Below are 57,671 nucleotides of genomic sequence, written 5' to 3' on the forward strand. Positions count from 1 at the left end.
ACCAAGGTCAGCCAGCACCCCCGGTACCGGGGCCTGTCCGCCGCGAACATCAAGGCCGCCGCCGACGCCTCCCTGCGCCGCCTGGACACCGACTACATCGACCTCTACTACACCCACTTCGACCAGCCCGAGGTGCCGGTCGAGGAGATCATCGGCGCCCTCGACGAGCTGGTGCGGGCGGGCAAGGTCCGGCACATCGCCGCCTCCAACATCAGCCCCGAGCGCCTGCGGGCCTCCCTCGACCTCTCCGACCGCGAGGGCCTCGCCCGCTACGTCGCCCTCCAGCCCCACTACAACCTGGTCTCCCGCGACACCTACGAGGGCCCCCTGCGGGACCTCGCGGCCCGGGAGGGCCTCGCCTCGGTTCCGTACTTCGCCCTCGCGTCCGGCTTCCTCACCGGCAAGTACCGCCCCGGCGCCACGGTCGACAGCGCCCGTGCCGGCCGGGCCGCCCAGTACCTCGGCTCCGAGCGCGGCCGGAACGTCCTCACGGCCCTGGACGAGATCGCCACCGCCCACGGGGCCCCGGTGGCCGCGGTCGCCCTCGCCTGGCTCGCGGCCCAGCCCACGGTCGCGGCCCCCATCGCCTCGGCCCGGACGGTCGACCAGCTCCCCGCCCTGCTGGGCATGACCGGCCTGACCCTGCCGGAGGAGGACCTGCGCAGGCTGACCGAGGCGTCGGCGTAGCCCTTCCCGCCCCCGGCCCGCTAGGACTTGTACGGGTTGTAGGCGGGGTGCCCGTACGGCACCGCCGGGTACCCGTACGGCACCGCCGGGTACCCGTACGGCGTCCAGTACGCCGTGGGCGGGGGCACCGGGGCGGAGGCCCGGGCCGCGTACTCCAGCGACGGCCGGGCCGCCGCCCTCCGCCCCCACAGTTCCGCCAGCAGTTCCCGCTCCCGTACGGCGAAGTCGCCGCCGGCCCGCCCCTTTCGCGCCCGGTGCCGCAGGAACGCCAGCGAGGTGGCGCACGCCTCGTACCGCGCCACGTCGCGCGCCGCCGGCCGGCCCCCGAAGTGGTGCCCGGCGTACTCCCGGGCCATCCGGCGCGCCCGCATCGACCCCAGGGCGAACGGTTCGGCCGGCCCCAGCCACCCGGCGTGCGCGTACGCCGGCAGCTCCTCCCGCACGGTCCGCAGTTCCCGCTGCCGGGTCCAGACGGCCAGCCAGGTCAGCAAGCCGAACGCGGGCACCATGAAGGCGGCGTAGACGGCGAAGAACCCGAACCGGCCCAGGGCCGAGGAGCCGTTCCAGAGGGCGTGCGTGCCCATCGCGAGCAGCAGCCCGCCGAGCGGGACCAGGGCGCGCCGGGCGTGCTGCCGCTCTGCGGACTGCGCGGCGACGCCGAAGCCGATGCCGGTGAGCACGGTGAACAGCGGGTGCGCAAACGGGGACATCACGATGCGCACGAAGAAGGTGGCGGCGGTGACGGAGGCGATGCCGCGGTCGCCGGTGAGCTGGTCGGTGCCGAAGGCCGTGCCCAGGTAGAGGATGTTCTCGGTGAACGCGAACCCGGTGGCGGTGACCCCGGCTATCACCACGCCGTCCACGATGCCGGTGAAGTCCCGCCTGCGGAAGAGGAAGACCAGCAGCACGGCGGCGGCCTTGGCGGACTCCTCCACGACGGGCGCTATGACGGTCGCGCCGAGGGTGTCGGCGCCGGCCGGGTCGGCGGTCGCGGTGGCTATCCACCGGGTGGCGAAGCTGTTGGCGACGATGGCCACCAGCGCCGCCGCGCAGGCGCCCCAGGCGAACGCGAAGACCAGGTTGCGCCAGGGGCCCGGCTCGACCCGGTCCAGCCACCGGAAGGCGGCCAGCAGCCACGGCACGGGCAGCACGGCCAGGCCGAGGCCGACGAGGAAGCCCTCGGTGCCGGTCTGCCGGCGCACCAGCGCCAGGATCACCAGCCCGGACAGCGCCAGCAGCGTGATCAGGGCGCCGTAGCGCGCCCAGGGGCGCTGCCACCAGTGCGGGTGTCGCAGTGCTCCGCCACCGGAGCCGGGCGGGTACGTCGGGTACGTCGGGTACGTCGGGTACGTCGGGTACGGAGGACTGGTGGCCACGGCACCGACCCTAACGGTGACCGGACGAGGGGGGGCGGCCGTTGTCGGCCGCTACCGGTCGCGGTGCGGTACGCGCCGGAAGAGCAGGTCGTTGACGACGTGTCCCTTGTCCAGTCCCTGCCCCTCGAAGCGGGTCAGCGGCCGGAAGGCGGGGCGCGGCGCGAATCCGCCGTCGGCCCGGGTGTTCTCGAAGTCCGGGTGCGCGGTCAGCACGTCCAGCATCTGCTCGGCGTACGGCTCCCAGTCGGTCGCGCAGTGCACGATCGCGCCGGGCTTCAGCCGGGTGGCGGCCAGGGTGAGGAACTCGGGCTGGATCAACCGCCGCTTGTGGTGCCGCTTCTTGGGCCAGGGGTCGGGGAAGTAGACGCGCAGGCCGTCGAGGGAGCCGGGGGCGAGCATCTCCCTGAGCAGGATGATCGCGTCGCCGTTGCCCACGCGGATGTTGGACAGCCCGTCGCGGTGGGCGAGGTTCAGCAGGTTCCCCTGGCCGGGGGTGTGCACGTCCACGGCCAGGATGTTGGTGCCGGGGTCCTCTGCGGCCATCTGCGCGGTGGCCTCGCCCATCCCGAAGCCGATCTCCAGGACGACGGGCCCGTCGTTGCCGAACAGCTCCGCGAGGTCGATGACCCGCTGCCCGTCGATGTCCAGCCCCCACAGGGGCCACAGCCGCTGCAGCGCCTCGGCCTGCCCGGCCGTCACCCGGCTGCGCCGCGGCTGGAAGCTCCGGATCCGCCGCTCGAAGTGCGACCCGGCCGGATCGGCCCTGGGCCCGTCCGGGAACCGCGGTTCCCCCCTGTCCCGGCCGTGCCGGACGGACACACCGGGGGCGTGCGGGGACGACGGCCCGCCGGAGGCGGACCGGGGGGCGTCGGGGAGATCGAGGGAGTCAGACACAGTGCCCCGATTTTACGGCGCCCGCCACCCGCGGCCGACCGGGCCGGGCGGGACGGGACCGCGCCCGCGGGCCCGCACGGGTCCCGCGGGCCGAAGGCCGCGGTGCCCCGGGGTCCGTCCCGCCGCGCGGGGGCCCCTCACGAGGGGCCGAGCAGGGCCAGTGCCCGGCGCCCGATCTCCCTGCCGATGGGCAGGGACGCGGTGGCCGCGGGGGAGGGCGCGTTCAGCACGTGCACGGCCCGCTCCCCCTCCCGGATCAGGAAGTCGTCCACCAGCGTCCCGTCCCGCAGCACCGCCTGTGCCCGCACCCCGGCGGGGGCCCGCACCAGGTCCCCCTCCCGCACCGCGGGCAGCAGTCTGCGCACCGCCGCCAGGAACGCCCCCTTGGACACCGACCGCCGCAGCTCCCCCGCCCCGTACCGCCAGTGCCGCCGGGCGATCGCCCACGATCCCGGCCACGCCGCCGTCGCGGCCAGCTCCCGGGGCCGTACGACCCCCCAGCCGTACCCCTCCCGGGCCAGCGCCGGCACCGCGTTGGGCCCGATGTGCACGCCCCCGTCGATGCCCCTGGTCAGGTGCACCCCGAGGAACGGGAAGGCCGGGTCCGGCACCGGGTACACCAGCCCCCGCACCAGCTCGGGCCGCGCCAGCTCGTAGTACTCCCCGCGGAACGGCACGATCCGCACGCCCGGTTCGTCACCGGTCAGCCGCGCCACCTCGTCGCAGTGCAGCCCGGCGCAGTTGACCAGCACGCGCCCGCGCACGACGTCCCCGCCCGCGGTCAGCACGGCCACTCCGCGCTCCGGCCGCCGGTCCACCCGGACGACCCGGGCCCCGTACCGGATGTCCGCGCCCGAGGCCCGCGCGAGCTGCCGTGCGACGGCGACGAAGTCGCACACGCCGGTGGTGCCGACGTGTATCGCGGCCAGCCCCCGCACCTCCGGCTCGTACTCGGCGATCTGCGCGGATCCCAGCTCGCGCACCGGGATCCCGTTCTCCCGGCCGCGCTGCACGAGCGCGTGCAGCCGCGGCAGCTCCGCCCGCTCGGTGGCGACGATCAGTTTGCCGGTGACGGCGTGCGCGATGCCGTACTCGGTGCAGAACTTCTGCATCTCGGCGGCGCCCCGCACCGCGTACCGCGCCTTGAGGGAGCCGGGCCGGTAGTAGATCCCGCTGTGCACGACCCCGCTGTTGCGCCCCGTCTGGTGCCGGGCCGGCCCCGGTTCCTTCTCCAGCACGGTCACCCGCGTCCCGGGAGCGGCACGCGTGATCGCGTACGCCGTGGACAGCCCGACGATCCCCCCACCGACCACGAGCACATCGCAGTCGTACCCGCCCGCCCGCACGTGCACCACCTCCCGTCTCGATAGTGCACTGCGCCACTGACAACGCGTTCAAACGCAGGGGCGGGTACGGCACCGGAACGGGTGCGGCCGACGGTGTCTAGGCCGGAGCCATCAGCAGGGGCCGGGCCCGCTCCCGCAACTCCACCACCTGCGGCTCGTCCCCGTACGGCTCCAGCCGGTGCAGCAGGTCCCTGACGTACTCGGTGGTCCGCGCCGAGGAGATGCGCCCGGCCACCTCCACGGCGCGCACCCCCTGCTCGCAGGCCGCGTCCAGGTTCCCCGACTCCAGTTCGGCGACCGCGGAGACCACCAGGCGCAGTCCGTGCGACCGCACGAACTCCTCCGTCGGCCTGGAGAGGGCCTGCTCGGTGAACCGCCGCACCTGGCGCGGTGCCTTCAGGTCGCGGTAGCACTCGGCCGCGTCGGCCGCGAACCGGTCGTAGCCGTAGAAACCGAGCCACGACGGGTCGCTGTCGCCCTCCCGCGAGCGCTCGAGCCACGCCTCGGCGGCCTTCAGGGCGGCGCCCGCCGCCTGCGCGTCCCCCGCGCGCGCGTGCGCCCGCGCCTCGACCAGCCGGAAGAAGCTCATGGTGCGGGCGGTGGCCAGTCCCCGGTTGCGTTCCACGGCGGCCTGCGCGAGGTCCACGCCCTCGTCGCCGAAGCCCCGGTAGGTCGCCTGCAGCGACATGGAGGCCAGCACGTAACCCCCGAGGGGGACGTCCGCGGCGGCGCGGGCCAGGCGCAGCGCCTGGATGTAGTACCGCTGGGCGGCCTCCTGCTGGCCGGTGTCGAAGGCCATCCAGCCGGCCAGCCGGGTCAGTTCGGCGCTCGCGCCGAACAGGGCGCGGCCCACCTCGTCGGAGTAGCAGCCGAGCAGCAGCGGCGCCGCCTCCACCCGCAGGCACTCCGGCACCATCGACGAACGCCAGTCGCCGCCCCCGTACTTGGAGTCCCAGCGCCTGGCGTCCTCGGCGGCCTCCCGCAGCTTCCGCACGTCGCTGTGGCCGACTTTGAGCGGTGCGCCGGAACCCTCGGCGGGGGTCCCCTCGCGCGCGACCGAACTGTCGGCGGGGGTTATCAGCCAGCGTGAGGCGGGCGTCGCGTACGCGCTGACCGCGAACGACCCGGCGAGCGACTGCCAGATGCCGCCGGAGCCGGCCCGGCGGCCGGCGAGGTCGAGCCGGTACAGCTCGGTGGCCGACTTCACCGCCTGCGCGACGTCCCTGGGGAAGGCGAGACCCACTTCGGGGGCGGGATCCGCGTCCGCCAGGCCGATCTCGTGGAGCGGCACCGGGCGGCCGAGCTTCTGGCCGATGGCGGCGGCGATGAGGTGCGGCGCCGCTCCCTGCGGCACCATCCCCTTCGACACCCAGCGCGCCACCGACGTCTTGTCGTAGCGAAGTGTCAACCCGCGTTGGGCGCCAAGGTCGTTGACGCGCCGGGCGAGTCCTGCGTTGCTGATTCCCGCGAGGGCGAGAACGGCGCCGAGTTTTTCGTTCGGCCCGCGTTGCTCCCTGGACATTGCGCCACCCCTCGACACAGACGGCTGCCGCGCTGGCATAACCGTGCGGCATTCGTAAACCCAGCGTAGTTCGCCGCATCCCAAGCGTTAAGGGGCATTGTTCCGGATGGCGGGATTGTGGTCCGTGCGGAGGCGCGGGCCTGTACGCACCGTGCACACGCCGTCGCGTCGTGCCCCCGGCCGTGTGGCCGTGCGCCCGCCCGTGCGCTCTTCTCCGGCCAGGGAGGGGAGCGGTTCCATGGCTCCTGCGTGGGTCGGCCCGCTGTACTGGATCCAGCGGGCTGGGGGACACCGCCGCCTTCATCCCCGCGGGTGGCGGACCGGTCCGGGAGGCGCTGCCCGCCTCCCGGACCGCGCGCGTGTCCGCGTCGCCGCGCCTTCCGCAGGCCTGTACGGAGCGTGCTCGAATCCGCTGACGCCGCGCTGATTTGGCCGAAAGCAGTCGCTGTCTCAGGCCAGTGATTCCCTCCTCCATCACGGGAGTTGAGGGAGCGAAGGGAGTTTTTGGGGCGCAAATCGGGGGCGCATTCGTATCGCACCGACATCGCCCCGACAGCGCGCCGATGCCGCGGGAAAGCCGCGCGGAGATCACATCTCCGTCGTGCCGCAAGGGCGTTCCACCGCCCACCGCCCGGCCCTTCCCCCGGTCGAACGCGGCGCCGCCGTCCCTCGGCGGCCCGCTCTTCATGGCAGCATGGGGACCGGTTCATGCGGTGCACTGGTTTGTCCACGGTCTGTGGAGGCGTCGATGCGGTGGTTGGTGGGGTGGAGCAGCGCCGCCGCGGGCATCACCGGGCTGGGTTCCGCCGGTGCCACCGGTCCCGACGGCGAGACGCTGCAACCGGTCGGCTCCCAGCTCCTGTGGGGCGACCCCGACCCGCTGTGGGCCGTCGGCGACTGGCGGCCGGACGAGGTCCGCGTGGTGGTGGCCGACACGCAGAACCGGATCGCCGTCCTCGGCACCTGCGGTGCCTCCGACGAGGACCTGCGGCGCGCCCTGTTCACCGCGCGCGGGGGCGCACTGCGGCACCTGACGACCTGGCCCGGCAGCTACACGGCCGTCGTCCAGGTGGGCCGCCGCCTGACCGTCTGCGGCGATCTCGCCGGCGCCCGCCCGGTGTTCCACACCCCCTGGGCCAGCGGCACCGCCTACGCCACGGCCGCGCTGCCGCTCGCCGACCTCGTCGAGGCCAACCTCGACTTCGGCCACCTGGCGGCCCTGCTCGCCGCCCCCGAGGTGCCGGCCGCGCTGCGCGACACCACCCCCTACGAGGGCGTACGGCGCATCCCGCCGGGGCACGCGCTGGTCCTGCGGGGCGGGGCGCGCGAAGTCGTCGGCTACGAGCCGGTCGCCTCCCTCGCGGTCGCCGCGTCCCCGGCCGACCCGGACCGCGCGGTGGACGGCATACGGGACGCCCTGGTGGAGGCCGTGCGCGCGCGCCTGTCGGCACCCCGGCACGTGCCCGAGCTGGACCCCGGGCCGGTGCCCGGCATGGGCCCCGCCGAGCGGCGGGCCGCGCGCGGGATGCCGGTGCCGGGCATCGGCGCCGACCTCTCCGGCGGCTCCGCCTCCGCCACCCTGGCCCTGCTCGCCGCCGGACTGCCCGGCCGGCCCGGCACGCTCCTGGGCCACGGCACGGGCGCGGGCGAGCGGCTGCTCGCCGTCACCTTCAACGATCTGGCCGTCGGCGGCCACGAGGCCGAACTGGAGCGCGCCGGCACCCTCGCGGCCAACCCCCGCCTGCACCACGTCGTGGTGACCGGCGGCGAGGAGACCCTGCCGTACGCCGACCTCGACGGCCCCCTCACCGACGAACCGGGCCCCTCCCTGGTGACGGCGGTCCGGCACCGCGCCCGGCTCGCCGCAGGCAGCGCCGACCACTTCGTCGGGCACGGCGCCCGCCAGGTCCTGGACGCCCACCCCGCCCGCCTCGCGGACCTCCTGATGGACCGCAAACGGCGCCACCTGGTCCGGCCGGTCGCCGCGCTCACCCGGGCCGACGGCTCGGTGATGGTCCCCGCGCGCGTGTACGGCGCGGCCCGGCGACTGGCCCGCACCCCGTACCGGGCGGGCCTGGAGCTGCTCGCCGAGCGGCTGATGCGGCGCCGCTTCGACGAGCCCCACGGTGCGCTGGACGCGTCCCTCGCCGCGCTGACCTGGGCGAGACCCGGCTCGGCGGCGCGCTGGCTGACGGGGGAGGCACTCGCTGAAGTATCGGTTCTGCTCCAGGGGGAGGCGGTCCGCTCCTCGATGGGCTCCGTCCAGCGCCCCGGCGAGTTCCGCGCGCGGGCGGTCCTCGCCCGGCACGCCGCCGACCTGCGGGTGCTGGAGCAGGCCGCCGAGATCCGCTCCCAGCGCCTGCACGCGCCCTTCCTCGACAACCAGGTCGTCCGGGCCTGCCGCGCCCTCCCGGAGGCCCTGCGCGTCCAGCCCGGCGCCCGCGCCGCCGTCCTGCGCACGGTCCTGGAGGGCGCCGGCGTCACCGACCTGCCGCCCGGCTGGGGCGTCCCCTCCCACGCGACCTCGGCGGCCGCCGTGCGCGCGGGCCTGCGGATGGCCGCCGACTCCCTGGTCGACCTCTTCTCCACCCCCCTGCTCGCGGAGGCCGGCCTGGTCGAGGCCCGCGTGGTCCGCAAGGCGCTGCGCGCCGCGGCGGCGGGCGAACCACTCCCCCTGGACGGCCTGGCCGACCTGGTCTCCCTCGAACTCTGGCTCCACCGCCTCCTGGCCCGCCGAGGCACCTGCTGGACGGGAACCCCGTCCCGCGTCCGCGCGGTGCCCGCCGGGATAGCGCCGCGGCGGGGAGCGCTGACGCCGGGGGTGTGAGGGACGGGGAGGCGGTGCGGCGCCGGTCCGCGTGACCGGGTCCCGGCCCCGCCCGGCCTCCGGGCGCCTTCCCCCGGCTCTCCGTCCGGCCCGGTCGCGCCGTCGAGCGGCCCGCGGCGTCCGGGCCACGGGCGGTGCGCCGGCTGGTGGCGGCCCGGAGGCGTCGACGGCCCCGCGCCGACGCCCCGCGCCGACGTCCCGGACCGACGGCGCCGTGCGCCGGACAGCACGGCTAGCGGCAGGTGAACCGGGACTCCGCCCAGTCGGCCGGCACCGCCCGGCCAGGGGCGTCGCCGCGCGGTTCCACGACGAGCCGTACGGTCCTCCGCCCGGTCACGTCCACCCGGACGGGCACGGCCGCGTCCCCGCCCCGCACCGTCGCGGACCGCCACAGCCGGACCCCGTCCGCGTGGACCGAGAAGGAGACCCCGCCGGGACCGGGACCCATGTCGTCCACACCGGCCAGGGCGTCGTAGGCGGTGCACCGGCGGTTGAGGTCGATGGTGACGGTGGACTCGCCGCTCACGGTGGCGCCGCGCGCGTACTGCTTGCCGCCGACCGACATGCCGTAGCGCTGCCAGATCCAACTGCTCCCGCGCAGCCGGATCTCGGGTCCGGTGCCGTCGCCGTCGACGTCGTAGTGGATCTCGCTCATCTCGTAGACGGCGGGAGCCGGTGAGGGCGCCGACGGGGGAGCGGGCGGGGGAGCGGGCGTCGGGGCGGACCCGGACGTCGGCTCCGGGTCCGGTACGGGAGTGGAGCCGGCGTCCGGGCCGGAGGCGCCCGTGGGCGTGGGCACGGGTCGGGGCGTGCCCACGGACGGGGCGGGTCCGGGCGCGGGCCCGTGCTTCGGCGCGGGGGCAGGCGTACGAACCGGCTCGGGGCCGAGGGCCACGGACCGGGGGACGGAGGGCTTCCCCGGCGGTGGCGGTGCGGGGGCCGGCGTCCGCGGCCGGACGGCCGGCGCGGCGGGTGACGGCCCGGCCGGCGCCTTGGCCGGGGAGCCGTCGTCCACCAGGGCCAGGGCCACCGCGGCGACGGCCACCGCGACCATCCCGGCCGCGATGCCCGCCTTCACCGGCGCCCCCAGTGCCGCGGGGACCGCCGCGCCACCGCCCGCACCGGCACCGCCCGAGGACCCGGGTGCCGCGGCGGCACCCGCGGCACCCGCTCCGGCGCCTCCGGCGACGATCCCCAGCGCCTTCGCGTACCCGGCGGTGCCGAACCAGCCGATGACCGCGACCGGGACGACGGCGGGGATGGCGCTCGCCACCTCTTCGAGCTGCGCCACCGCCAACCGGCACCGGGCGCACGCGTCGAGGTGCTTGCGCAGGTCGCGCTCGGCGCGGACGCGCAGCTTGCGGCGGGCGTGGGCGCCGAGCCGGCCGGCGTGGCGGGCGCACTCCCCGCCCGCGGCGAGGGCCGCGCTCACGTGGGCCTGGAGGTAGGCCTGCCGCAGGCCCTCACGGGCCCGGCTCGCCAGCACCCGGGTGCCGTTGGCGTCCAGCCCGAACAGCACGGCCACCTCGCCCGGCGACTCGTCCTCGACCTCGGTGTGCCACAGCACGGCCTGCCAGCGCTCGGGCAGCGAGCGGAAGGCCCGCATGGCCATGGACTGCTCCGCCTCGTGCAGGGCGCGCACGTCGGCGCCCGGGTCCAGGGCGTCGTCGCCGGGAGCCCCGGGCCCGCGCGAAGCCCGCTCGGCGAAGACGGCGAAGTCGTCCACGAGCTGCTCACGCCCGGCGGACCTCGTCCAGCGCGCGGCGACGTGCCGCACGCAGGTCAGCAGGTAGGCCCGCACGGCGTACTCGGGCCCCGAGCCGCCCCGCACCGCCTGCAGCGTGCGGGCGAACACCTCGGCGGTCAGGTCGTCCGCGGTGTGCGGGTCACGGCAGCAGGTGCGGGCGTAGCGGCGCACCGCGTCGGCGTGGCGCCGGTACAGCTCCTCGTACGCGGAGTCGTCCCCCGCGCGCAGCCGCTGGATCAGCTCACCGTCGGCGGGCGGCACCCCCCGGGGCGGCACCCCGCCGTCGCGCCGGACCGGTGCCCCGCCCTCGGACCGCTCACGTGGCCCGGCCCGGCGAGGCGCACCGGTCCGGCCGTCCTGGGCGGGCACCTGCGGCGAGGCCGGCCCCCCGGTTCCCGGACCTCCGTCACCGCGCGTCTCCCCCCACCCGTCAGCGCCCATCGCGGAAGTCCCCCGCCGCCGGCCCAGCCCAATCCGTCACCGACGCACCCTGTCACGTCCCTCCCACCAGCCCTCCGGCGCCAATGGAAACCACCCGTTCGAGCGGCCCCGTTTCAGCCAGTGCGCAACCCGTCGCTCGCTGAGCCGGCCGAGTCCGACCGAACCGCACCGCCCACAGCGGACCGCGGCACCTGGCGCACCGCCGACCGCCGACCGCCGGCCCCCGACCGCGAGAGCCGCACAAGTGGTGCGGGCGGTGCGGGTGGGAAGGAGGACCCGCCGAAGGCGAAGAGGAGGCAGGGGGCGTCCCCCACGGTGCCTCCTACGCCGGCCGGGACCGCAGTCCCTCCAGCAGGATCTCCAGCAGCCGGGCCGAAGCCGCGGCCCGCTGCTCCGCGTCCGGCAGCGACGGCGCCGCCGTGGCGATCACGAGCAGCACGTCCGACACCGAGACGTCCGCCCGCAGCTCCCCCGCCGCCCGAGCCCGCTCCACCAGCTGCCCGACGACCTCCAGCAGCGCGGCGACCCCCGGTTCCTCGGCCGCGCACGCCGCCGGCGAACGCTCCTCGGGCAGCAGCCTCAACTCCCCGGGACCCACCGGATACCGCTGCTGCGGCACCCGGACCCCCGCCGCGGAAGCCCCCGGGCCGCCGGACCCGCCGAAGCCACCGGGAGCAGCAAAGCCACCGGAAGCACCCGCATCACCGGAACCGGCGGAGCCACCCCGCACGCGCAGCACCTGCGGCGGCAGCAGCCGCCCCGCCCCCGACGCCACGGAGGTCCGCAGGAACCGCGACAGGGCCGACCACGGCTCCTCCTCCTGACCGAGTGCCGCCCGGGCCTGCTCGGTCAGCCGCGCGGTCTCCTCCTCGGCTATTCGCCGGACCAGCACGTCCTTGCTCGGGAAGCGCCGGTACACGGTGCCGACGCCGACCCGCGCCCGCCGCGCCACGTCCTCCATCGGAGCGCCGTACCCCAGCTCGCCGAAGACCTCCCGCGCGGCGCGCAGCACGTGCTCCAGGTTGCGCTGTGCGTCCACCCGCAGCGGCGTGGTGCGCCCCGCGTCCGTGTGCTTCGCGTCCGTCCGGACCAGGTCCGCCCGCCCGCTGCCCGCCGCCGCGCTCACCGCCGCGCCTCCGGGCGCGAGGGTGGCGGCGGATGACCAATGAGTGTCCTGAGCATGCATGTGTTCCCCCGGTTAATGACGTCTCCCCCGGAGACTCTCCCCGCCACTGATCGCGAGGTGCGCGGAACCGGCATCGGTCCACGACCCGGACCACCCGTCGCGGACCGGTTCGACCACATTCCCTACACCCCGTCGTCACACGAACATAGTTGAGAGAGGGTCAATTCAGAAGAGGCTGGTTCCGCACAAAGCGCCCCCCGATCGGAGCAGGGATCACCACTGTCCCGATCATCCCCCTCCGCTCCCCCTCGCCCGCCCCCGCTGACCTGCCCGCTTCCGCCCCGCCCCGACGGCGCGCCCGGTCCCGCGCGCGCCCGCCCGCCGGTCACACGAATTGCCGGGGCTGTGGACAAACAGCAGCGCCGGGTGCGTCATGGGATGGTGAAGGAACGTGCGCGCATTCTGGTCGTCGGCGGCGGCTACGTCGGGATGTACACGGCCCTGCGTCTCCAGCGGAGGCTGAAGCGGGAGCTCGGGCGGGGAGAGGCGGAGATCACCGTCGTCACTCCCGAGCCCTACATGACGTACCAGCCCTTCCTCCCCGAGGCGGCCGCCGGCTCGATCTCCCCGCGCCACGTCGTCGTACCGCTGCGCCGCGTCCTGGACCGGTGCCGGATCATCATCGGCGAGGTGACCTCCATCGACCACGCGGTGCGCACCGCGGCCGTCACCACGCTCGCCACCAAGGAGGAGGGCGGGGCCGCCGAGCTCCTCGGCTACGACGAGCTCGTCCTCGCCCCCGGCTCGGTCTCCCGCACCCTGCCCGTGCCCGGCCTCGCCGAGCACGGCATCGGCTTCAGGACCGTCGAGGAGGCCATCCGCCTGCGCAACCACGTCATCGAGCAGATGGACATCGCCTCCTCCACCCGGGACCCCTCGGTCCGCGACGCCGCCCTCACCTTCGTCTTCGTCGGCGGCGGCTACGCCGGCGTCGAGGCGCTCGGCGAACTGCAGGACATGGCCCGCTACGCCGCGCGCTACTACCACAACGTCCGCCCCGGGGACATGCGCTGGATCCTCGTGGAGGCCGCCGGCCGCATCCTCCCCGAGGTCGGCGAGGAGCTGGGCCGCTACACCGTCACCCAGCTGCGCCGCCGCAACGTCCAGGTCCTGCTGGACACCCGCCTGGAGTCCTGCGCCGACCGCGTCGCCGTCCTCAGCGACGGCCAGCGCTTCCCCACCCGTACGGTCGTGTGGACCGCCGGCGTCAAACCGCACCCGGTGCTCGCCGCCACCGACCTGCCCCGCACCGGACGGGGCCGCCTCAAGTGCACCGCCGAACTGACCGTCGACGGGGCCCCGCACGCGTGGGCCGCGGGCGACGCCGCCGCCGTCCCCGACGTCACCGCCGCCGAGCCCGGCACCGAGACCGCGCCCAACGCCCAGCACGCGGTCCGCCAGGCCAGGGTCCTCGGCGACAACATCGTGCACGCCCTGCGCGGCGAGCCGCTGGAGACGTACGCGCACAGGTACGTCGGCTCCGTCGCCTCCCTCGGCCTGCACAAGGGCGTCGCCCAGGTCTACGGACGCAAGCTGAAGGGCTACCCGGCCTGGTTCATGCACCGCGCCTACCACCTCAGCAGGGTGCCGACCTTCAACCGCAAGGCCCGCGTCCTCGCCGAGTGGACCCTGGCCGGGCTCTTCAAGCGGGAGATCGTCTCGCTCGGTTCGCTGGAGCACCCCCGGGCGGAGTTCGAACGCGCGGCCGGGGAGAAGCCCCCTCACAGTCCTTCGGACGACCCGAAGGGGTCGTCCTGACCGGACCCAGGAACTCCACGGCCCGCCCCGGCGTCTGACGGATACCGCCACGGACGGCCACCTGCCAGACTGCCCCCGTCCTTGGACGGGCACCTGCCCGCCCTCAGCACCCACGAGGCTTTCCCCACTGTGAACTTCACGCGCTGGAGCGCCCGGCTCCCCGGAACGCAGCGCCGCGCCGCAGCGCGGACCGAGCAGGCTGTCACCCCGGACCGGCGGGGGGAAGGCGCCGTGCCCGCGGCCCGCACCGAACGGCCGGCCGAGGGCACACCGCCCGTGCCCGCCGTGGACGAACTGCCCGCGCGCGACGTCCTGGACCGCGTGCCGGCCCTCGTCGCCCTGGTCCACGGCCCCGACCACCGCATCGCCTACGTCAACGGCGCCTACGAGGCCGCCTTCGGCGCCCGCCCCCCGGGCGCCGCCGCCCGCGACGGGCTGCCCGAACTGGCCGAACTGGGCCTGCTCCCGCTCCTGGACCAGGTGCTGCGCAGCGGCAGGCCCCGCACGCTGAAGTCCCGCAAGGCCGTCGACGGCCGCTCCTACACCTTCACCTGCACCCCCGTGGCCGACGGCGGCGCCCGCGACGGCGCGGTCCTCGTCTTCGCCACCGACGTCACCGACCACGCCGAGGCCGCCGGGCGCCTGCGCGCCAGCGAGCGCCGCCAGCGCGAGACCGCCGTCACCCTCCAGCGCTCCCTGCTCCCGCAGGAACTGGAGCAGCCCGACGACCTGCGCATCGCCGCCACCTATCACCCCGGCGGCACCGAGGCCGCGGTCGGCGGCGACTGGTACGACGTGATCACCCTCGGCGGCGGCCGGACGGCGCTCGTGATCGGCGACGTGATGGGCCGGGGCGTCCGCGCGGCGGCGGTCATGGGCCAGCTCCGCACGGCCGTCCGCGCCTACGCCCGCCTCGACCTGCCCCCGCACGAGGTGCTCCAGCTCCTCGACGGCCTCGCCACCGAGATCGACGCCAACCAGATCGCCACCTGCGTGTACGCCGTGCACGACCCGAACGAGGGCCGCCTGGTGTACGCCACCGCCGGCCACCTGCCCATCCTGGTCCGCGACGCGAACGGCACCGTCCTGCGCGCCGACGAACCCACCGGCCCGCCGCTCGGCACCGGCGGCTGGATCCACACCTCCGGCTCGATCGCGCTGGGCCCGGGCGCCACGGCGGTCCTCTACACGGACGGTCTGGTCGAGCGGCGCGACGAGGACCTGGACGAGGGCATCGCCTCCCTGGAGCGCGCCCTGGCCGGCGCGACCGGCAGCCCCCAGGTCGTCTGCGACCGCCTGGTCCGCTCGGCGGGGGTGACCGCCGACCACGACGACGACGTCGCCGTCCTCGTCCTCCAGCACCCCGCCCGTACGGGTCCCGAGGGGGACCTCTTCCGCAACGCGGTCCTGGAGCTCCTCGGCGGCGTGGAGGCGGCGCCCCGCGCGCGTGCGTTCGCCTCCGGTGTCCTGACGAGCTGGCGCTTCCCGGCCGAGCTGCACGACCTCGGTGTCCTGGCGACCAGCGAACTGGTCGCCAACTCGCTCCAGCACGGCATCCCGCCGATGCGCCTGCGCCTGCGCCGCACCGACCGCCGCCTGATCGTCGAGGTCACCGACGGCGACGACCGCCTGCCGCGCCGGCGCCGGGCGGAGCCCGCCGACGAGTCGGGCCGGGGCATCGCCATCGTCGCCACGATCGCCTCCCACTGGGGGTCCCGAAGAACCCCGGGCGGCGGGAAGGCGGTCTGGTGCGAGTTCCTGCTGCCGAAGGCATAGCCCCGAAGGGGCGCGGAACGCACCCCCGGACGCGCGGGACGGTCGCCCGCCCCGCCACTACGCCGCCACGGACTCCGCGGGCGCTCCGCCCCGGGCGACGACCCGGCCCCGCGCGGCGGCCCACGGCTGGTCCTGGGCGACGGTGAGCCGCCGTCCCAGCCGCAGCGCGAGCACCGTGATCCCCAGCGAGAACAGCAGGAAGGTCACGACGTACGGTCCGTGCAGCGAAGCCGCCAGCGGTCCGCCCACCGCCGGCCCGACAGCCAGGGCCAACTGCTTGACCAGCGCGAACGCCGAGTTGTACTGTCCGGCCATCCCCTCCGGCGACAGATCCGCGACCAGCGGGGCGAGGGTCGGCGACAGCATCGCCTCACCGAGCCCGAACAGCGCGTACGTCGACACGAACGCGGCCGTGGCCATCTCCTGGCCGCCGTGCCCGAGTCCCGCGTACCCCGCCGCGACCCACGCCAGGGCCCAGACGAGCCCCACACCGGCGATGACCCGCGAGCGCCGCCGCCGCTCGACGAACTTCAGCACGGCGAACTGCGCGACCACGATCATCAGGGTGTTCGCGGCCAGCGCCGTACCCAGCGCGGAGGTGGACATCCCCGCGGCCTCCACGCCGTACGCGCTCAGCCCCGACTCGAACTGCCCGTAGCAGGCGAAGAACAGCACGAAGCCCAGCACGCACAGCTGCACCATCGCCCGGTTCCCGAGCAGCTGCTTCCAGCTGCCCCGCGACGCGGCGACCGGCGCGTCCGGGATCCGCGGGGAGTGCGGCGTCCGCACCGTCGACAGCACCACGGCCAGCAGCAGGAACACCGCCGCCTCGATCGCGAAGAGGAGGGTGAAGGAGGACACCCGGGACGTGTCGACGAGGTGGCCGCCGATGAGGCCGCCCGTCCCGAGTCCCAGGTTCTGCAGGAAGAACTGCGTCGCGAACGCCCGCGACCGCGTCCCGGCCGTCGAGCAGTCCACGATCATCGTCGCCAGCGCCGGCTGCATCACGGCCTGTCCCGCCCCGAGCGCCGCCGCCGACAGCAGCACCGTGGCGGCGCTGCCCGCGAGCCCCAGGCTCAGGGCGCCCAGCGCGGCCAGGACCAGGGCGGCGAGCAGGACCGGCAGCGGGCCGCGCCGCACGATCGCCCGGCCGGCGAACGGCAGCACGACCAGCGCGGCCACGGCGAAGACCGCGAGCACGAGTCCCGCCGTCGTGGCCCCCAGACCCCGTACCTGCGCCACGTAGACGTACAGGTAGGGGACCGTGAAACCGAGCCCGAACGCGCTGAGTGCGTTGCCCACGTGGATCCGGCGCATCGCGCCGCCCGTCGCCCTGGTCACGTTCACCTCTCTCACTAGTTAGGAGTGAAGACTTCGAAGCTAAAGTTCGAATCTAAAGAGTACACAATCAAGGACTTCAGGGCAAAGGGGCTCCGTGCCATACTGCGCTCATGGCCGACACTCCCGGCGCCACAGAGCCGACGCTCGAAGAGCAGATCGCCGCCTACCAGCGCGAGTTCCAGGACCTCGATCCCCAGGTCGAGAAGATCGTGTCGGCCCTGTCCCGCCTGAACCGCCGGATGAACGTGGCCTACGGCCGCCAGACCGCCGCCCTCGGCATCAGCAACGCCGAGTGGGAGGTGCTCAAGGCCCTCGTCCTGTCCGGCGCCCCCTACCGCATGGGGCCCGGCGAGCTCGCCAAGCGGCTCGGCCTCACCCCGGCCGCGATGACCCACCGGATCGACCGCATGGTCGCCGAGGGACTGGTCACCCGGGAGCGCGACGAGTCCAACCGCGTACGGGTGATCGTCGAGCTGACTCCCGAGGGTCGCGAGAAGTGGCTCGAGGCGATGCGTCTGGCGACCGTCTTCGAGGAGGAGCTGCTCCAGGACCTCACTCCCGCGGAGCGGGCGGTCCTCGACGAGGTCCTGACCAGGCTCCTGCGCCGTGTGGAACACGCCCAGCCGGACGCCGGCGGCCGCCTCACCGACCTGGACTGAGCCGGCGCCGAAAAGATCTTGACACGGGGTACTTGACACACCCTGGAGCGATCCGTAGAGTTCTTCGGGTTGCCGCGGAGCCGTAACGGTTCTCCGGCAGCACCTCCGCCGCTACGAGCGGCACCTCACACCATCAGCACGATCACCCGGCGGGGTTGAATTCGGCATGCCGGAATTCAATTCGAATGGGGATCCGGTGGCCCGATTGGGAATCACCGGACGGATCCGCTAAGGTTTGAGACGTCGGAACGGCCCAACGGCCGCAAGGACAACGCCCGCTGACTGGGAGTCAGGTCCGAAAGGATCTGATAGAGTCGGAACCGCCGGAAAGGGAAACGCGAGAGCGGGAACCTGGAAAGCACCGAGGAAATCGGATCGGAAAAGGATCTGGTAGAGTCGGAGACGCAGGACCGAAGGGAAGCGCCCGGAGGAAAGCCCGTGAGGGTGAGTACGAAGGAAGCGTCCGTTCCTTGAGAACTCAACAGCGTGCCAAAAGTCAACGCCAGATATGTTGATACCCCGTCCGTCGGAGGTTGTTTTCCGATGGTCGAGGTTCCTTTGAAGTAGACACAGCGAGGACGCTGTGAACGGCTGGGCTTATTCCGCCCGGCTGTTCCGCTCTCGTGATGTGTGCACCGGATGTGCTGGTTTGCATGGTCCGGGGTGAGCATTCACGGAGAGTTTGATCCTGGCTCAGGACGAACGCTGGCGGCGTGCTTAACACATGCAAGTCGAACGATGAACCTCTTTCGGGAGGGGATTAGTGGCGAACGGGTGAGTAACACGTGGGCAATCTGCCCTGCACTCTGGGACAAGCCCTGGAAACGGGGTCTAATACCGGATATGAGGATCATGGGCATCTGTGGTTCTGGAAAGCTCCGGCGGTGCAGGATGGGCCCGCGGCCTATCAGCTTGTTGGTGAGGTAATGGCTCACCAAGGCGACGACGGGTAGCCGGCCTGAGAGGGCGACCGGCCACACTGGGACTGAGACACGGCCCAGACTCCTACGGGAGGCAGCAGTGGGGAATATTGCACAATGGGCGAAAGCCTGATGCAGCGACGCCGCGTGAGGGATGACGGCCTTCGGGTTGTAAACCTCTTTCAGCAGGGAAGAAGCGAAAGTGACGGTACCTGCAGAAGAAGCGCCGGCTAACTACGTGCCAGCAGCCGCGGTAATACGTAGGGCGCGAGCGTTGTCCGGAATTATTGGGCGTAAAGAGCTCGTAGGCGGCTTGTCGCGTCGGTTGTGAAAGCCCGGGGCTTAACCCCGGGTCTGCAGTCGATACGGGCAGGCTAGAGTTCGGTAGGGGAGATCGGAATTCCTGGTGTAGCGGTGAAATGCGCAGATATCAGGAGGAACACCGGTGGCGAAGGCGGATCTCTGGGCCGATACTGACGCTGAGGAGCGAAAGCGTGGGGAGCGAACAGGATTAGATACCCTGGTAGTCCACGCCGTAAACGGTGGGCACTAGGTGTGGGCAACATTCCACGTTGTCCGTGCCGCAGCTAACGCATTAAGTGCCCCGCCTGGGGAGTACGGCCGCAAGGCTAAAACTCAAAGGAATTGACGGGGGCCCGCACAAGCGGCGGAGCATGTGGCTTAATTCGACGCAACGCGAAGAACCTTACCAAGGCTTGACATACGCCGGAAAACCCTGGAGACAGGGTCCCCCTTGTGGTCGGTGTACAGGTGGTGCATGGCTGTCGTCAGCTCGTGTCGTGAGATGTTGGGTTAAGTCCCGCAACGAGCGCAACCCTTGTCCCGTGTTGCCAGCAGGCCCTTGTGGTGCTGGGGACTCACGGGAGACCGCCGGGGTCAACTCGGAGGAAGGTGGGGACGACGTCAAGTCATCATGCCCCTTATGTCTTGGGCTGCACACGTGCTACAATGGCCGGTACAAAGAGCTGCGATACCGTGAGGTGGAGCGAATCTCAAAAAGCCGGTCTCAGTTCGGATTGGGGTCTGCAACTCGACCCCATGAAGTCGGAGTCGCTAGTAATCGCAGATCAGCATTGCTGCGGTGAATACGTTCCCGGGCCTTGTACACACCGCCCGTCACGTCACGAAAGTCGGTAACACCCGAAGCCGGTGGCCCAACCCCTTGTGGGAGGGAGCTGTCGAAGGTGGGACTGGCGATTGGGACGAAGTCGTAACAAGGTAGCCGTACCGGAAGGTGCGGCTGGATCACCTCCTTTCTAAGGAGCACTTCTTACCGGGCCTGGCCCGGTCAGAGGCCGGTGCATCGGCGAGTGTCCGATGCCGGTTGCTCATGGGTGGAACGTTGACTATTCGGCAGGGTCCAGGATGGATCAGGCGCTAGTACTGCCCTTGGGGGTGTGGAACGCTGATCTGGTCGGCTGGTCGTGTCGGGCACGCTGTTGGGTGTCTGAGGGAATGGGTTTTTTTCCTCAGGTGCCGGCCCCAGTGCACTCGGACGGTGGTCCGGGGTGATGGGTGGCTGGTCGTTGTTTGAGAACTGCACAGTGGACGCGAGCATCTGTGGCCAAGTTTTTAAGGGCGCACGGTGGATGCCTTGGCACCAGGAACCGATGAAGGACGTGGGAGGCCACGATAGTCCCCGGGGAGTCGTCAACCAGGCTTTGATCCGGGGGTTTCCGAATGGGGAAACCCGGCAGTCGTCATGGGCTGTCACCCGCTGCTGAACACATAGGCAGTGTGGAGGGAACGCGGGGAAGTGAAACATCTCAGTACCCGCAGGAAGAGAAAACAACCGTGATTCCGGGAGTAGTGGCGAGCGAAACCGGATGAGGCTAAACCGTATACGTGTGAGACCCGGCAGGGGTTGCGTGTGCGGGGTTGTGGGATCTCTCTTTCACGGTCTGCCGGCCGTGGGACGAGTCAGAAACCGTTGATGTAGGCGAAGGACATGCGAAAGGTCCGGCGTAGAGGGTAAGACCCCCGTAGTCGAAACGTCAGCGGCTCGTTGGAGAGACACCCAAGTAGCACGGGGCCCGAGAAATCCCGTGTGAATCTGGCGGGACCACCCGCTAAGCCTAAATATTCCCTGGTGACCGATAGCGGATAGTACCGTGAGGGAATGGTGAAAAGTACCCCGGGAGGGGAGTGAAATAGTACCTGAAACCGTGTGCCTACAAGCCGTGGGAGCGTCGGAGTGGAGTTTTCTTCATTCTCGTGACTGCGTGCCTTTTGAAGAATGAGCCTGCGAGTTTGCGGTGTGTTGCGAGGTTAACCCGGGTGGGGAAGCCGTAGCGAAAGCGAGTCCGAAGAGGGCGTTTTAGTAGCACGCTCAAGACCCGAAGCGGAGTGATCTAGCCATGGGCAGGTTGAAGCGGAGGTAAGACTTCGTGGAGGACCGAACCCACCAGGGTTGAAAACCTGGGGGATGACCTGTGGTTAGGGGTGAAAGGCCAATCAAACTCCGTGATAGCTGGTTCTCCCCGAAATGCATTTAGGTGCAGCGTCGTGTGTTTCTTGCCGGAGGTAGAGCACTGGATAGGCGATGGGCCCTACCGGGTTACTGACCTTAGCCAAACTCCGAATGCCGGTAAGTGAGAGCGCGGCAGTGAGACTGTGGGGGATAAGCTCCATGGTCGAGAGGGAAACAGCCCAGAGCATCGACTAAGGCCCCTAAGCGTACGCTAAGTGGGAAAGGATGTGGAGTCGCACAGACAACCAGGAGGTTGGCTTAGAAGCAGCCACCCTTGAAAGAGTGCGTAATAGCTCACTGGTCTAGTGATTCCGCGCCGACAATGTAGCGGGGCTCAAGCGTACCGCCGAAGTCGTGTCATTGACATATATAGCCCCAACGGGTGTGTTGATGGGTAGGGGAGCGTCGTCTGCCGGGTGAAGCAGCACCGGAAGGTAGTTGTGGACGGTTGACGAGTGAGAATGCAGGCATGAGTAGCGATACAAACGTGAGAAACGTTTGCGCCGATTGACTAAGGGTTCCTGGGTCAAGCTGATCTGCCCAGGGTAAGTCGGGACCTAAGGCGAGGCCGACAGGCGTAGTCGATGGATAACCGGTTGATATTCCGGTACCCGCTGTGAAGCGTCAAACATCGAGCATCGTGATGCTAAGGCCGTGAAGCCGTTCCGGACCCTTCGGGGAATGGAAAGTGGTGGAGCCGCCGGACCAAGCGGTTAGTAGGTGAGTGATGGGGTGACGCAGGAAGGTAGTCCATCCCGGGCGGTGGTTGTCCCGGGGTAAGGGTGTAGCCCGAGTGGTAGGTAAATCCGCCGCTCATGCAGGGTGAGACCTGATGCCGAGCCGATTGTGGTGAAGTGGATGATCCTATGCTGTCGAGAAAAGCCTCTAGCGAGTTTCATGGCGGCCCGTACCCTAAACCGACTCAGGTGGTCAGGTAGAGAATACCGAGGCGTTCGGGTGAACTATGGTTAAGGAACTCGGCAAAATGCCCCCGTAACTTCGGGAGAAGGGGGGCCACGTCTGGTGAGAGCATGTGCTGCTTGAGCTGGGGGTGGCCGCAGAGACCAGCGAGAAGCGACTGTTTACTAAAAACACAGGTCCGTGCGAAGCCGTAAGGCGATGTATACGGACTGACGCCTGCCCGGTGCTGGAACGTTAAGGGGACCGGTTAGCTCCATTTCGGTGGGGCGAAGCTGAGAACTTAAGCGCCAGTAAACGGCGGTGGTAACTATAACCATCCTAAGGTAGCGAAATTCCTTGTCGGGTAAGTTCCGACCTGCACGAATGGCGTAACGACTTCTCGACTGTCTCAACCATAGGCCCGGTGAAATTGCACTACGAGTAAAGATGCTCGTTTCGCGCAGCAGGACGGAAAGACCCCGGGACCTTTACTACAGTTTGATATTGGTGTTCGGTTCGGCTTGTGTAGGATAGCTGGGAGACTGTGAAGCAGGCACGCCAGTGTGTGTGGAGTCGTCGTTGAAATACCAGTCTGGTCGTGCTGGATGTCTAACCTGGGTCCGTGATCCGGATCAGGGACAGTGTCTGATGGGTAGTTTAACTGGGGCGGTTGCCTCCTAAAGAGTAACGGAGGCGCCCAAAGGTTCCCTCAGCCTGGTTGGCAATCAGGTGTTGAGTGTAAGTGCACAAGGGAGCTTGACTGTGAGACCGACGGGTCGAGCAGGGACGAAAGTCGGGACTAGTGATCCGGCGGTGGCTTGTGGAAGCGCCGTCGCTCAACGGATAAAAGGTACCCCGGGGATAACAGGCTGATCTTCCCCAAGAGTCCATATCGACGGGATGGTTTGGCACCTCGATGTCGGCTCGTCGCATCCTGGGGCTGGAGTCGGTCCCAAGGGTTGGGCTGTTCGCCCATTAAAGCGGTACGCGAGCTGGGTTTAGAACGTCGTGAGACAGTTCGGTCCCTATCCGCTGTGCGCGTAGGAGTCTTGAGAAGGGCTGTCCCTAGTACGAGAGGACCGGGACGGACGAACCTCTGGTGTGCCAGTTGTCCTGCCAAGGGCATGGCTGGTTGGCTACGTTCGGGAGGGATAACCGCTGAAAGCATCTAAGCGGGAAGCCTGCTTCGAGATGAGGACTCCCACCCACTTGATGGGGTAAGGCTCCCAGTAGACGACTGGGTTGATAGGCCGGATCTGGAAGCACGGTAACGTGTGGAGGTGACCGGTACTAATAGGCCGAGGGCTTGTCCTCAGTTGCTCGCGTCCACTGTGTTGGTTCTGAAACCACGAACAGCCCCGTGTGCTCGCACATGGTGCGGCGTTCAGTTTCATAGTGTTTCGGTGGTCATAGCGTGAGGGAAACGCCCGGTTACATTCCGAACCCGGAAGCTAAGCCTCACAGCGCCGATGGTACTGCAGGGGGGACCCTGTGGGAGAGTAGGACACCGCCGAACAATCATTGAGAAAGAGCCCCAACTCCGGGTGGAAACCCGTTGAGTTGGGGCTTTTTCGCGTTCGCGTGCCAGCCGGCGCCGCCGGTCAGGGCCGCATCAGAAGGTGACGTCGGCCGTGCCGACGGTCCCGCACCGGCGGCCGGGTGCGCTGTGCCACCTCCAGTACAGGTTCGTGTGCGCGATCACCTGCTCCGGGGCGGGGGCACCGTACCGGGTGAGGTCCTCCGTCGTGTGGGCGTCGGCGACCAGGGTCGCGTCGTAGCCGCGGACGACGGCCCCGTGCAGGGTCGAACGGACGCACATGTCGGTCTGGGCGCCGGTGACGACGAGTCGGCCCACCTTCCGCTCGGCCAGCACGGCCTCCAGATCGGTGTCCTCGAAGGAGTCCCCGTAGTGCTTGGCGACGAGGGGTTCGGTGTCGCGGCGGACCAGCTCCGGGACGTACTGCCAGGGCCCGCTGCCGGACCTGAGCTCCTCGTCGGAGTGCTGCACCCAGACCACCGGCACGTCCGCGGCGCGGGCCCTGCCGAGGAGGGTGCCGATGTTCGCGATGACCTCGTCCCGGCGGTGGGCGCCGGCCACCACTCCGTTCTGGACGTCGATGATGAGCAGTGCGCTGCGGGGGCGGTCGGAAAGCGTGGTCACGCCGCCCACCGTAGGGCCCGCCACTGACAGGCGGTACCGGCACACCCCCGTATATGGGATGAGCCGGGTGACGGCGCGGGCTACGGTGCTGCCATGAGCACCGTGACCGCCGAGAACTACGTCATCCGCACCGTACGCCCCCACGAGTGGCCCGCCCTGCGGCGGTTGCGGCTCGACGCGCTGCGGGACCCCGTCGCGCCGATCGCCTTCGTGGAGGACTACGAGCAGGCCGCGGCCCGGCCGGACTCCTTCTGGCAGGAGCGGGCCGCGCGGTCCGGTGCGGAGGACGGCGGGGTCCGGCAGGTGATCGCCGAGGCACCGGACGGGACGTGGGCCGGCACGGTCACCGTGCTGATCGAGGAGCCCGGGACGACGGACTTCGCCGGGTTGCCGGTGGAGCGTCGGCAGGGGCACCTGGTCGGCGTGTTCGTCCGGCCGGAACACCGGGGGAGCGGTCTGGTCGAGGCGCTGTTCGAGGCCGGTACGGAGTGGGCCTGGCGGCGTGGCGTCGAGCGGGTGCGGCTGGTGGTGCACGAGGACAACGTGCGGGCGCGGGGGGCCTACCGCAAGGCCGGGTTCGTGCCGAGCGGGGTGGTCGTGTCGTTCTCCGAGGATGCGGAGGACAGGGAGCTGGAGTTGGTGCTGGCGCGGCCGTCCGGGCTAGACCGGTAGGTCCTGGTGGGGCCAGCGGGCCCTGGCCTGTTCGCGGGAGCGCAGGAGGGCCAGGGTCGGCAGGCCCCGATCGGTTCCGGCGGCGAGCAGGTCGGGGAGCTGGGGGAGTGGCGCCACGGCCGCGACGTCGTCCAGGACGAGGGTCAGTGGTGGGTCGAGCCGACCGGAGGATGACCGTTCGGCCATGCGCCGGCCGCGCTCGACCGCGCTGGAGACGAGGGCCGTCAGGAACGGCATCGCGCCGGGGTCCGTCCTGGGGTCCTCGATGGATTCGCCGACCACGTAAAGCGTGCCCCCTTCGTGCACGAAGGAATCCAGGGCGAGCGCATCGGTTCGGTCGGGCGTGCAGGCCTCGCGGACGTTGACCGTGAGCAGCGCGGACAGGGCGCGGGTCGTCAGTTCCTGGGCCACGTCACGGCGTTGGGGGTGCGCGGTGAGCGCGGCCTCCAGCTCGCCGGCGGCGCCGGGGGCCGCCTTGGGGTGGGTGCGCAGGGTGCGTACGGCGTCCTGGACCTGGGTGCCCTGGGCCCAGCGGTGGACGTGGCGGACGGTGCGGTTCTCCAGGGCGGCGGCGTGGAGGTAGCTGCGCAGGAGGGTGGTCGCCGTGTCGGTCACCGCCTGGTCGATCCTGGCGGTGGGCCGTACGGGGCCGAGGAGCGCCGTCGCCCTGGCCAGCGCGGTGGGTTTGTCCTCGCAGCCGCTGGTGGGGGACCAGTGCAGGCGGGCGGGGGTGTCGCAGCGGTGGGTGGGGTCGTAGAGGAGGGTGGGGCCCAGCTTGGCCCTGGCGTCCTTGGTCCGCGCCCACAGGGCCGGGTCCGAGGTGACGACGAGGAGGGGGCCGGGGGCGTCCTGGACGGCCTGGGCGGCGGTGGCGTGGCGGACGGCGGGGGGCGCGCAGAGGACCGTGCCCTCGGCGCGGGGGGTCTCCAGCCCGGCCGCCGGTCCGCCGTCGGCCGGGCGGGCGTCCGGGGGAGCCGGCGCGGCCGTGCCCAGCAGGATCTGCGCCCCCCGTGGTGCAGGGTCCGTCTCCGTCGCGTGCGCCGGGAGCGGTGGTGCGACGGGGGCCGGTGCCGCTTCGGCGCGCGGTGCGGGGACCTCGTACCGCTGCTCGGGCGCCGCGGCGGCCGGTGTCCGCGCGCGCCCCCGCGCCTCCTCCCGTTCGAACGCCCGCCGGGCCTTGCCGGCGCGCCAGCGGGCGATCGTGCTCATGACGAACACGGTGACGACGAGCAGGATCATCAGCTGGCCGATGAACAGGCCCCAGAACAGGCCCCAGCCGGGAAGCCGGGGGGCGGGGGCGCCGGGCCAGGCGCCGGGGAGGTCGTGGGGGTGGCCGATGAGGTGGCGCATGGCCAGGGGGGTGCGGGTGAAGGTGACGCCGGTGGGCCAGGCGCCGTGGGAGAACAGCGCCGCCAGGCCGGCGGACGTCCACACCAGCAGGGTGATGCCGAGGAGGAAGGCGAGCGTGCCGATCAGCAGGCCGTCCGGGATGCCGCCCTGGCCCTCGTGCCGGGTCCCCCGGCGGTCGCGGTCGTCCGGTCTCACGCTTCCCCCTACGCCACCGTCGATTCGGAGTCGCCCAGGTGCTGTTCCACGAAGGCCGCCGCGCGCCGTTCGGCCTCCAGTTCGGCGGCGCGCAGGGCGTCGTCCGCGGCCAGGTCGCTGGAGGACTCGGTCATCGCGCGGTCGGTGAAGACCAGTGGGCGTTCGGTCTCCGTGATCAGGTGCTTGACCACCTGGACGTTGCCGTTGACGTCCCAGACGGCGATGCCCGGGGTGAGGGAGGGGATGATCTCCACCGCCCAGCGGGGCAGGCCCAGGACCCGGCCCGTGGCTCGCGCCTCGTCCGCCTTCTGGGCGTAGACCGTCCGGGTCGAGGCCATCTTCAGGATGGCCGCGGCCTCCTTCGCCGCCGCTCCGTCCACCACGTCGGACAGGTGGTGGACGACCGCCACGAAGGACAGGCCCAGGCGGCGGCCGAACTTCAGCAGCCGCTGGAACAGCTGGGCCACGAACGGGCTGTTGATGATGTGCCAGGCCTCCTCGACCAGGAAGATGCGCTTCTTGCGGTCGGGGCGGATCCAGGTGTGCTCCAGCCACACGCCGACGATCGCCATGAGGATGGGCATGGCGATGGAGTTGCGGTCGATGTGGGACAGGTCGAAGACGATCAGCGGGGCGTCGAGGTCGATGCCGACCGTGGTCGGGCCGTCGAACATGCCGCGCAGGTCACCGTCGACCAGCCGGTCCAGCACCAGGGCGACGTCCAGGCCCCACGCCCGTACGTCGTCTATGGCGACGTTCATCGCCTCGGCGGACTCCGGTTCGGGGTGCCGCAGCTGCTCGACGATGTCGGTCAGGACCGGCTGGCGGTCGACGATGGTCTCGTTGACGTAGGAGTGGGCGACCTTGAGCGCGAAGCCGGAGCGTTCGTCCAGGCCGTGGCCCATCGCGACCTCGATGATCGTCCGCAGCAGCGCGAGCTGGCCGGTGGTCGTGATCGCCGGGTCGAGCGGGTTGAGCCGGATACCCATGTCCAGGGCGGCCGTCGGATCCAGCCGGATGGGCGTTATCCCCAGCTCCTCGGCGATCAGGTTCCACTCGCCGACGCCGTCCTCGCCCTGCGCGTCCAGGACGACGACCTGGCGGTCCTTGAAGCGCAGCTGGCGCAGGACGTAGGTCTTCTCCAGCGCGGACTTGCCGTTGCCGGACTCGCCGAGGACGAGCCAGTGGGGGGCGGGGAGCTGCTGGCCGTACAGCTGGAACGGGTCGTAGATGTAGCCCTTGCCGGAGTAGACCTCGCGGCCGATGATCACGCCGGAGTCGCCGAGGCCGGGCGCGGCGGTCGGCAGGTAGACCGCCTGGGCCTGGCCGGTGGAGGTGCGCACGGGCAGCCGGGTCGTCTCGACCTTCCCGAACAGGAAGGACGTGAAGGCCTCGGTGAGGACGGACAGAGGGTCCCGCATGGAAAGCAGCCCTACCTTCGGATGCCGGTGGCGAACGGGAGGGTGTTCACGAAGGCGCGGTGGTGCTCGCGGTCGCACCACTCCAGTTTCAGGTACGACTTGCCGGCGGAGGCCCTTATCGTCCGCTTGTCGCGGTTGAGGGCCTCCGGGGAGCGGGCGGAGACGGTGATGTAGCCGACCAGGTTGACTCCGGCGGCGCCGCTGGCGAGGTCCTCGCCGCGCTGGTCGAGGCGGTTGTGGGCGGCGATGTCGCGCGGGTCGACGGTGCGGTTCATCTTGGCGGCGCGGGAGGCCTCGGCCTCGTCGTTGGTCTTCTCGGTCAGCATGCGTTCGATGGCGACCTCGGTGGGTTCGAGGTCCATCGTGACGGCGACCGTCCGGATGACGTCCGGGGTGTGGACGAGGAGGGGGGCGAGGAAGTTGACGCCGACGGGGGTCATCGGCCACTCCTTCACCCAGGCCGTGGCGTGGCACCAGGGGGCGCGGGTGGTGGACTCGCGGGTCTTGGCCTGCAGGTAGGTGGGCTCCATGGCGTCCAGCTCGGCCGGCCAGGCGTTGCGCCTCGTCATCGCCTGGATGTGGTCGATCGGGTGGTCCGGGTCGTACATGGAGTGGATGAGGGAGGCGAGCCTGCTCTGCCCGAGCGGCTGGCGGACGCGGATGTCGGCCTCCTGCAGGCGCGAGCAGATGTCGGTCAGCTCGCGGGCCATGACGATGGCGAGCCCGGCGTCCCGGTCGAGCTTGCGCCCGGCCTGCGGGCGGGCGGCGCGGGCCATGGCGTGCGCCTCGGCGGCCAGTTCGCGGTTGTAGTGCATGCAGGCGACGAGGTAGGCGCGGTGCTGCTCGCTGCTGGTGGACACCATGGACTGGAGCTGGTCGTAGGACTGCTGCAGCCAGTCGGGGGCGCGGTGGTCGCCGCGCACGGAGACGTCCTTGGCGTGTGCGTCCGGGTCGGCGGGCAGGGTGCGGGCGAGCATCTGCAGGCGGGTGACGAAGCCGTCGCCGTTGGCCACGTGCTTGAGCAGGGTGCCGAAGCGGTCGACGAGGGCTTCCTGGTCCTCGGAGTCGCGCAGGCCGACGCCCGGGCCCTCGATCTCGATGCAGGCGGTGACGGTCTTGCGGTCGGCGTGCAGCAGCACGGCGATCTCGTCGGGCCCGAAGGGGGCGGCGAGCCAGGTGATCCGGCCGATGCCCGGCGGCGGGCCGATCTCGACCTCGCGCCCGTCCAGCCGGGTGCCCGCCTCCATGACGGGGGACCGGTAGACGGCGCTGCGCTTGACGGTCCGCTTGTAGGAGCGGTTGATCTCGAACCACTTGTAGAACGTGCGGCGCTTGTAGGGCACGTAGACCGCGGCGAGCGCGAGCAGCGGGAAGCCCGTGAGCAGCACGATGCGCAGGGACAGCACCGGGACGAGGAGGCCGCACATCATGCCGAGGAAGGCGCCGGCGACGATCAGCGCGATCTCGCCGGATTCGCGGTTGCGGCCGATGATCGCGTTCGGCCGGGCACGGCCGATGAGATACGTACGGCGGGGCGTGACCGGATGGGACATGTGGGACTCGGTCGTCAACGCCCATCACCTCCCGAGCGGTTGCTGGTGTTGCGGGTGTTACTGGCGTGCGGGGTGCTGGCCGGGCTGGGGGAGCGGGGCGCGGGCGCCGTGGCGGGCACGGCCGCGCCCCCGCTCCCGCCCGGGGCCCGGCTGCTGTGGGCGGCGACTCCGCCGGAGACGGGGTTGGCCGGGCGGGGACCGCTGCTCTGGGCCGCGCCGCCCGCGTTGTTGTCGGCGCGGGAGCTGTGGGTCTTGATGCCCTGGGCGACCATCGTGGCCGGGGAGCTGATGACGGCCGCGGCCTTGCCCTCGGCGCCCTGCATGATGCGGTTGTTGCGGGAGCCGGCGATCTCGTCGCCGAAGCCGGGGACGAAGCGGTAGATCATCGCGCTGGCGAAGATGGCGAGCAGGATGATGGCGAGGCCGGAGACGACGGCGGAGAAGGCGTCGGGGCCGCTGTCGCCGGAGAGGGCGCCGGCGAGCCCGAGCACGATGACGATGACCGGCTTGACGAGGATGACGGCGATCATGATTCCGGCCCAGCGGCGGACGTGGCCCCACAGGTTCTTGTCGACCAGGCCGGCGTAGACGACGGTGCCGAGGAGGGCGCCGACGTAGAGCAGGGCGGCGCGGATGACCAGCTCCAGCCAGAGGACACCGGCGGCGAGGATGCTGACCAGCGAGACGACGATCAGCATGATGGGGCCGCCGCCGATGTCGTTGCCCTTGCCGATCGCGCTGGAGAAGGTGCCGAAGAAGGTGTCGGTCTGGTCGCCGGTGGCCTTGGCGAGGACCTCGGTGACGCCGTCCGTGGCCGATACGACGGTGTACAGGATCAGCGGGGTGAAGGCGGAGGCCAGCACCGTCAGCCACAGGAAGCCGACGGCTTCCGAGATGGCGGTGGTGAGGGGCACGCCGCGCACGGCGCGCTTGGCCACGGCCAGCAGCCACAGCAGCAGGGTGAGGATCGTGGAGGCCGCGAAGACGACGGCGTACTGCTGGAGGAACTTGGTGTTCGTGAAGTCGACGTTGGCGGTCTCCTTCACGGCGTCACTGAGCTTCCCGATGGTCCAGGCGGCGGCGTCGGCGCAGCCCTTGGCCAGGGAGGAGAGGGGGTCGAGCGAGTCGGTGAGGGGGTTTGTGGTGCCGGTCCTGAGGCCGTTCCTGGAGCCGCCGGTGTCCTTCTCGCAGAACTGCTTGGCGGGGCCGACGATGAGGTCGCACTTGTTCGACGACGGGGATGGCTTGGGCGCGGCGACTGCTTGGGCGGCCAGCAGAAGGACAGCGCCCTGCACGGCACTGAGGGCGGCGGCGACCTTGAGTACGCGACGCTGGCTACCGGGCATAAGTGAAGCCTCCGTACTCCTCGACGGCCTTGGCCATCTGGTCGGCGCTGGATGCCTTGTCGTCACCGGGGACGGGTGCTGGGCCGTCTTTCTGGGAGAAGCTGTAGACCTTCCAGTCACCATCCGACCAGCGCAGCTGGAAGGCCATTGTGAACCAGTCGCTGGTGACGGGATTGGTCGAATCGTCACCAGCGGTCCCGAATACGCCGGTGCACCAGACTTCGACCGTGGCTGCGGAGCCCGTGTAATCCGTGAGCTTGGTGCCGAGTGGCGCGGTGCGCGAGACGTACGTGTGCCCGGCGGGCGCGTTGCCTTCCTCGTCCAGGCCGATGCTGTTGAGGAACTGCTTGTTGTAGGCCTTGTCGAACTTGTCCGCGAGGGCTGCCTGCTGATCGGCGATGAATACCTGTCTGACGACTTCTCCTCGCCACACCGGCTTGAGAATGTCGGCCGAGACCAGCACCACGGCATAGTTCGCCGCCGCGCTCTGTGCCCCCTGCCCACTGTGCGCGAACCCCGAAGCGATACCCCCGCTCTTCGACTCCACCGGCCTCGTCCCGCTCGCCGCCGTCGACGAAGTCTCCGGTCGGTTCGCGTTCTTGGCCGGTGAGTCGCTGGTGGCGGAGCCGTCCCCCCGGTTCGCGAAGGCGATCGCGGCGATGAGGAGGACGACCACGCCGACGACCGTGATCAGGCTCCGGGAGGAGGAGCGGCCGGCCCGGCGCGGTGCGCCCCCGTAGGGGTCGCCGCCGGGCAGTCGGGTCCGGGTCTGGCCGGTGTCGCCGTAACCCTGTTCGTCTCCGGGACTCATGCCGTGTACGTCCCCTCCGCCTCGTAGGCATACGACGGTAGCCGTGCTGGTTCCCGCGTGGGCGCGGTGTGGTGACTCGACATCAGGGAAACGCAACCTCAGCCGGTGGGCACGACGGGTGGAGGGGACACGGGGGAGCGGAGGGGGAGGTCGTCAGACCGCCATGCCGTACACGATCGTGAACAGCGTGCCGAGGGAGCCGATGATGAAGACCCCCGTGAGGCCGGCGATGATGAGGCCCTTGCCCTGTTCCGCGCTGAAGGTGTCGCGCAGGGCCGTCGCGCCGATCCGCTGCTTGGCCGCGCCCCAGACCGCGATGCCGAGGCAGAGCAGGATGGCCACGGCCATCACCACCTCGATCATGACCTTGGCTTCGTTGCCCAGGCTGCCGAAGGGGCCCCAGTCCGGAGCGATCCCGCCGATGATGGTGTTGATGTCTCCCTTGTCGGCCGCAAAGAGCATGTAAGTCACCGCCCCTGGTGGGTAGTTCCGCGTGGCCTCTGCGGTGTGCAGAGGTCAGGCCTCATTGTCGCCGACGACGTCGTGTTCGTATGTCGACTTGACGTCATTGACTGGAGGGTTTCGTATGAATGATTTGTACGGTCACTCTGTGTATCACGCCAGGTCACCCGGGGCAACGAGGTCGGGGCGAAACCTTCGTGTGGTTCCGTCGTTGACCTCCTTTACGGTTCTGCCCGGTTTCTGACGACTGGTCGGATGAGGCACCACAACGATGGTCTCACGGGGCGGCGGCGGGCGGGGGGTTCCGGCCGACGGCACGGCGATGCCCCGGCGGTGGTCGCCGGGGCATCGCCGTACTGGTTCGCCGGGCAGGGAGAACGGGCCGCGGCCGGTTGCCGTGGCCCGTCTCCCTTTCGTGCCGCCGGGGGGACCCCACGCCCCCGTGTCCGGCGGCTCCCCGTGGCCCGACGGGGTGGTCATGCCACGGGGCTCAGCCGGTGAAGGCGCCCGTTCCCTGCGGGGTGCCCCAGCCGGTCGGGCCGTCGTAGCCGGACCCGGCGGTGCACAGGTAGCCCGCGCTGGTGGAGCAGGAGCCGTTGCTGCCGCTGGTGACGTCGTTGAGCGCGGAGGTGCCGGCCTTGGCGTAGGGGAACTGGGCCGGGTACGAGCTGCTGCTCGGGGTGCCGGCCAGGGCGTAGACGCCCGCGATGATCGGGGCGGAGGCGCTGGTGCCGCCGAAGGTGTACCAGCCGGCGGTGACGCCGTAGGAGTCGTAGACCGCGACGCCGGTCGCCGGGTCGGCCACGGCCGAGACGTCGGCGATGCTGCGCTTGGCGCAGCCGGTGTCGGTCTGCCAGCTGGGCTTGGCGTCGTAGGAGGAGCAGCCGGAGCCGGTGCCCTCGGTGCTGGAGGTGTTCCAGACGGTCTCGGTCCAGCCGCGGGTGGTGGAGGACGTCTTCAGGGCGGTGCCGCCGACGGCCGTCACGTACCGGGAGGCGGCCGGGTACTCGGCGCCGTAGCCCTCGTCGCCCGCGGAGACGGTGATGGCGACGCCGGGGTGGTTGAAGTACGAGGAGTCGTACGACGTGTCGGAGGAGGACTCGGAGCCGCCGTAGCTGTTGGAGACGAACCTGGCACCGAGCGCGACCGCCTCGTTCACCGCGGTGCCGAGGTTGGACATGGTGGCGGACTTGGCCTCCACCAGCAGGATCTTGCACTGCGGGCAGATCGCGGAGGCCATGTCGAGGTCGAGGGACTCCTCCTCGGCCCAGCCGCTGTCGGCGGTGGGCAGGGAGGTGGTGGAACCGGTCTGGCCGACCTTCTTGAAGCAGCCGCCGGCGGTGGTGCAGGAGGGCAGGCCGTAGTACGAGCGGTACTTGGCGAGGTCGGCCTCGGCGTTGGGGTCGTCGTAGGCGTCGACGATGGCGATGGTCTCCCCGACGCCCTTGGAGGCGGCGGCGGAGGCGAGGCCGTAGGCCGCCTGGAGGTTGGAGGGGCCGTAGCCGGTGGGGCCGGCGGCGGCGGTCCTGGGGGTGACCCGGGCGGCCTCTCCGGTCCGTTCGGCCCGGGCCTTCTCGAAGGCGGTGACGCCGCCGGTGACGCGGAGGGAGTCACAGGCCAGTTCGCCCTTGTGCCGGGGCGTGGCGCACGGGGTGGCCGACCAAGTGACCCCGGTCGCGGCGGGCTTGGCCGCGGAGGTGGTCGCGTCGGCGTGGGCGGCGGTGGCGAGGCCGGCGGCGACGAGTGCGGCGGTGGCCGCGGCTGCCGAACCGATGCGGCGCCATCTGCCGGATACGTGGGAGGAGTTGGGGGTTTTCGTACGCAACGTACAGCCTCCTGGATGAGGTGGGCAGAGGCCTGCGGGTGTGGGGGTCCACCGGCGGGTGACCGGTGGGGGCGGCGGCCCGCGACGACCCTCGCTTGTTGAGTACGCGACAACAAGCGGGCTTTCGGAATCCTGACTTCTGCGTTACTGAACGAGGGTGCGGGCTTACCGCTCGATAACGGGGGGATGGGATCGCGCTGGGCGGGGCTTGACCCGGTGCACAGCCCGGACACAGGCGGGGCGCCGGCCCCCGGACGGGGCTCGGCGGGACCGGGGCGCCGGGGTGTGCACGGAGAGTGACGCGGAGGCGGGGAACGGTGGCGCACAGTACCGTGGACGTCAGGCCGGGCGGGATGCCCGGCCCCCGCCGGGGCCCCGCCCGCGCGGTTCCGGCCTCCGGTGCCGCTGCGCCCCCCAGGGAGGTTTCGCGGGGGGAGCCGCGGCGGACGGTGGCGCCGGAACGGGTTTCTCACCCTCCCCGAACGGAGTGGGGCCTGATGGAGCGCAGTCCACGCACACCGCGCGTCACACGTGTTCCGGGCGTCGCGCGCACGTCGCCCGTGTCGCGTTCGTCGGGCTTCCCGGTCGCCCCGCGCCCCGCGCTGCTCGCGGTCGTGGTGACGCTCGTGCTGGCCTCGGCGTCCGTGGCCGCCGCCGCCGACGACGGGCCGGGGCCCCTCGGGGTCACGTCCGTGGCCGCCGCGACGGAGCGGAGCGCGCGGGTGGGCGCGCTGTTCGGCGCGGACCGGGTCGGCGACCTGGCCGGCGGGCACTTCTGCACCGCCTCGGTCGTGCACAGCCCGCGGCGGAACCTCATCGTCACGGCCGCGCACTGCGTGGCCGGCCACGACGGTGACCTGCTGTTCGTGCCGGGGTACCGGGACGGGCGGGTGCCCCACGGGGTGTGGAGGGTCGGCAGGCCGCTGGTGCCGGAGGCGTGGACGGAGGGGGAGGACGAGGACGGGGACCTCGCCCTCGCGCCCGTGGACGAGCTGGACGGCGAGCGGATCGAGGACGTGGTGGGCGGCAACCGGTTCACCACCGGTGCGGCCCCCGGAGCCGCCGCGGTGACCGTCATCGGCTACCCCGACTCCCGCGAGGTGCCCCTCGGCTGCACCGGCGAGCCGGCCGCGCACAGCCGTACGCAGCAGCGCGTCGACTGCCCGGACCTCACCGCGGGCACCAGCGGCAGTCCGTGGATCACCGGCGACCAGCGGGTCGTCGGAGTGCTCGGCGGGCACGAGCGGGGCGGCTCCACCGCCGACGTCTCCTACAGCGTGGTCCTGGGCCGGGCGGCGGCCGGGCTGTACCGGGAGGCCGTGGCCGCGTCCGGCGCCTGAGGCGTGGGCGAGCCGGGCGGCCGCCCCGGGGACCTCCGGGGCGGCCGCCCGGCCGAGGGAGCGCGGGCCGTGGGGGCCGGCGGACCGCCGTCACCGGGGCCGGCTGCCCGGGGGCCGGGGCCGCCGCCGGCACTGCGGGCTTCGCCGCCGTTGTCGCCGCTGCCGCGCGCCGGGTGATCCGGCGCGGGTACGGGTTGTCGAGGGCCAGGGCCGGGACCAGAGCCGGGGCCAGGTGGCCAGGGAGGGCGGTAGGGGAGGCATCTCGGACGTCTTCAGCCGGCGCACCGACCCCGCCGGGCGGTACACGGAGCTGCGGGAGGTCGTCCTGGAGGGGCCGCGTGATTAACCCGGGCCGTGGCTGGACAGAGTCCGACCGGGGCGGGTCACAGGAGCGCCGGGGCGTGCCGCCCTTACACTGACGTCCGGCGTACTCCCGGGCGGTGAGGGGCGGTTGACGGTGCGTAAGGCATGGATCGCGACGGCTGCCGGTACCGGTGCCGCGCTGGCCTTCGTGATGCTGCTCGTCGTCGGTGTCTACGTCGTGGCCGGAAACCTCGTCAACGGCGTGACTTCGGGCAGCCGGGGGCTCGCCAAGGGCGCCGTGCCGGCCGCCTACCAGCAGCTCGTGCAGCGCTGGGGCAACCTGTGCCCCGCCCTCACCCCGGCCCTGCTCGCCGCCCAGCTGTACCAGGAGAGCGGCTGGAACCCGACCGTGGTCAGCCCCGCCGACGCGCGCGGCATCGCGCAGTTCATCCCGAGCACCTGGGCGACCCACGGCATCGACGGCAACGGCGACGGCAAGCGCGACATCTGGAACCCCGACGACGCCATCCCGTCGGCCGCCTCCTACGACTGCGAGCTGGCGAAGTACGTCAAGGACGTCCCCGGGAACACCTCCGACAACATGCTCGCCGCCTACAACGCCGGCGCCTACCGGGTCATCAGGGCGGGCGGGGTCCCGGCCATCAGCGAGACGCGGAACTACGTCGAGCGGATCCGCAGTCTGGAGAAGAGCTTCGCCGCCCCGGTCACCCGGATCGACCCGACCCGGCAGGCGGCCGGCGCCATCGCCTTCGCCCAGAGCAAGCTCGGCACCCCCTACCTGTGGGGCGGCACCGGCACCGCCGGCCAGGGCGGGCGCTTCGACTGCTCGGGCCTGACCCAGGCCGCGTACGGGAAGGTCGGCGTCACCCTGCCCCGCGTGGCCAACGACCAGTACAACGCCGGACCGCACCCCTCGCGGGACCAACTGCTCCCCGGTGACCTGGTGTTCTTCTCGGACAACCTCACCGACTCGCGGGCCATCCGGCACGTGGGCATCTACGTGGGCGGCGGTTACATGATCGACGCGCCCCGGACGGGTGCCGTGATCCGGTTCGACCCCGTCGACACCCCCGACTACTTCGGTGCCACCCGGGTCACCGAAGATGGCGCAAAAGCACTCCCCACGAACGTGTGAACCCAGCGTGAAACCGCCCCCTGAGCTGGGAGGATGGGTTTCTCTTCGATAACGTCTGCGTGATCATTCGGTGGAGAGTGGAACGTTCACCGGGGAGCCGTGCGTTCCTGTTGACGTAGCCGAGCGGACGTCAGTGCGCCAGTGCAGCGGAAGCGGATCTACGAACCACGGGGGGCTGGAGCGACGCACACGAGGTGCGTCCGGGAAGACGACGAAGGGGCCGCAGCACCATGGCTGTACTCGCCGAATCCGGATCGAACCCCGACGTCGACCTGCTCTACGACATCAACGGCCTGGCCAAGGACGCGCCGCACGGGTTCGACCGGGCCGTGGAGTTCGTGGGTGAGTACGGCCTGCTGCTCGCCATGGCGCTGCTGGTGCTGGGCTGCTGGTGGTCCGCCCGGCGGCGCGGCGAGGACGCCGCGTCCTCGGTGGCCGCGGTGGTGTGGGCGCCGCTCGCGGCCGGGATCGCCGTCCTGGTGAACGTGCCGATCCGGGGTTTCGTCGCCCGCCCCCGCCCCTTCGTCGACCACCAGGGACTGGACGTCCTCGTCTCCGGCAAGTCCGACTTCTCCTTCGTCAGCGACCACGCGACGATCACCATGGCGCTCGGGGCGGCCCTGTTCGTCGCGAACCGCCGCTTCGGCATCGCGGGCCTCGTGCTGGCCCTGCTGGAGGGGTTCTGCCGGGTGTACATGGGCGTGCACTACCCGACGGACGTGATCGGGGGCTTCGCCCTGGGCACCGCGGTCGCGCTGCTGCTGTCGCCGGTGGCCATGGCGCTGCTGACGCCGCTGGCGAAGGCGGTGGAGCGGACGCGGGGGACGCGCCGGCTCGTGCGGAGCCGGTCGGCGGAGGCCGGGGAGCGCAACGACGCGCTGCGCTCCGGTGCCCGTCCGCCGGTGGAGTCCGACGAACGGGACCTGGCGGCGTAGCGCCGCGGCTCCCGGTCGGCGCGGGGAGCCCGGCTCCCCGCGGTCCCGCGGCCCCCGCCGTCCCCCTCACAGCCCCTGCGCGTAGGTGAAGAACCGCTCCGGGTCGTACCGCTTCTTCACCTGGGTCAGGCGGGCCGCCGCGTCCCCGTAGTAGGCCCTGCGCCAGTCGGTCAGGGCCGGGTCCGTGTAGTTCTGGTACGCCGCGCCGGAGGCGTACGGCCTCATCGCGGTGTGCGCCGACGCCAGCCACGACTGGGCGGGGCCGCCGGAGGTCCCCGCGCTCCAGGACGCGATGTACTGCGCCAGCATCCGCGAGCGCCGGTGCACGAAGGCCGTCGCCGTGGGACCGACGCGGTTGACCGCGCCGCCCAGGGCCGTGAGGGCGATGCTGCCCGCGCCACCCCGGACGGCGCCCAGCTGCCGCAGCACGGTCCGGATGCCCGCCGCCGGCAGCGACCGGTCGAAGAAGTCCGAGCGGGCCGCGTACGTCTCGCGGCCGAGGGCGCCCCGCGTGGAGCGGCCGGGCGTGGAGCCGGGCAGGTGGCACTGGGCGTCGGCGGAGAAGGAGGAGCAGCCGGCGTAGATCTCCATCGCCTCCTCGTAACCCCGGCGCCGCAGGGACACCGACGAGGCGTCGGCACCGGCCCGGTGGGCCAGGCGGTCCACGGCGTTCTGCAGTTCGCCGTACGTGCCCAGGGAGAAGCAGGACACGGAGACCGTCGGGGTGCGGCCCGGTGAGCAGGCCAGGTGCAGCGACGACCAGATCTCGTCGGGCTGGTCCGGCCCCCACTCCTGCCACGCCCCGAGCACCGCCGCCGCCTTCGCCCACGGCCAGGTCAGGTACGCGGTCACCGCCTGCGGCGCGGGGTGGGTCGTGAAGTGCAGCTCGGTGACGACGCCGAAGTTGCCGTTGCCCGCGCCGCGCAGCGCCCAGAACAGGTCCGGGTGGTCCTTCGCGTCGGCGTCCACCTGGGTGCCGTCGGCGGTGACGAGCGTCGCCCGGGTGAGGTTGTCGCAGGTCAGTCCGTAGGCGCGGGAGGCCACACCGTGGCCGCCGCCGAGGACCAGGCCGGAGACGCCGACGGTGGGGCAGGAGCCCGCGGGGATGGTCACGCCCTTCGCGGCCAGCCCCCGGTAGACGTCGATCAGCTTGGCGCCCGCGCCCACGACCGCCTGGCCGCCGCTCGCCCGGACCCGGTCCAGCCGGGACACGTCGAGGACGAGGCGGTCGTCGCCCGAGGAGTAACCGGCGTAGGAGTGGCCGCCGTTGCGTATCGACACCCGGACGCGGTGGGCCCGCGCGTAGGCCAGCACCGTCCGGACGTCGGCGGTGTGGGCGACGTAGGCGACCGCGGCCGGCTTCAGGTCGTCGAAGCGGGTGTTGTACAGCTGGTGCGCCGTCCGCCAGGCCGCGTCGCCGGGGCGCACCAGGGTGCCGTCCAGGTCGCGGGCGAGGGCCGCCCAGTTCGCGGCGGCGGCCGCGCCGGTGGTCCGCAGGGCCGTGCGGGAGGAGGAGACCGTCCGCACGGAAGGGAGGGGGGACGAGCCGGCCGCGGTGCCCCCGCTCCCGTCGCACCCGGTCAGAGCGGTGGCGGCCAGCGCGACCGCGCCGCCCCCGATGAACGTACGCCGTTGCATGTCCGTCGCCTTTCCTCGGCTCTCCCTGGAACGAGACGACGGCGTGCGCACGCGGGTTCCCGGGGGAGCGGAACGGACACGCCCGCACGTGCGCGCGACCCCGCCCGCCGGAACCCGCGCGTGCCCTCCCCGTGAGCATTCCGTGACCTCACCGGGCCGACGGCAGGGGTTCACCCCTCGTTCACTTCCGGCCATCGACGGCTTTACCTGTTCTGCCTAGTTTCGGCCGTGCACGGTGCGGAGTGCGGCGATACATGCGCTCACGCATCCCATGAACGTCGCACGCCGCCGACAGCGGCGGCTCCTGGAAGGAACCCCCGAAAGTGAAGCTTCAGCGCAAGAACCGGCTGCGCGCCCTTTCCCTCGGTGCCGTCGCCGTCTCCGGCGCCCTGGCCCTGACGGCGTGCGGCTCCGACGACACGGGCGCCAAGACGACGGACGGCGCGTCCTCGTCGGCCGGCGCGGGCTCGGTCAAGTGCGACGACGCCAAGGGCCAGCTGCTGTCCGACGGCTCTTCCGCGCAGAAGAACGCGATCGACGCCTGGGTGAAGCAGTTCTCGCAGGCCTGCGGTGTGCAGATCAACTACAAGGCGGGCGGCTCCGGCGCCGGTGTGACCGCGTTCACGCAGGGCCAGATCCCCTGGGCCGGTTCCGACTCCGCGCTGAAGCCCGAGGAGGTCACCGCCTCCAAGAAGGTCTGCAGCGGCGGCCAGGGCATCGACCTGCCGATGGTCGGCGGCCCGATCGCCATCGGCTACAACGTCAGCGGCGTGGACAACCTGGTCCTGGACGCCCCGACCCTCGCCAAGATCTTCGACGGCAAGATCACCAACTGGAACGACGCCGCGATCAAGAAGCTGAACCCCGGCGCGAAGCTCCCCGACCTGAAGATCCAGGCCTTCCACCGCTCGGACGAGTCCGGCACCACGGACAACTTCACCAAGTACCTGATCGCCGCCACCCCGGACAACTGGAAGTACTCCGGCGGCAAGGCCTGGCAGGCCAAGGGCGGCCAGTCCGCCGCGCAGTCCTCCGGCGTGGCCCAGCAGGTCAAGCAGACCAACGGCGCCATCGGCTACTTCGAGCTGTCCTACGTCGGTGACGGCGCCAAGGCCGTGAGCATCGCCACCGGCGCCTCCCAGCCGGTCGCCCCCAGCAGCGAGAGCGCCACCAAGGCCATCGCCGACGCCAAGGTCGTCGGCACCGGCAAGGACCTGTCGCTCCAGCTCAACTACACGACCAAGGCCGACGGCGCCTACCCGATCACCCTGGTCACCTACGAGATCGTCTGCGACAAGGGCAACAAGGCGGACACCCTGCCCGCCACCAAGGCCTTCCTCAACTACATCGCCTCCGAGGACGGCCAGAAGATCCTCAGCGGCATCGACTACGCGCCGATGCCCGAGGAGATCATCACCAAGGTCCGCAGCACCATCGCGGGCCTGAGCTGACCTGATCCGAGTGCGGCCCGGTCCCCCGGCCTCCCCGGGGGACCGGGCCCGCACCGTCCGGTGCACCGCCGCCCGGAGCCACGCGCCCCCGCCGGGGCGGGCGGCTCCACCGAGCCGTCCGCCCCGCCGGCTCCGCAGACCGGAGAACCCGATGGACATATCGACGCAGACAACCGACGCACCCCCTCCCCCCGCGCCCCGGCCCGCGCCGGCCGGGCAGAAGCGCAACGCCCGCGGCGCGACCCGCCCCGGTGACCGCATCTTCCTCGGCCTGTCCCGCGGCTCGGGCATCCTGCTGCTGGTCATCATGGCCGCGATCGCGGTCTTCCTCGCCTACCGCGCCTCCCTCGCGATCGGCCGGGACCACGGCAACTTCCTGACCACCTTCGAGTGGAACACCAACGTCGACCCGCCGGTCTTCGGCATCGCCGTGCTGGCCTTCGGCACGGTGGTCTCCTCGGTCGTCGCGATGGTCGTCGCGGTCCCGATCGCCGTCGCCATCGCCCTGTTCATCACCCACTACGCCCCGCGCAGGCTGGGCGGGACCATCGCCTACGTGATCGACCTGCTCGCCGCCGTGCCGTCCATCGTCTACGGCCTGTGGGGCGCCCTGGTCCTCGTACCGCACCTGACCGGCCTGTACAGCTGGCTCGACGACTACCTCGGCTGGACCGGGGTCTTCTCCTGGGACGGCGGCGCGCCCCGCTCGATGCTCACCGTGGGCATCCTGCTCGCGATCATGATCCTGCCGGTCATCACCAACGTGAGCCGCGAGGTCTTCCGCCAGGTGCCGCAGACGCACGAGGAGGCCGCCCTGGCCCTCGGCGCCACGCGCTGGGAGGTCGTCCGCATGGCCGTGCTGCCCTTCGGGCGCTCCGGCGTGATCTCCGCCTCGATGCTCGGCCTCGGCCGCGCGCTCGGCGAGACGATGGCCGTGGCCACCGTGCTCTCCCCGGACTTCCTCATCCACGGCAGCCTGCTGAACCCGGGCGGCGGCACCTTCGCCCAGAACATCGCCAGCAAGTTCGGCGAGGCCACCGAACAGGGCCGCGACGCGCTCATCGCCTCCGGTCTGATCCTGTTCGTCATCACCCTGCTGGTCAACGGCGCGGCCCGTGCGATCATCGCCCGCCGCAAGGAGTACTCGGGGGCCAACGCGTGAGCACCTCTTCCCTCACCGGCGAGCGGACCGGCGGCCTGCGCAGCGCCCGCCTGCCGAAGTGGTCGCCGTGGGCGATCGCCGCCGGCTCCGTCGCGGCCGCGGTCGCCGTCGGCCTGGGGGCCGGACTGAGCAGCCGGGTCCAGTGGGGCCTGATCGCAGCCGTCCTGTTCGTCCTCGCCACGTACGTCATCGGGGCGCGGGTCGAGGGGCGCCGGCAGGCCAGGGACCGCATCGCGACCTCCCTGGTCTGGGTGGCCTTCCTGCTGGCCGTCGTGCCGCTGGTCTCGCTGATCTGGACCACCGTGCGGCGCGGGGTGAAGGTCCTCGACCCGTACTTCCTGACCCACTCCATGGGCGTCGTCGCCGACTCCGAGCCGGGCGGCGGCATCTACCACGCCATCCTCGGCAGCCTGGAGCAGGTCGGCCTCGCCACCGCCATCGGCGCCCCGGTCGGCGTGCTCACGGCGATCTACCTGGTGGAGTACGGGCGCGGCGGGCTCGCCAAGGCCGTCACCTTCTTCGTGGACGTGATGACCGGCATCCCGTCCATCGTCGCGGGCCTGTTCATCCTCAGCCTCATGCTGATGTTCGAGATGCAGCCCTTCGGTTTCGCCGGTTCGCTGGCCCTGGCGATCCTGATGATGCCGGTCGTCGTGCGCTCCACCGAGGAGATGCTCAAGCTCGTCCCGAACGAGTTGCGCGAGGCCTCCCTCGCGCTCGGCGTGCCGAAGTGGCGGACGATCCTGAAGGTGGTCCTGCCGACCTCCATCGGCGGCATCACCACCGGCGTCATGCTGTCGATCGCGCGCATCGCGGGGGAGACGGCGCCGGTGCTGCTGCTGGTGTGGGGCAACACCTTCATCAACGCCAACCCCTTCGAGGGCGCGCAGGCGTCGCTGCCGTTGTACATCTACCAGCAGTACGCGAACAGTTCGGGTTCCACGGCGGCCTACGACCGCGCCTGGGCGGCGTCGCTCACGCTGATCGCCTTCGTGATGATCCTCAACCTGGTGGCCCGCGGGATCGCCCGCTGGAAGGCCCCCAAGACCGGTCGCTGACGCGGCCATACGGCGACTGAAGAGTCTGGGAGTGAAGCAAGTCATGGCCAAGCGAATCGACGTGAGCGGACTGACCGCCTACTACGGCGCCCACAAGGCGATCGAGGACATCTCGATGACGGTCGAGCCGCGCTCGGTGACCGCGTTCATCGGGCCCTCCGGCTGCGGCAAGTCGACGTTCCTGCGCACGCTGAACCGGATGCACGAGGTCACCGCCGGTGGCCGTGTCGAGGGCAAGGTGCTCCTGGACGACGAGGACCTCTACGGCGTCGGCGTCGACCCGGTGTCGGTCCGCCGCGAGGTGGGCATGGTGTTCCAGCGCCCGAACCCGTTCCCCACGATGTCGATCTTCGAGAACGTGGCGGCGGGGCTGCGGCTGAACGGCAACTACCGCAAGAGCGAGCTGAACGACATCGTCGAGAAGTCGCTCAAGGGCGCGAACCTCTGGAACGAGGTCAAGGACCGCCTGAACAAGCCGGGTTCCGGTCTCTCCGGCGGCCAGCAGCAGCGGCTGTGCATCGCCCGGGCGATCGCGGTCGAACCCGACGTGCTGCTCATGGACGAGCCCTGCTCGGCGCTGGACCCGATCTCCACGCTCGCCGTCGAGGACCTGATCTGCGAGCTGAAGGAGCGCTTCACGATCGTCATCGTGACGCACAACATGCAGCAGGCGGCGCGGGTGTCGGACCGCACGGCGTTCTTCAACCTGGCGGCGGTCGGCCGGCCCGGCCGGCTCATCGAGATCGACGACACCGAGCGGATCTTCTCCAACCCCTCCGTCCAGTCCACGGAGGACTACATCTCGGGCCGCTTCGGCTGAGCCGGGGCGGTCGTGCCGGACCCCTCGCGGTGCTGCATGGCGGTGCCACCGCGAGGACGCAGGAGGGCCCGCCCCCGGCTCCCGGGGGCGGGCCCACGCGTGTCCGCCGGCCGGCCCGGGACCGGCCGGGCAGCGGCCGGCCGGAAGGCGGCCCGGAACCTACAGCACCGTCAGGTTGACCAGGCCGAAGGCCACCGCCGCCACCAGCGCCGCCGCCGGCATCGTGATGAACCAGCCGAGGACGATGTTCTTGGCCACCCCCCAGCGCACGGCGTTCACCCGCTTCGTCGCGCCCACGCCCATGATCGCCGAGGTGATCACGTGGGTCGTGGAGATCGGCGCCTTGAACAGGAACGCCGTGGTGAACATGATCGACGCGCCCGTGGTCTCCGCCGCGAAGCCCTGTGGCGGGTCCAGCTCGATGATCTTGCGGCCCAGGGTGCGCATGATGCGCCAGCCGCCCGCGTAGGTGCCGAGCGACAGCATCATCGCGCAGACGAGCTTGACCCACACCGGGATCGGGTCGCCGTAGGTCTCGTGGCCGGAGATCACCAGGGCCATCACCACGACGCCCATCGTCTTCTGGGCGTCCTGGAGGCCGTGGCCGAGGGCCATGCCGGCCGCCGAGACGGTCTGCGCTATCCGGAAGCCGCGCTTGGCCTTGTGCGGGTTGGAGCGGCGGAAGAGCCACAGGATCGCCGTCATCATCAGGTAGCCGACGATCAGGCCGACGACCGGGGAGACGAACATCGGGATGACGACCTTGTCCAGGACGCCGTCCCAGAGCACGTTCGTGCCGCCCGCCAGCGCCGCGCCCACCATGCCGCCGAACAGGGCGTGCGAGGAGGACGAGGGCAGGCCGAAGTACCAGGTGACCAGGTTCCAGACGATGGCGCCGACCAGCGCGGCGAAGAGGATGCCCATCCCCTTGGAGCCCTGGGGCGTCTCGATCAGGCCCTCGCTGACGGTCTTGGCGACCCCGGAGCCCATGAAGGCGCCCGCGAGGTTCATCACCGCGGCCATGGCGAGGGCGGCCCGCGGGGTCAGCGCCCGCGTCGACACCGAGGTGGCGATCGCGTTCGCGGAGTCGTGGAAGCCGTTCGTGTACGTGAAGAAGAGCGCGACCGCGACGGTCACGACCAGGGCGAAGATGTCCATCGACGCCTCAGGACTCCTTGACGGCGATGGTCTCCACCGTGTTCGCCACGTGTTCGAACGCGTCCGCCGCCTCTTCCAGGACGTCCACGATCTGCTTGAGCTTCAGCACCTCGATGGCGTCGTACTTGCCGTTGAAGAGGTGGGCGAGCAGCTTGCGGTGGATCTGGTCCGCCTGGTTCTCCAGCCGGTTCACCTCGATCCAGTACTCGGTGAGGTTGTCCATCGTGCGGAGGTTCGGCATCGCCTCCGCGGTCAGCTCGGCCGCGCGGGCCAGCACCTCGATCTGCTGCTCGACGCCCTTGGGCAGTTCCTCGACGTTGTAGAGGACGACCAGGTCGACGGCCTCCTCCATGAAGTCCATGATGTCGTCGAGGGAGCCGGCGAGGGAGTAGATGTCCTCGCGGTCGAACGGCGTGATGAACGAGGAGTTCAGCTGGTGGAAGATCGCGTGCGTGGCGTCGTCACCCGCGTGTTCGGCGGCCCGCATACGCTCTGCGATCTCGGCTCGGGCGGAGGAGTCCGCCCCGAGCAGTTCCATCAGGAGTTTCGAGCCGGTGACGATGTTGTCCGCGGAGGCGGCGAACATGTCGTAGAAGCTCGTCTCCCTGGGGGTCAGACGAAAGCGCACGTGGGGTCCTCGGGGTGCTTCGGTTTCGGTCAGGCTGATGCTAGGCGCATCATCCGGCCACGGCTATCGGGCCGTCCCCCAGTGTCGCCCATCGGACAGGACGATCATCAAGGGGGCGTACCAAGGCCCCTATACCCAGCGGAATTCGTTACCATATACCCGCCAGGGGTATGTGTCGGAACTGGAGGACGCGATGACGACCACCGAGGCCGGCGCCACGGCGCCCTCCGGAGCCGCCACGCACGGCTACCACCAGCAGAAGGACGAGCACCTCAAGCGGCTGCGCCGGATCGAGGGCCAGATCCGCGGCCTGCAGCGCATGGTCGAGGAGGACACCTACTGCATCGACATACTCACCCAGGTCTCGGCCTCCACCAAGGCGTTGCAGTCCTTCGCGCTGCAACTGCTGGAGGAGCACCTGCGCCACTGCGTCGCGGACGCGGCCCTCAAGGGCGGTGACGAGATCGACGCGAAGGTGGACGAGGCGACGAAGGCGATCGGCCGGCTGCTGCGCACCTGAGCCGCGGCGCCGCTCAGCCCCGCCGCTCGGCCACCCGCTCCTCGGCGACCCGCAGCACCTCGTCGATGCTCTCCAGGCTGAGCCGGTCCTCGGCCGCCGACGCCGCTATCATCAGCTCCCCGCACAGCTCGATCTCGGCGAGGGCCACGTGGTCCTGGACCGCCGTACCGTCGACCGGAGCCACGTGCGTCACCTCTCCCCTGCCGTCTCCGACCTCCAGGGTAGGCAACCCTCACCACGCCGCGCATGGCACGGACGGGCTAGTTCGCGGCGGCGTTCCGGGCATACCGGACTAGTGGGGCGGCCGGATCTCGCCCTCGCCGCCGGCGACGCGGCCCGCGTAGATGTCCCGCGGGCGCGGCAGGCTGACGTCGGCGGGGGTGCCGAAGCCGTACAGGAGCGTGGTCGAGGCGACCGCCACCGCCGTCCTGCGGCGCCCGTTGACGAAGGAGAAGCTCTGCCGCAGCTTGCGCAGCCGGCCCTGCTCGTCCAGGTAGGCGTCGAAGGGGACCCGGGCCGTGGCGAAGCCGGCCGCCGCCGCCCTCAGGGACGCCCGGTTGTCCGCCGAGGCCTTCTCGGCCGCTCCGGCCAGGTCGGCGGTGCCCCGGTAGTGCAGCACCTCGGTCCCGCCGACCTCGGTCCGGCCCAGGTACGCCGCCGTGCGCGTCCCGCGCAGCACCTCGGCCGCGACGTACGGGTCGGTCGCGCCGCCGGTGACGAGGTTGCCGTCGGACAGGGACGCGGTCTCCACCCGCACCCACTTGTCGGCGGGCACTCCCGCGCCCCGGTTCTTCATGAACAGGGCGCCGGGGGCGAGCAGTTCGGTGATGGGCCGGTGCTCGGCGGCACCCGTCGGGTCCTCCGGCAGGACGACGGTGAGCCGGCCGGTGCGGCGCCGGTAGTCGTAGACGCCGGTGCCGCGGATGGTGACCCGGGTGCCGCCGGTCGCCATCTCCATGGAGGTGGTGGCCTTCGAACTGCCCGCCGCGCGCAGTGTGTCGGCCGCGCGGTGCAGGGCGGCGACCGGGTCGCCGCCCGCGCCGGGCACGCCCTCGGCGGCGGCCCCGCTGCCCGAGCACCCGGCGGTGCCCGCTCCGAGCCCGGCCGTGAGGCCCAGGATGCCCACCGCGACGACCGTCCTGCCCGGGCGTCTGTGCTGCCGCCGATCCATCGCCTGCCTACCCCCAAGCCGGTACGTCCGTCACGGGTCCCCCGTTGTCCGGTTAACGACGGGTGGGGGGTGCCGTCACGCGGACCGTCGCCCGGCGTGCCGCGGATCGGTACCGTGGACGCCGTGGCGCAGCGGGAGGGGCCGGAGCGGGCCGGGCAGGGACGGGAACACCTCACGACGACGGGGGAGGAGGGCCGCTTCTGCGTGGCCCGCTGCGCGTGCGGCTGGCGCGGGCCGGCCCGCCGGGCCCGCAGCCAGGCCAGGGCGGACGCGGACCGGCACGCGGAGGGCGGTTAGGACGCCCCGGCGGCACCGCCGTCCGCCGCCCCCGGGTGCCCGGGGAGGTCCGCGAGGGCGTCCACGAGGTCGCGGTCGTGGGACCGGGTGAGCCGGTGCCGGGCCTCGTCCGGGGGGAGCCACACGATGCGGTCCACCTCGTCGTTCGGCGTGAAGTGGCCGGAAACCGCCTCCGCGGCCCAGTAACGGACCTCCTTGGGGCGGCCGCCGGCCGCGTAGCGCACACCGGGCAGCTCGGCGCCGGGCTCGGCCGTGTACCCGGTCTCCTCCGCGACCTCGCGCAGGGCGCCCGCGAGCGGGTCCTCGCCCCGTTCGAGCTTGCCCTTGGGGTGCGACCAGTCGTCGTAGCGGGGCCGGTGGACCAGGCAGATCTCCGGGCCGCCGGTCACCGGCGAGCGGCGCCACAGGACGCAGCCCGCCGCCCGCACCGTGTCGTCGTCGTTCACACCGTCTCCTCGCTCGGGGTCCGGGGCGCGCCGGCCGTCTCCTTCTGCCACGCCTGCTGGAAGGCGAACCTGGCCGCCTCCACCTCGTGCCGCTGGTCGGCGTGGAGCACGCCCAGCGCGTACGCCGTGGCCGGGGTGATGCGGGGGGTGCGGGCCGCCTGCGCGGCGGCGGCCGCCGCCTCCGCGGCGTCGCGGTGCCGGTTCAGGGACCGACCGGCCGCCAGCAGCCGTACGTCGGGCCGCGCGTCGCCGCCGTGCAGCACCTCCCGGGCGTACCGGTGCAGGCGCAGCAGCAGGCGGGCCTGGTGCCAGGGGCCGTCCTGGGGGTGCGGGGACGGGTCCGGGGACAGGCCGTGGACCAGGGCCTGCGCGTTGTAGGGGTGGCCGGCGGCGACCAGCGGGAGGGCGGCGACGGCGTCGGTCAGGCGCTCCTCGGCGGCGCCGGCGAGGGCGCGCAGGCCGGTGGCGGTCGCCATGGGGGTGAGGGGCACGTCGCTGGCGAGCAGGGCGACCTTGTCGGCGACCGCGTGGAAGCGCGAGGAGCCCAGGGCCTGCAGGGCCGTGGAGTGGGCCCTGGTGCGGGCCAGGGTCAGCTGGCGTTCGAGCAGGGCGCCCGCCTTCGCCGCGCCGACGGTCAGGTCGCTCCGCTCCGCGGTCGCCGTCGGCCGGGCCGGGCCCGCGGTGGGGGGCGCCGCCGCCGGGACGCGTGCCGTCCCGGCGGCGCGGCCGCCCGCGGCCGGGGCGCCGGCCGCCCGGGCGGGGAACACCGCGGCCCCGGACAGCCGGTGCAGTGCCAGCAGCAGCCGCTCCAGCCGGGCCTCGCAGGCGTGCTCCAGGCCCAGGGTGCCGGAGACCCAGGCGAGTTCCGGGCGCATCTCCTCGGACCAGCCGGTGTCCAGCAGGGCGCGGAAGGTGTGCAGGCTGGCGCTGATGCGGCGGGCCGAGCGGCGCAGGGCGCGGGCGGCGTCGACGGCGGTCTCCGCGCCGGCCGCCCCCGCGCCGGTCCCGCGGTGCAGGCGCAGGGCGCGGAGGAACTCCGTGGCCTGCGCGCGCAGGTAGTCCGCGAGGGCCTCCCCGGCCACCTCCCCGGCCGCGGGGTCCGTCGGGTCAAGGTGTCGCTGTGCCACGCCGGCGCCTCCGGGCGTCTATGAGCATCTCCTGGACGTTGCGCAGGGGCTGTCCGTCCGCGTCGGCCGCGTGCCGGGTCCACTCGCCGTCGGGGCCGAGGTGCCAGGACGCGGTGGTGTCGGACATGCCGGTGTCGAGCAGCCGGTTCAGGGCCGCCCGGTGGCCGGGGTCGGTGACCCGGACCAGGGCCTCGATCCGGCGGTCGAGGTTGCGGTGCATCATGTCGGCGCTGCCGATCCACACCTCGGGCTCGCCGCCGTTGCCGAAGGCGAACACCCGGGAGTGCTCCAGGAACCGGCCGAGGATCGAGCGGACCCGGATGTTCTCCGACAGGCCCGCGACGCCCGGCCGGACCGCGCAGATGCCGCGCACCCAGACGTCCACCGGGACGCCCGCCTGGGAGGCCCGGTAGCAGGCGTCGATGACCGCCTCGTCGACCATCGAGTTGACCTTGATGCGGACGAAGGCGGGGCGGCCGGCACGGTGGTGCTGGGCCTCCTTCTCGATCCGCGCGATCAGGCCGTCCCGCAGGGACTTGGGGGCGACCAGCAGCCGGCGGTAGGTCTCCCGGCGGGAGTAGCCGGACAGGCGGTTGAACAGGTCGGAGAGGTCCGCGCCGACCTGCGGGTCGGCGGTGAGCAGGCCGAGGTCCTCGTACAGGCGGGCCGTCTTCGGGTGGTAGTTGCCGGTGCCGACGTGGCTGTAGCGGCACAGGGTCTCGCCCTCCTGGCGCACCACCAGGGACAGCTTGCAGTGGGTCTTCAGACCGACCAGGCCGTACACGACGTGGCAGCCGGCCTCCTCCAGCTTGCGGGCCCACTTGATGTTGGCGTGCTCGTCGAAGCGGGCCTTGATCTCGACCAGGACGAGGACCTGCTTGCCGGACTCGGCGGCGTCGATGAGCGCGTCGACTATCGGGGAGTCGCCGGAGGTGCGGTACAGGGTCTGCTTGATCGCGAGGACGTCCGGGTCGGCCGCCGCCTGCTCCAGGAAGGCCTGGACGGAGGTGGAGAAGGAGTCGTAGGGGTGGTGCAGCAGCACGTCCCGCTTGCGCAGCGCCGCGAAGATGTCCGGCGCGGACGCCGACTCCACCTCGGCCAGGTCGCGGTGGGTGCCGGCGACGAACTTCGGGTACTTCAGCTCCGGCCGGTCCAGGCTGTGGATGCGGAAGAGGCCGGTGAGGTCGAGCGGGCCCGGCAGCGGGTACACCTCGGCCTCGGAGATCTTCAGCTCGCGCACCAGCAGGTCCAGCACCTCCCGGTCGATGGACTCCTCGACCTCCAGGCGCACCGGCGGGCCGAAGCGGCGCCGCATCAGTTCCTTCTCCAGGGCCTGCAGGAGGTTCTCGGCGTCGTCCTCCTCGACCTCCAGGTCCTCGTTGCGGGTGAGCCGGAAGGCGTGGTGCTCCAGCACCTCCATGCCCGGGAACAGCTCCTCCAGGTGGGCGGCGATGACGTCCTCGACGGGCACGTACCGGCCGGGGGAGCTCTCCAGGAAGCGGGACAGCAGCGGGGGCACCTTCACGCGTGCGAAGTGCTTGTGGCCGCTGACCGGGTTGCGCACGACGACGGCCAGGTTCAGGGACAGGCCGGAGATGTACGGGAACGGGTGGGCGGGGTCGACGGCCAGCGGGGTGAGGACCGGGAAGATCTGGTGCCGGAACAGGGTGAACAGGCGCGCCTGCTCCTTCTCGGCCAGTTCGTTCCAGCGGACCAGGTGGATGCCCTCCTCGGCGAGCGCGGGGGCGACGTCCTCGTGGTAGCAGGCGGCGTGCCGGGCCATCAGCTCGCGGGAGCGGGCCCAGATCATCTCCAGCACCTCGCGGGGCTGCAGGCCGGAGGCGGAGCGGGTGGCGACGCCGGTGGCGATGCGGCGCTTGAGGCCGGCCACCCGGACCATGAAGAACTCGTCCAGGTTGCTGGCGAAGATGGCCAGGAAGTTCGCGCGCTCCAGCAGGGGCGTGTGCGGGTCCTCGGCCAGTTCCAGGACGCGCTCGTTGAAGGCGAGCCAGCTGCGTTCCCGGTCGAGGAAGCGCCCCTGCGGCAGGGGCGTGCCGTCGTTCGGCGCCTCCTCGTAGCCGTCGAGGTCGGCGTCGATGTCGGGTTCCAGGTCGGACACCACGGCGGCCACGGTGTGCGGGCGGTGCGCGGCGATGGAGCCCACGGAGGGCTGGACGTGCTGTACCTCTGCCGGGGTCTCTGACTGGCTCATGAACCCATTCTTCCGCGCCGGGCGCGTTACGGGCGCGTCGGAACGTGCGGGCGGGAGCGTCACGGCCCCGTTCCCCGCGGGCCCCCCGGGGGGCGGCGAAGGCTCTGGCACGGCGGGCTTCATTGGCCGAGCGTCGCAAGCCCGTCTGAATCGATGGTTACGGCGACATGACGTACGGGATATCGGGGGGCGGCCCGAAGGGGCCGCCGTCGCGGGAGCGACGCCCGTCCGCGCGGGCGCGCGCCGTCCCCCGCGCCGGGACGGCGGGGTCCCGCACGCGCCCGGGCGGGGCGTGCGGGCCCCCCGGTCCGCCCGGGGCTCAGGCGGCCCGGCGGCGCACACGCGCCCGGTGGGCGGCCGGAAGCCGCAGTCGCGCAGCGCCCGGCCGCCCCGCCTGCTGAAGCGTTCGCCGGGCGCGCTCGCCGCCGGGGCCGTGCCGGTGCCGGTCGTGACGGGTCTTCCCGGAAGTGTTCGTCGAGTGCGGCGGTGAGGAGTGCGGCCGCGCCGTCCCGGTCCAGCCCGGCCGCGCGGGCCCTGGCGGCCCAGTCGTCCGGCTCCGCGCGCAGCGGGGAGCCGCCGGCCGGTGCGGTGTCCGGTGGGCGCCGGACGAAGGTGCCGAGACCGCGCCGGGCCCCGACCAGTCCCTCGCGCTCGAGTTCGCGGTAGGCCTTGGGCACGGTGTTGGGGTTGACGGCGGTGGCCTCCACGACCTCGCGGGCCGCGGGCAGCCGGTCGCCGGGACGCAGCGGATCCAGGCGCAGCGCCTGCTTGGTCTGCTGGACGATCCGGACGTAGGTGGCGACCCCGCTGCGCCGGTCGATGCGGTACGCGGCCACGCGCTGCGCCGCCCTTTCACTCAGTGAGTGGTGAAAGGGCGGTGCGAGGGAGGGGGCGGCCGTCAAGCCGGCCGCCCCTCGTGCGCGGGTGCGTCAGGTCTCGGTGCGGTACATCAGGTCGGTCTCGTGGACGGTGAACCCCAGCCGCTCGTACACCGTCACCGCCGCCTTGTTGTCCGCGTCGACGTAGAGCATCGCCGTGGGCAGCCCGAGCCCGGCCAGGTGGCGCAGTCCGATCGCGGTCAGCGCCCTGCCCAGGCCGCCGCCCTGCTCGCCGGGCCGGACGCCGACGACGTACACCTCGCCCAGCCCCTCCGCGGCGTGCACCTTGGTCCAGTGGAAGCCGACCAGTTCCCCGCCCCGCTCGGCGAGGAAGAAGCCGGCCGGGTCGAACCACGGCTCGGCCTTGCGGTCGTCCAGGTCCCGCTGGGTCAGCGAGCCCTGTTCGGGGTGGTGGGCGAAGGCCGCCGCGTTGACGGCGAGCCAGGCCGCGTCGTCCTCGCCGGGCACGAAGGCGCGCACGCCCACGCCCTCCGGCAGCTTCGGCTCGGGCAGCTCCGGGCCACTCAACGGACGCCGCATCTGGCGCAGTTCGCGGAACAGGGTCAGCCCGAGCACCTGGGCGAGGTGCCGGGCCGCGGCGTGCCCGCCGTGCGCCCACACCCGCAGCCGTTTGCCCGAGGCGGCCAGCAGGGCCGCGCCCAGCGCCCGGCCGTGTCCGTGCCCGCGGTGGGCCGGGTGGACGACCAGCTCGGCGGCCGGCGGCTCCACCGGATCGGTGTCCTCCAGCTGGGCGTAGCCGGCGAGTTCGCCGCCGACGGTGAGCAGCAGGTGGGAGACGCCCTCGCGGGCCGTGCCGCGCAGCCGCAGCCGGCCCTGCTCGGACACCGGCTGCTGCCCGTCGGCGCGGGCGGCCTCGGCGAGCAGTCCGAGGACGGCCTCGGCCTGCTCCGGGGTCAGTTCGGTGTGTGTGCCGACGGAACGGGAGGGGGAGGGCCGTGCGGTGTCGTCGCTGCTCATGCGTATGAGGGTACGGGGCGGCCCGGGAGATGCGCGGCCGACGCAGCCGGGAGGGGGGGGCGGCGAAGGGAGACCAGGGTGTAACCGGGAACCCCCCTGTCGCGCTACGCGCGTTGACCTCAGGCTGCGCCGCGACCGGGCCATTCGCCACAGCCGACCCACAGGGGGTCCCATGCCGGCCACGCCCCGGCGCGCCGGACGCCGTCCCCGCGCCCTCCTCGCGACGGCCGCCACGCTCGCCGCCGCGCTTCCCGCGCAGGCCCACGGCGGTGCGGGCGGGCACGGCCGGCCCGGCCGCTACCAGGACGTCCAGCTCCTCTCCTTCAACGACCTGCACGGCAACCCGGAGCCGCCGGGCGGCTCCTTTGGCCGGGCCACCGAACTCCAGCCGGACGGCACCACGAAGACCGTCGACGCGGGCGGTGCCGAGTACCCGGCCACCCACCTGCGCGAGGCCCGCGGGGGCCACCCGTACTCGGTCACCGCGGCCGGCGGCGACACGGTCGGCGCCTCCCCGCTGCTGTCCGGCCTGTTCCACGACGAGCCCACCACCCTGGGGCGGGGCACGAACGACGTGGTCGGCGCGGACGACCTGACCGCGCTGGAGAGGTACCTGACGGCGAACTCCTCGCCCGCGGCGCCGATCGCGCCCCCGGCGGCGGACCGGATCACGATCCTGCCGTAGCGGCGGCCCGCGTCGCCCGGAACACCCGTCGGAACCCGGGTGCACGGCCCTTCCGGTTCCGCGCCGGTCCCGGGAACCCCTCCCGGGGCCGGCGCGTCCGTCCCCCGGTGGAGTGCGCGTCCCCCGGGTGCCGGTCCCCGGCCGCCTACGGCAGTTCCGGGGGAGCGGTGGGGGCGCCCGGAAGGCGGACCGTGACCACCGTGCCACCGCCCTCGGCCCCGGCCAGGGTGACCTCGCCGCCCGCCTGCTGGACCGTGCGGGCCACGATGGACAGGCCGAGGCCGGAGCCGGGGAGGGCCCGGGCGCTGGGGGAGCGCCAGAAGCGGTCGAAGACGTGGGGGAGTTCGTCGGCGGGGATGCCGGGACCGTGGTCGCGGACCGTCAGGGCGCCGCCGGTCAGCCGGACCTCGACCGTGCCGCCCCCGGGACTGAACTTCACCGCGTTGTCGAGGATGTTGACGACCGCCCGCTCCAGCGCGGAGGGCTCCGCCCGGACGAACCACGGTTCCACGTCCGCCGTGATCGTCAGTTCGGGACCGCGCAGCCGGGCCCGGCGCAGGGCCGCCTCCACCGTGTCCTGGAGCGCCACCACCTGGACCCGCTCGCCCCGCTGCCCCTCCGACCGGGACAGCTCCTGCAGGTCGCCGATCAGCGCGCCCAGTTCCGTCATCTGCGCCTTCACCGAGGCGAGGAGGGCCTTGCGGTCCTCCGCGGGGATCGGCCGGCCCGTCTCCTCGCTGCGGGTGAGCAGTTCGACGTTGGTGCGCAGGGAGGTGAGGGGCGTGCGCAGTTCGTGGCCGGCGTCCGCGATCAGCTGCTGCTGGAGCTCGCGGGAGCTGGCCAGGGAGGCCGTCATGGAGTTGAAGGAGCGCGAGAGGCGGGCCACCTCGTCCTCGCTGTCGGTGTCGACGGGGATGCGCACGTTCAGGTCCTCGGTCCGGGCGACGTGCTCGACGGCCTCCGTGAGCCGGTCCACCGGACGCAGTCCCGTCCGGGCCACCGCGAGCCCGGCCGCACCGGCGCCGAGCACCCCCACGCCGGAGACGAGCAGCAGGATGAGGGCCAGGTCGTTCAGCGTGTCCCGGGTGCTCTTCAGCGGGACGGCGACGAGCAGGGCGGTGTCCGGGTAGAGCCGGGGAGGGGAGTCCGGTCCCGTGACCACCGTCAGGGGCACGGTCACCACGCGCACGGCGTTGCCGTCGGAGTCGGTGCCGTTGCGCAGGATGCCTTCGCCGGTGGCCGCGTTGGCGATGACCCCGGTGTCCGCGGAGGTGATCCGCACCCGGCCCGCGGAGTTCCCGGACACGCAGGTGGTGCCGTCGGCCTTCACGAGCTGGAGGTAGTTGCCGCGGTTGTGGACGCCGCCGAGGTCGGTCTCGGGGGGTTCCTGCGGGCACGACTCGAGCGTGTTCAGCACCCCGGTCAGCCGCTGGGGCTGCTGCGAGCCCTGCTGCAGGTCGCCGTTGAGCTGGTCGTACAGCTTCTGCTGCACGATGAACCAGCACGTCACCGAGACCGCCGCCACGGCGAACGCCACCGCCGCCGCCACCAGCATCGCCAGTCGCGCCCGGATCGGCAGGGAGCGGTAGCGGCGCACCAGCGTCCTCACTCGGCCCCGCCCTGCCGCAGCACGTACCCCACGCCCCGCACCGTGTGCACGAGGCGCGGCTCGCCGCCCGCCTCCGTCTTGCGGCGCAGGTACATGACGTAGACGTCCAGGGAGTTGGACGACGGCTCGAAGTCGAAGCCCCACACCGCCTTCAGGATCTGCTCGCGGGTGAGGACCTGGCGGGGATGGGCCATGAACATCTCCAGCAGCGTGAACTCGGTCCGGGTCAGCTCCACCTGCCGGCCGGCGCGCGTGACCTCCCGTGTCGCGAGGTCCATGCGCAGGTCGGCGAAGGTGAGCGCGTCGTCCTCCTGGACCTGGGCCGACACGGCCGCCGCGTAGGAGCTGCGGCGCAGCAGGGCGCGGATGCGGGCGAACAGCTCGTCCAGCTCGAACGGCTTGACCAGGTAGTCGTCGGCGCCCGCGTCCAGCCCGGTCACCCGGTCGCCCACGGTGTCGCGGGCGGTGAGCATGAGGATCGGGGTGGTGTCGCCGGTGCCCCGGATGCGGCGGGCCGCCGTCAGGCCGTCCATGCGGGGCATCTGGATGTCCAGGACCACCAGGTCCGGCCGGTAGGCCGCCGCCTTCTCCAGCGCGTCCGCGCCGTCGACGGCGACCCGGGTGTCGTACCCCTCGAAGGCGAGGCTGCGCTGCAGCGCCTCGCGTACGGCCGGCTCGTCGTCGACGATCAGGATGCGCTGGGTGTCACGGTCGCCTTCGGCGGGGCTCATCGCTCGTGGTTCCTCGGGGTGCGGTGGGTGGACGGGACGCCTCCCAGCGTCGCACGGCCGTGGGCCGCCGGGCGGGCGCCCGGACCGGGGGCCGCCCGGTGAGGTGCCGGCCGGGGGCGCTCAGGCGGCGCTCAGGCCGCGGACCGCGCTCACGCGGTGCAGCGGCACCTTGCGGCGGTGCGGGCGGGCGGCGGAGGTGCGCAGCCCCATCAGCTCGGGGACGTCGACCTCCGTGGTGCGGGGCGCCGGGGCGGGCGCGTGCAGTTCGTGGGCCACTTCGAGGGCCAGGGCGAAGGCGGCCGGGCCGCCGGCGGGGACCGTGTGCGAGACCTGCTGGATCATGACGTACTCCCTACTGCCCCGTGCGGGGCCGGCTCAGCTGGTGGAGCCCGCCCGCAGCTTGGCCAGGTCGGACTTGACGGTGTTGACGGGGATCGCGAAGCCGAGGCCGATGCTGCCCGCGTCCGAGGACGAGGAGGCCTGTGAACTCGACGAGTACATCGCTGAGTTGATGCCGATGACGGCGCCGCCGGCGTCGATCAGCGCGCCCCCGGAGTTGCCGGGGTTGAGCGAGGCGTCCGTCTGGATCGCCTTGTACGTGGTCGTGGAGGAGCCGGTGTCGCCGTTGAACTGCCGGCCGCCGAACTGGAACGGCCACTGCCCCCCGCCGTCCTGGCTCTGCTGTTGGCCCTCGCTCGTGGAGACGGTCACGTCACGGTCGAGCGCGGAGACGATGCCGCTGGTGACGGTGCCGGTCAGGCCCTCGGGGGAGCCGATCGCCACGACCGTGTCACCGACCTGGACGCCGGAGGAGTCGCCGAGCGTGGCGACCCTCAGGCCGGAGGCACCCCGGGCCCTGATCAGAGCGAGGTCCTTGGAGCTGTCGGTGCCGACGACCTCGGCGGCGTAGCTCTTGCCGTCGCTGGTGCGCACCTTGACCGAGGAGGCGCCGGAGACGACGTGGTTGTTGGTGACGATCTCACCGCCGGAGGTGATGACCACACCGGATCCGGTGGAGGTGCCGTCGGCGAGGGTCGCGGTGATCTCGACCACGCTCGGGCTGACCGCGGCGGCGATCGCGGCCACGTCGCCCTTCTTGCTGGAGGGCACCGCGTTGGTGGTGGTGGCGGCCGAGGCGGCCGTGTCCTTGCCGGCCAGTTCCTCGAAGGCGTACGCGGTGCCGCCGCCGACCGCCGCCGCGACGAGCGCCACGGCCGCCAGGAGCGCGATCGGGCCCCGGGTGCGCCTCCTCCCCCTGCGGGGCTCCGGACCGGCGGCCGGGGCGGCCGGCTGGTGCGCCGGCGGGGGCGGCCACTCGGGATTCACGGGAGCGGAGTGGGTGTGCTGCTGGGCGTACGGCCCCTGGGGGGTGTCGTACTCGTCCTCGTACTCGCCGCTGCGGCGGATCCTCTCGGTCATGACAAGAAGCTTGTCCCGTGACCATGAGAGCTTGCTGAGCGCTCCCTGAGAAGCCCGGCAGAACCTCGTTCGACCCCGATGAGGACGCCGCCCGCCGCCCGCGGCGACCTCTCAGCGCGCCCTCATGAAGGCCCGTGGACCTGGCCCTGGGCCCTGCAGCCGCAGGACGTGCGCACCACCAGCCGGGACGGGAACGTCTTCAGCCGCTCGCGCCGGGAACCGGCCACCCGCAGCCCGTCGTCCAGGACGAGGTCCACCGCCGCCCGGGCCATCGCCGAGCGG

Annotated in this window: 44 protein-coding genes, 3 rRNA genes and 2 pseudogenes (2 of these 49 only partly in view); 19 read left to right on the forward strand and 30 right to left on the reverse strand. The window is 72.1% G+C overall.

All coding sequences use genetic code 11. The annotated features are described in order from the left end of the window. Nucleotides 1-687 carry the 3' portion of an aldo/keto reductase gene (locus tag QQY24_RS17010; RefSeq protein ID WP_301973540.1) on the forward strand. Its footprint begins 261 nt before the window's first position, so the window shows 687 of its 948 coding nt (coding positions 262-948); its start codon lies off the left edge, out of view; its stop codon occupies nt 685-687. 20 nt (nt 688-707) lie between these two features. On the opposite strand, the gene QQY24_RS17015 is transcribed toward QQY24_RS17010, so the two are convergent. The 4 genes from QQY24_RS17015 to QQY24_RS17030 all read right to left on the reverse strand — a co-directional run bounded on the left by QQY24_RS17015 (nt 708) and on the right by QQY24_RS17030 (nt 5,825). Beyond that, nucleotides 708-2,063 carry a PrsW family intramembrane metalloprotease gene (locus QQY24_RS17015; RefSeq protein ID WP_301973541.1) on the reverse strand — a complete coding sequence of 452 codons (1,356 nt, stop codon included), beginning with the start codon at nt 2,061-2,063 and terminating at the stop codon, nt 708-710. 51 nt (nt 2,064-2,114) lie between these two features. Next, nucleotides 2,115-2,957 (reverse strand): tRNA (guanosine(46)-N7)-methyltransferase TrmB, encoded by an 843-nt coding sequence (gene trmB / locus QQY24_RS17020; RefSeq protein ID WP_301973542.1) that lies wholly within the window; start codon nt 2,955-2,957, stop codon nt 2,115-2,117. A 137-nt stretch (nt 2,958-3,094) separates the two neighbouring features. Continuing rightward, on the reverse strand, nt 3,095-4,312 hold the full coding sequence (gene lhgO / locus QQY24_RS17025) for an L-2-hydroxyglutarate oxidase (RefSeq protein WP_301973543.1): 1,218 nt from the start codon (nt 4,310-4,312) through the stop codon (nt 3,095-3,097). A gap of 88 nt (nt 4,313-4,400) precedes the next feature. Continuing rightward, nucleotides 4,401-5,825 carry an MFS transporter gene (locus QQY24_RS17030; RefSeq protein ID WP_301973544.1) on the reverse strand — a complete coding sequence of 475 codons (1,425 nt, stop codon included), beginning with the start codon at nt 5,823-5,825 and terminating at the stop codon, nt 4,401-4,403. 748 nt (nt 5,826-6,573) lie between these two features. Between QQY24_RS17030 and QQY24_RS17035 the strand changes: the two genes are divergently transcribed. Continuing rightward, nucleotides 6,574-8,652 (forward strand): asparagine synthase-related protein, encoded by a 2,079-nt coding sequence (locus QQY24_RS17035; protein WP_301973545.1) that lies wholly within the window; start codon nt 6,574-6,576, stop codon nt 8,650-8,652. A gap of 232 nt (nt 8,653-8,884) precedes the next feature. On the opposite strand, the gene QQY24_RS17040 is transcribed toward QQY24_RS17035, so the two are convergent. Further along, nucleotides 8,885-10,840, reverse strand: a complete 1,956-nt coding sequence (locus QQY24_RS17040; RefSeq protein ID WP_301973546.1) for a sigma-70 family RNA polymerase sigma factor — start codon at nt 10,838-10,840, stop codon at nt 8,885-8,887. A 322-nt stretch (nt 10,841-11,162) separates the two neighbouring features. Continuing rightward, nucleotides 11,163-12,026 carry a TetR/AcrR family transcriptional regulator gene (locus tag QQY24_RS17045; RefSeq protein ID WP_301973547.1) on the reverse strand — a complete coding sequence of 288 codons (864 nt, stop codon included), beginning with the start codon at nt 12,024-12,026 and terminating at the stop codon, nt 11,163-11,165. 378 nt (nt 12,027-12,404) lie between these two features. Here QQY24_RS17045 and QQY24_RS17050 point away from each other — a divergent pair, with 378 nt between their 5' ends. Next, nucleotides 12,405-13,784, forward strand: a complete 1,380-nt coding sequence (locus QQY24_RS17050; RefSeq protein WP_301973548.1) for an NAD(P)/FAD-dependent oxidoreductase — start codon at nt 12,405-12,407, stop codon at nt 13,782-13,784. A 129-nt stretch (nt 13,785-13,913) separates the two neighbouring features. Then, on the forward strand, nt 13,914-15,560 hold the full coding sequence (locus QQY24_RS17055) for a SpoIIE family protein phosphatase (protein WP_301976270.1): 1,647 nt from the start codon (nt 13,914-13,916) through the stop codon (nt 15,558-15,560). A gap of 57 nt (nt 15,561-15,617) precedes the next feature. On the opposite strand, the gene QQY24_RS17060 is transcribed toward QQY24_RS17055, so the two are convergent. After that, a complete protein-coding gene (locus tag QQY24_RS17060; RefSeq protein WP_301976271.1) occupies nt 15,618-16,877 on the reverse strand; it encodes an MFS transporter in 1,260 nt (419 codons plus the stop codon). Between the two features lie 134 nt (nt 16,878-17,011). On the opposite strand from QQY24_RS17060, the gene QQY24_RS17065 reads away from it, so the two are divergent. The 4 genes from QQY24_RS17065 (at nt 17,012) to rrf (ending at nt 23,387) form a co-directional block, all read left to right on the forward strand. Next, entirely contained in the window at nt 17,012-17,560 is a 549-nt protein-coding gene (locus tag QQY24_RS17065; RefSeq protein WP_301973549.1) for a MarR family winged helix-turn-helix transcriptional regulator, read from the forward strand. Nucleotides 17,561-18,230: 670 nt separating this feature from the next. Beyond that, a 16S ribosomal RNA gene (locus tag QQY24_RS17070) occupies nt 18,231-19,757 on the forward strand. A gap of 306 nt (nt 19,758-20,063) precedes the next feature. Next, nucleotides 20,064-23,185, forward strand: a 23S ribosomal RNA gene (locus tag QQY24_RS17075). Between the two features lie 85 nt (nt 23,186-23,270). Further along, nucleotides 23,271-23,387, forward strand: a 5S ribosomal RNA gene (gene rrf, locus QQY24_RS17080). Together the 16S, 23S and 5S rRNA genes form the textbook arrangement of a ribosomal RNA operon. 96 nt (nt 23,388-23,483) lie before the next feature. Here the strand turns inward: rrf and QQY24_RS17085 are convergent. Next, complete coding sequence (locus QQY24_RS17085) at nt 23,484-24,032, reverse strand: cysteine hydrolase family protein (RefSeq protein ID WP_301973550.1); 549 nt, start codon at nt 24,030-24,032, stop codon at nt 23,484-23,486. A gap of 93 nt (nt 24,033-24,125) precedes the next feature. On the opposite strand from QQY24_RS17085, the gene QQY24_RS17090 reads away from it, so the two are divergent. Next, nucleotides 24,126-24,704: an N-acetyltransferase gene (locus QQY24_RS17090; RefSeq protein ID WP_301973551.1), complete on the forward strand. Its 579-nt coding sequence runs from the start codon at nt 24,126-24,128 to the stop codon at nt 24,702-24,704. Here QQY24_RS17090 and QQY24_RS17095 read toward each other — a convergent pair. From QQY24_RS17095 to QQY24_RS17125, 7 genes are all read right to left on the reverse strand, one after another. Beyond that, complete coding sequence (locus QQY24_RS17095; RefSeq protein WP_301973552.1) at nt 24,693-26,249, reverse strand: type IV secretory system conjugative DNA transfer family protein; 1,557 nt, start codon at nt 26,247-26,249, stop codon at nt 24,693-24,695. The genes QQY24_RS17090 and QQY24_RS17095 overlap by 12 nt on opposite strands. 8 nt (nt 26,250-26,257) lie before the next feature. Continuing rightward, on the reverse strand, nt 26,258-27,670 hold the full coding sequence (locus QQY24_RS17100; protein WP_301973553.1) for an ATP-binding protein: 1,413 nt from the start codon (nt 27,668-27,670) through the stop codon (nt 26,258-26,260). A gap of 11 nt (nt 27,671-27,681) precedes the next feature. Continuing rightward, nucleotides 27,682-29,241 (reverse strand): SCO6880 family protein, encoded by a 1,560-nt coding sequence (locus tag QQY24_RS17105; RefSeq protein ID WP_301973554.1) that lies wholly within the window; start codon nt 29,239-29,241, stop codon nt 27,682-27,684. Next, nucleotides 29,238-30,569 (reverse strand): hypothetical protein, encoded by a 1,332-nt coding sequence (locus QQY24_RS17110; protein WP_301973555.1) that lies wholly within the window; start codon nt 30,567-30,569, stop codon nt 29,238-29,240. The genes QQY24_RS17105 and QQY24_RS17110 overlap by 4 nt, the downstream gene beginning before the upstream one ends. After that, complete coding sequence (locus tag QQY24_RS17115; protein WP_301973556.1) at nt 30,559-31,380, reverse strand: hypothetical protein; 822 nt, start codon at nt 31,378-31,380, stop codon at nt 30,559-30,561. Before QQY24_RS17115 ends, QQY24_RS17110 begins: the two co-directional genes overlap by 11 nt. A 153-nt stretch (nt 31,381-31,533) precedes the next feature. Next, the gene (locus QQY24_RS17120; protein WP_014673544.1) at nt 31,534-31,842 is read right to left on the reverse strand and encodes a hypothetical protein; all 309 of its coding nucleotides are present in this window, start codon (nt 31,840-31,842) and stop codon (nt 31,534-31,536) included. A gap of 490 nt (nt 31,843-32,332) precedes the next feature. Further along, on the reverse strand, nt 32,333-33,667 hold the full coding sequence (locus QQY24_RS17125) for a peptidase S8 (protein WP_301973558.1): 1,335 nt from the start codon (nt 33,665-33,667) through the stop codon (nt 32,333-32,335). Nucleotides 33,668-34,227: 560 nt separating this feature from the next. Here QQY24_RS17125 and QQY24_RS17130 point away from each other — a divergent pair. From QQY24_RS17130 to QQY24_RS17140, 3 genes are all read left to right on the forward strand, one after another. Next, a complete protein-coding gene (locus QQY24_RS17130; protein WP_301973559.1) occupies nt 34,228-35,007 on the forward strand; it encodes a serine protease in 780 nt (259 codons plus the stop codon). A 457-nt stretch (nt 35,008-35,464) separates the two neighbouring features. Further along, nucleotides 35,465-36,466 carry a bifunctional lytic transglycosylase/C40 family peptidase gene (locus tag QQY24_RS17135; RefSeq protein ID WP_301973560.1) on the forward strand — a complete coding sequence of 334 codons (1,002 nt, stop codon included), beginning with the start codon at nt 35,465-35,467 and terminating at the stop codon, nt 36,464-36,466. A 230-nt stretch (nt 36,467-36,696) separates the two neighbouring features. Next, nucleotides 36,697-37,401, forward strand: coding sequence for a phosphatase PAP2 family protein (locus QQY24_RS17140; protein ID WP_301973561.1), 705 nt, complete (start codon nt 36,697-36,699; stop codon nt 37,399-37,401). Nucleotides 37,402-37,467: 66 nt separating this feature from the next. Here QQY24_RS17140 and QQY24_RS17145 read toward each other — a convergent pair whose 3' ends face one another. Continuing rightward, nucleotides 37,468-39,039 (reverse strand): FAD-binding oxidoreductase, encoded by a 1,572-nt coding sequence (locus tag QQY24_RS17145; protein ID WP_301973562.1) that lies wholly within the window; start codon nt 39,037-39,039, stop codon nt 37,468-37,470. 323 nt (nt 39,040-39,362) lie between these two features. Between QQY24_RS17145 and pstS the strand changes: the two genes are divergently transcribed. The 4 genes from pstS to pstB all read left to right on the forward strand — a co-directional run bounded on the left by pstS (nt 39,363) and on the right by pstB (nt 43,530). Further along, a complete protein-coding gene (gene pstS, locus QQY24_RS17150; RefSeq protein ID WP_301973563.1) occupies nt 39,363-40,490 on the forward strand; it encodes a phosphate ABC transporter substrate-binding protein PstS in 1,128 nt (375 codons plus the stop codon). Nucleotides 40,491-40,641: 151 nt separating this feature from the next. Then, nucleotides 40,642-41,652 carry a phosphate ABC transporter permease subunit PstC gene (pstC, locus tag QQY24_RS17155; protein ID WP_301973564.1) on the forward strand — a complete coding sequence of 337 codons (1,011 nt, stop codon included), beginning with the start codon at nt 40,642-40,644 and terminating at the stop codon, nt 41,650-41,652. Next, nucleotides 41,649-42,710, forward strand: coding sequence for a phosphate ABC transporter permease PstA (gene pstA, locus QQY24_RS17160; RefSeq protein WP_301973565.1), 1,062 nt, complete (start codon nt 41,649-41,651; stop codon nt 42,708-42,710). The genes pstC and pstA overlap by 4 nt, the downstream gene beginning before the upstream one ends. A 43-nt stretch (nt 42,711-42,753) precedes the next feature. Next, nucleotides 42,754-43,530 (forward strand): phosphate ABC transporter ATP-binding protein PstB, encoded by a 777-nt coding sequence (gene pstB / locus QQY24_RS17165; RefSeq protein WP_301973566.1) that lies wholly within the window; start codon nt 42,754-42,756, stop codon nt 43,528-43,530. Nucleotides 43,531-43,689: 159 nt separating this feature from the next. On the opposite strand, the gene QQY24_RS17170 is transcribed toward pstB, so the two are convergent. After that, complete coding sequence (locus QQY24_RS17170) at nt 43,690-44,688, reverse strand: inorganic phosphate transporter (protein WP_301973567.1); 999 nt, start codon at nt 44,686-44,688, stop codon at nt 43,690-43,692. Nucleotides 44,689-44,695: 7 nt separating this feature from the next. Beyond that, entirely contained in the window at nt 44,696-45,316 is a 621-nt protein-coding gene (locus tag QQY24_RS17175; protein ID WP_208033008.1) for a DUF47 domain-containing protein, read from the reverse strand. Nucleotides 45,317-45,509: 193 nt separating this feature from the next. Here QQY24_RS17175 and QQY24_RS17180 point away from each other — a divergent pair, with 193 nt between their 5' ends. Continuing rightward, entirely contained in the window at nt 45,510-45,836 is a 327-nt protein-coding gene (locus QQY24_RS17180; protein ID WP_301973568.1) for a metal-sensitive transcriptional regulator, read from the forward strand. A 13-nt stretch (nt 45,837-45,849) separates the two neighbouring features. Here QQY24_RS17180 and QQY24_RS17185 read toward each other — a convergent pair whose 3' ends face one another. Beyond that, the gene (locus QQY24_RS17185; RefSeq protein WP_301973569.1) at nt 45,850-46,029 is read right to left on the reverse strand and encodes a hypothetical protein; all 180 of its coding nucleotides are present in this window, start codon (nt 46,027-46,029) and stop codon (nt 45,850-45,852) included. A 99-nt stretch (nt 46,030-46,128) separates the two neighbouring features. After that, nucleotides 46,129-47,007, reverse strand: a complete 879-nt coding sequence (locus tag QQY24_RS17190) for a hypothetical protein (protein WP_301973570.1) — start codon at nt 47,005-47,007, stop codon at nt 46,129-46,131. 123 nt (nt 47,008-47,130) lie between these two features. Here QQY24_RS17190 and QQY24_RS17195 point away from each other — a divergent pair, with 123 nt between their 5' ends. Then, nucleotides 47,131-47,304, forward strand: a complete 174-nt coding sequence (locus QQY24_RS17195; protein WP_301973572.1) for a hypothetical protein — start codon at nt 47,131-47,133, stop codon at nt 47,302-47,304. Here QQY24_RS17195 and QQY24_RS17200 read toward each other — a convergent pair. From QQY24_RS17200 to mshD, 5 genes and pseudogenes are all read right to left on the reverse strand, one after another. Next, nucleotides 47,301-47,750: an NUDIX hydrolase gene (locus QQY24_RS17200; protein WP_301973573.1), complete on the reverse strand. Its 450-nt coding sequence runs from the start codon at nt 47,748-47,750 to the stop codon at nt 47,301-47,303. The two genes, QQY24_RS17195 and QQY24_RS17200, sit on opposite strands and share 4 nt — an antisense overlap. Then, nucleotides 47,747-48,877 carry a CHAD domain-containing protein gene (locus QQY24_RS17205; protein WP_301973574.1) on the reverse strand — a complete coding sequence of 377 codons (1,131 nt, stop codon included), beginning with the start codon at nt 48,875-48,877 and terminating at the stop codon, nt 47,747-47,749. The genes QQY24_RS17200 and QQY24_RS17205 overlap by 4 nt, the downstream gene beginning before the upstream one ends. Next, a complete protein-coding gene (locus QQY24_RS17210) occupies nt 48,858-51,089 on the reverse strand; it encodes an RNA degradosome polyphosphate kinase (RefSeq protein ID WP_301973575.1) in 2,232 nt (743 codons plus the stop codon). The genes QQY24_RS17205 and QQY24_RS17210 overlap by 20 nt, the downstream gene beginning before the upstream one ends. Nucleotides 51,090-51,538: 449 nt before the next feature. Next, a pseudogene (locus tag QQY24_RS17215) lies at nt 51,539-51,925 on the reverse strand (GntR family transcriptional regulator); the annotation flags it as partial. Between the two features lie 93 nt (nt 51,926-52,018). Further along, nucleotides 52,019-52,945, reverse strand: coding sequence for a mycothiol synthase (gene mshD / locus QQY24_RS17220; RefSeq protein WP_301973576.1), 927 nt, complete (start codon nt 52,943-52,945; stop codon nt 52,019-52,021). Nucleotides 52,946-53,117: 172 nt separating this feature from the next. On the opposite strand from mshD, the pseudogene QQY24_RS17225 reads away from it, so the two are divergent. Then, nucleotides 53,118-53,495 (forward strand): annotated as a pseudogene (locus QQY24_RS17225) (bifunctional metallophosphatase/5'-nucleotidase); the annotation flags it as partial. 280 nt (nt 53,496-53,775) lie between these two features. Here QQY24_RS17225 and QQY24_RS17230 read toward each other — a convergent pair. From QQY24_RS17230 to QQY24_RS17250, 5 genes are all read right to left on the reverse strand, one after another. Further along, the gene (locus QQY24_RS17230) at nt 53,776-55,239 is read right to left on the reverse strand and encodes a cell wall metabolism sensor histidine kinase WalK (RefSeq protein WP_301973577.1); all 1,464 of its coding nucleotides are present in this window, start codon (nt 55,237-55,239) and stop codon (nt 53,776-53,778) included. Continuing rightward, nucleotides 55,236-55,970, reverse strand: coding sequence for a response regulator transcription factor (locus QQY24_RS17235; protein ID WP_301973578.1), 735 nt, complete (start codon nt 55,968-55,970; stop codon nt 55,236-55,238). The genes QQY24_RS17230 and QQY24_RS17235 overlap by 4 nt, the downstream gene beginning before the upstream one ends. 120 nt (nt 55,971-56,090) lie before the next feature. Beyond that, a complete protein-coding gene (locus QQY24_RS17240; protein WP_301973579.1) occupies nt 56,091-56,312 on the reverse strand; it encodes a hypothetical protein in 222 nt (73 codons plus the stop codon). Nucleotides 56,313-56,345: 33 nt separating this feature from the next. Further along, nucleotides 56,346-57,389, reverse strand: coding sequence for a S1C family serine protease (locus QQY24_RS17245; RefSeq protein WP_301973580.1), 1,044 nt, complete (start codon nt 57,387-57,389; stop codon nt 56,346-56,348). A gap of 122 nt (nt 57,390-57,511) precedes the next feature. After that, nucleotides 57,512-57,671, reverse strand: partial view of a LacI family DNA-binding transcriptional regulator gene (locus QQY24_RS17250; RefSeq protein ID WP_301973581.1) — the 3' end only. Its footprint extends 890 nt past the window's final position; 160 of the gene's 1,050 nt are visible here — the last part of the coding sequence; its start codon lies beyond the right edge, outside the window; its stop codon occupies nt 57,512-57,514.

This window comes from Streptomyces sp. TG1A-8 (assembly GCF_030499535.1).
In the GTDB taxonomy this organism is placed as follows: Bacteria; Actinomycetota; Actinomycetes; order Streptomycetales; family Streptomycetaceae; genus Streptomyces.

Excerpts from the sequence above, each read along its gene's own strand:
- QQY24_RS17030 (WP_301973544.1), bottom strand. The coding sequence starts at position 5,825 with ATGTCCAGGGAGCAACGCGGGCCGAACGAAAAACTCGGCGCCGTTCTC.
- QQY24_RS17035 (WP_301973545.1), top strand. The coding sequence starts at position 6,574 with ATGCGGTGGTTGGTGGGGTGGAGCAGCGCCGCCGCGGGCATCACCGGG.
- QQY24_RS17040 (WP_301973546.1), bottom strand. The coding sequence starts at position 10,840 with ATGGGCGCTGACGGGTGGGGGGAGACGCGCGGTGACGGAGGTCCGGGA.
- QQY24_RS17045 (WP_301973547.1), bottom strand. The coding sequence starts at position 12,026 with ATGCATGCTCAGGACACTCATTGGTCATCCGCCGCCACCCTCGCGCCC.
- QQY24_RS17050 (WP_301973548.1), top strand. The coding sequence starts at position 12,405 with ATGGTGAAGGAACGTGCGCGCATTCTGGTCGTCGGCGGCGGCTACGTC.
- QQY24_RS17060 (WP_301976271.1), bottom strand. The coding sequence starts at position 16,877 with ATGCGCCGGATCCACGTGGGCAACGCACTCAGCGCGTTCGGGCTCGGT.
- QQY24_RS17065 (WP_301973549.1), top strand. The coding sequence starts at position 17,012 with ATGGCCGACACTCCCGGCGCCACAGAGCCGACGCTCGAAGAGCAGATC.
- QQY24_RS17090 (WP_301973551.1), top strand. The coding sequence starts at position 24,126 with ATGAGCACCGTGACCGCCGAGAACTACGTCATCCGCACCGTACGCCCC.
- QQY24_RS17100 (WP_301973553.1), bottom strand. The coding sequence starts at position 27,670 with ATGCGGGACCCTCTGTCCGTCCTCACCGAGGCCTTCACGTCCTTCCTG.
- QQY24_RS17110 (WP_301973555.1), bottom strand. The coding sequence starts at position 30,569 with ATGCCCGGTAGCCAGCGTCGCGTACTCAAGGTCGCCGCCGCCCTCAGT.
- QQY24_RS17115 (WP_301973556.1), bottom strand. The coding sequence starts at position 31,380 with ATGAGTCCCGGAGACGAACAGGGTTACGGCGACACCGGCCAGACCCGG.
- QQY24_RS17120 (WP_014673544.1), bottom strand. The coding sequence starts at position 31,842 with ATGCTCTTTGCGGCCGACAAGGGAGACATCAACACCATCATCGGCGGG.
- QQY24_RS17140 (WP_301973561.1), top strand. The coding sequence starts at position 36,697 with ATGGCTGTACTCGCCGAATCCGGATCGAACCCCGACGTCGACCTGCTC.
- QQY24_RS17145 (WP_301973562.1), bottom strand. The coding sequence starts at position 39,039 with ATGCAACGGCGTACGTTCATCGGGGGCGGCGCGGTCGCGCTGGCCGCC.
- pstC (WP_301973564.1), top strand. The coding sequence starts at position 40,642 with ATGGACATATCGACGCAGACAACCGACGCACCCCCTCCCCCCGCGCCC.
- pstB (WP_301973566.1), top strand. The coding sequence starts at position 42,754 with ATGGCCAAGCGAATCGACGTGAGCGGACTGACCGCCTACTACGGCGCC.
- QQY24_RS17170 (WP_301973567.1), bottom strand. The coding sequence starts at position 44,688 with ATGGACATCTTCGCCCTGGTCGTGACCGTCGCGGTCGCGCTCTTCTTC.
- QQY24_RS17180 (WP_301973568.1), top strand. The coding sequence starts at position 45,510 with ATGACGACCACCGAGGCCGGCGCCACGGCGCCCTCCGGAGCCGCCACG.
- QQY24_RS17190 (WP_301973570.1), bottom strand. The coding sequence starts at position 47,007 with ATGGATCGGCGGCAGCACAGACGCCCGGGCAGGACGGTCGTCGCGGTG.
- QQY24_RS17210 (WP_301973575.1), bottom strand. The coding sequence starts at position 51,089 with ATGAGCCAGTCAGAGACCCCGGCAGAGGTACAGCACGTCCAGCCCTCC.
- mshD (WP_301973576.1), bottom strand. The coding sequence starts at position 52,945 with ATGAGCAGCGACGACACCGCACGGCCCTCCCCCTCCCGTTCCGTCGGC.
- QQY24_RS17235 (WP_301973578.1), bottom strand. The coding sequence starts at position 55,970 with ATGAGCCCCGCCGAAGGCGACCGTGACACCCAGCGCATCCTGATCGTC.
- QQY24_RS17240 (WP_301973579.1), bottom strand. The coding sequence starts at position 56,312 with ATGATCCAGCAGGTCTCGCACACGGTCCCCGCCGGCGGCCCGGCCGCC.
- QQY24_RS17245 (WP_301973580.1), bottom strand. The coding sequence starts at position 57,389 with ATGACCGAGAGGATCCGCCGCAGCGGCGAGTACGAGGACGAGTACGAC.